The sequence below is a fragment of the Amycolatopsis solani genome (genome assembly GCF_033441515.1).
In the GTDB taxonomy this organism is placed as follows: domain Bacteria; phylum Actinomycetota; class Actinomycetes; order Mycobacteriales; family Pseudonocardiaceae; genus Amycolatopsis; species Amycolatopsis solani.
Genome location: NZ_JAWQJT010000001.1, coordinates 449,478 through 505,579, shown reverse-complemented (window position 1 = coordinate 505,579; position 56,102 = coordinate 449,478). Strand labels below are relative to the sequence as shown.

Below are 56,102 nucleotides of genomic sequence, written 5' to 3'. Positions count from 1 at the left end.
TCGACCACGTCATGCAGCGCTTCGACGAGGACGCCCGCGGCATGAACCAGGCCCTGCAGAAGATCGCGGAGCTGCTCAAGGAAGCCGGCTCGAAGTACGAGCGCTCCGAGCAGCAGCAGCAGGAGATCATGCAGGCCGTCAACCGCGGCTTCGACCGGCTCGGCTGACCCACCCCTCCACCCCAGACCACCTGACTTCCGCATTCTCAGAAGGAGCACATCATGCCTGATGGCGCCGGCATTGTCGTCAATTACGCCACCATCCACGCGGCCGCCGAAGACTGCAGCACCACCGGCAACGAGCTGCAGCAGGCGTTCGACCGCCTGAAGGACGACCTCAAGCCGCTGGTCACCACCTGGACCGGTGCCGCGAAGGACCAGTACGACCAGGCCCAGCGCAACTGGGACCAGAAGTTCGAGGACCTGAAGCAGGTTCTGGCGCAGATCGCCGCCGCCCTGCCGCAGATCGCCGACGGCTACCAGAGCACGGACAAGGCCGTCGAGGGCCTGTTCTGAGCCGCTAGCCCCGGAAACCACGGCGGGCCCGCACTCCGGTGCGGGGCCCGCCGTTTTCCGTTTTACAGCAAGGAAAATTCAGTGTGGCGGGGAAAACTCAGTGCGGGGCGCCGACTTCGTACTCCGGCCGGTCGTTGAGCACCCGCACGGTCACCTTCTTGGCCTGCCCGCCGATCGTGACGGTGCAGTCGAAAGTCGTGCCGTTCTCGGCGGCTTCGTTCGCCGGGCACTGCGCGTTCTTCACGTCCGGCTCGCCGTAGTTCTCGTTGAGGACCTTGACCACACCGTCCTGAAGGGACTGTTGCTCGAGGACGTCGCCGCGGAACGCGCCCAGCAGCCACGCCGCGCCGCCACCGAGCACGAGCACCAGGACGGCCGCGCCCGCGATCAGCACCGGCTTCTTGGACTTCGGTTTCTTCCCCGGTTCCGCCGCGAACGCGCCGAGCCCGCCGTACTGCGTCGGCTGGAACCCACCGCCGTACTGCTGACCGGGCTGGCCCGGGCCCGGCGCGGGTTGGGCCGGCCAGCCACCGCCGGGCGTACCCGGCTGCTGCGGCGTCGGCTGGGACGGCGGCTGCCACGGCGCGGGCGCGCCCGGCTGCCACGGTCCCGAGAACGACCCGGTGGTGCCGGGCTGCTGCCCCTGGTTCCACTGGCCGGTGTAGGAACCCGTGCCCGGGTCGCCCTGCTGCTGCCACTGCCCGGCGTGCGGGCCGGTCGCCTGCTGCTCCGGCTGCCACGCGGGCTGGTTCGGCTGCTGGTTCTGCGGCGGCTGCCACCACTGCGGCTGCTGCTGGTCCGGCGGCTGGGTCATCGGAGATCACCTCGGGTCGTGGTCACGCCTCAGTTGCCCTGCGCTTCGCCGAGCCGGCGGTAGAAGTCGTTCATGGCGGCGCGGTCCGGCAGCACGGTGATCTGGGCCGCGTCCGGCAGCTTCGGCATGTCCTGCAGGCTCGCCTTGCCGGTGAACCGGAAGTCGTACTTGAGCTCGATGCTGTGCCCGTCGCCGGAGAACTTGGCCTCCATCCCGAACGAGGCCAGGCTGCCGTCCGGGTTCAGCGTGATCGTCGCCGGGACCGGCGCCTTCTTCAGCTCCGGCCCGATCTGGTCGGTGATGCTCTTCGGCAGGATCTCGACCCGGTTCTTGACGAAGACCTCGAACGGCACGGTGACGGTCAGCGCGGTCTTGCCGTCACCGAGGCTCTTCGCGCCGCGCACGGCCCGCTTGTCGGCCTTGTAGGCGTCGACGGTCGAGTCGGCCATCCGGCACGGCGTCAGCACGCCGCCCCAGACGCACGGCTGGACGAGCCCGGCCTCCGGCTTCGGCATCGACACCCACGCCGTCGGCGAGACGCCCTTCTGGACGTACATCGGGCCGAGGTAGGTGTACTCGACCGTGCCGTCGGCGGGCGTGTAGGTGTCGATGATCTCGTCGGGGTTCTTCTGCGAGCGGTGCCGCACGACGCGGTTCTCCGGACTGCCGGTCCGGGCCGAGGTCACCGTGCTGTGGATCCACTTCTCGTCGAACTTGAAGTAGGCGTCCAGCGAGTTGGTGACGTCGCGCGTGTCGGTGATCGCGTCGCTCAGCTTGCCGATCACCTGCTCGAACTTGCCGCCGACGTAGTCCGCCGCGTCGTCGCCCTTCGCCAGCGCGGTGCCCGCCTTCGCCTGGCCGCAGGCGCTCACCAGGGCCAGGAGGGCACCCAGGACGAAGATCGCCGTCGGTCGTTTCCTCATGCCGTCCCCTGCTCGCGTGTGCCGCCCGGATGGTCCCATCCTCGCGTGTCGTGGCTGCGCGTGCAGGCGGTTCGACCGGAAAACCGGGTAGAGTCCGGCTGCGCCCGGGCCGGTGGAAGCCTAGTATGGGCGCGGCCACCCACCCCCGATGCACGGGTGCGGTGGACGTGGGGGTATCTTCATATGTCGTTGTGCGTTGCGGCGCGACAGCGCTAGGCCCGCACAGAACCCACACGCAATGTTGACGACGAGGTAGACCCTTGCCCACGTACAGCCCCAAGCCCGGCGACGTCACTCGTGCCTGGCACGTGATCGACGCCGAGGATGTCGTGCTCGGCCGGCTCGCGACCGAGGTCGCCACGCTGCTGCGCGGCAAGCACAAGCCGACCTACGCCCCGCACGTGGACACCGGTGACTTCGTCATCATCGTCAACGCCGAGAAGGTCGCGCTCACCGGAAACAAGCGCGAGCAGAAGTTCGCGTACCGGCACAGCGGTTACCCGGGCGGTCTGCGGAAGCGCTCGTTCGGCGAGCTGCTGGACACCAAGCCCGAACACCTTGTCGAAAAGGTCGTCAAGGGCATGCTGCCGAAGAACAAGCTCGGCCGCGCCCAGGCGAAGAAGCTCAAGGTGTACGCCGGCCCGCAGCACCCGCACACCGCGCAGCAGCCGCAGGTGCGCGAGATCACCAAGATCGCGCAGGTCGCGCAGTGAGTGAGGAACAGACTGTGACCAGCACCGAGAACGAGACCCCCGAGGTCGTCGAGGCCACCGAGGCGACCGAGACCGGCGCCGTGGCCACCAGCGAGACCCCGGTCGCCACGAGCGAGACCCCGGTCGCGACCAGCGAGTCGGAAGCCGCGCCGCGCCCGTCGCGTGCCGCCGGCGGCAACGCGCAGACCGTCGGCCGCCGCAAGGAAGCCGTCGTCCGCGTCCGGGTCGTCCCGGGCACCGGCGAGTTCAAGCTCAACGGCCGCACCCTCGAGGAGTACTTCCCGAACAAGGTGCACCAGCAGCTCATCAAGGACCCGCTGGTCCTGGTCGAGAAGCCGGACTCGTTCGACATCTTCGCCAACCTCCACGGTGGCGGCGTCTCGGGTCAGGCCGGCGCGCTGCGCCTGGCGATCGCCCGTGCGCTCATCGAGGTCGACGCCGACGACCGCCCGGCCCTCAAGAAGGCCGGCTTTCTGACCCGTGACGCGCGCGCCACGGAGCGGAAGAAGTACGGCCTCAAGAAGGCCCGCAAGGCCCCGCAGTACAGCAAGCGCTGATCGCGCCCTCAGGCGCAACCCACCGGAGCGCCCATCCGTCCATCGGATGGGCGCTCCGGTGTTTTTATGCTCGTCGTTGTGTCGTTTCCCGAGCTGGGAGCGACACTCGGGGGTGGGGGAACGCGGTCCGTCAGGATCGCTAGGTTGTCGTGGTGGTTCCACAAGGAGGTCGATCGATGGCACGCCTGTTCGGTACCGACGGGGTTCGTGGCCTGGCCAACGCCGAGCTGACGCCGGAGCTGGCGCTCGCGGTGGCGGCCAGCGCCGCCCGGGTGCTCGCCGCGCACGACCGCTCGCACCGGCCGGTCGCGGTCGTCGGCCGTGACCCGCGCGCCAGCGGCGAGATGCTCGAAGCCGCGGTGGTGGCGGGCCTCACGTCCGCCGGGGCCGATGTCCGCCTGGTCGGCGTCCTGCCCACGCCCGCGGTCGCGTACCTGGTCGGCGCGCTCGAGGCCGACCTCGGCGTGATGATCTCCGCGTCGCACAACCCGATGCCGGACAACGGCATCAAGCTCTTCGCCGCGGGCGGGCACAAGCTCCCCGACGGCATCGAGGACGAGATCGAGGCCGGCCTTGCCGACGGCAAGGTCCGCCCGACCGGTACCGGCGTCGGGCGCGTCACGACCATCGACGACGCGCTCGACCGCTACGCCGCCCACCTGCTCGGCGCGACCCCGCACTCGCTCACCGGGCTGAAGGTCGTCGTCGACTGCGCGAACGGCGCTTCGTCCGCCGCGGCGCCCGAGGTCTACCGCCGCGCCGGCGCCGAAGTGGTCGCGCTGCACGCCGACCCGGACGGCGTCAACATCAACGAGCACTGCGGCTCCAACCACCCCGAGAAGCTGCGCGAGGCGGTCGTCAAGCACGGCGCCGACCTCGGCATCGCGCACGACGGCGACGCCGACCGCTGCGTGGCCGTCGACTCCGCCGGCGAGCTGATCGACGGTGACCAGATCATGGCGGTGCTGGCGCTCGCGCTGGCCGAGTCCGGCGAGCTGACCAAGGACACGCTGGTCGCGACCGTGATGAGCAACCTCGGCCTGCACCTGGCGATGAAGGCCAACGGCGTCAACGTCGTGACGACGGCGGTCGGTGACCGGTACGTCCTCGAAGAGCTCCGCGCCAGCGGCTTCGCCCTCGGCGGCGAGCAGTCCGGCCACGTCGTGCTCCCGGCCCACGCCACCACCGGCGACGGCCTGCTGACGGCGTTGCGCCTGATGAGCCGCATGGCCGAGACGGGCAAGTCCCTCGCCGACCTCGCCGCCGTGATGAACCGGCTGCCGCAGGTCCTGGTGAACGTCCGCGTCGCGGACAAGGCCGCGGTCGCCGGCTCGTCCGAGGTCCGCGACGCCGTCGGCGCGGTCGAAGCCGAGCTGGGCGAGGAGGGCCGGGTGCTGCTGCGCCCGTCCGGCACCGAGCAGCTGGTCCGCGTGATGGTCGAGGCCCCGGCCCAGGCCACCGCCCAGGCGGCGGCCGACCGCCTGGCCGGCGTGGTCTCCGCCGTCTCGTAACCGCTCGTGAGTGTTTAGTCGGGTTCTAACCCGACTAAACACTCACGACCACTTGCGCCGAGGCCAGGCCGTGGAACACCGGGTGGGTCTTCCAGCGGACGTCGGTGACGTGGCAGCCGGGCGTGAGGTGCCTGGCCAGCGCTCCCAGCGCGACCTCGCCTTCGGCCAGCGCCACTCCGGAACCCGGGCACGCGTGGCGGCCCAGGCCGAACGGCAGGCCGTCGGCCAGGGAGACGGCCACCGGGCCGTCCGGCCCGAAGCGCAGGACGTACCGGGCCGGGCAGATCTCCGCCACCAGCTCGCGCACGGTCCGCGGCCCCGAAGTGGCCAGCGCCAGCCCGGCGCACGCCAGGAAGTTCAGCGAGTTCTCGTACGCGGCGTGCGCGAGCACGACCGGGTTGAACATCAGCTCGTCTTCGTCGAGCCGCCCGGCCGCGTGCGCGTCCCGCAGCGCCGTCAGGCCACCCGGCCCGGCCGGAGTGCGGCTGAGCTGCACCGCGAGCCGGAACGCGGCCGCCTGCCCGGCCCGGTCCGTGCCGCCGAAGACGTCGAGGTTCGCCGTCGTGGCCTCCAGGCGGTCCAGGAAGGCGTCGTCGAGGGGAAGGCCCAGCACCGCCGACGTCACCGAGGCCGCGATCGGCCGCGCGAAGTCGCGCACCAGGTCGAACGCCGGTCCCAGCCCCGCCACCACGGCCTCGATCCCGGCGAGCACCGGCGCCGGCAGCGGCTCCAGGCGAGCGATGATCTCCCGCAGCACCCCGCGCAGCCGCGTGTGGCCCTCACCGTCGCGCAGCAGCACGCTGGGCGAGCCGCCACCGGGATCCGACGTCAGGTCCGGCGCGCGCAGGGCCCGCGCGCTCGCGTCGCGTCCGGTGACGACGCGGATCCCGTGCTCTTCGAACTGGTCCATCGCCCGCCAACGGTAGGGCAGGATAGGGCCGTGCCGCCCGCAGCCGTCCCGGACGAGGTCCTGGCCACGCCGTTCACGGACCACCTGCTCCGCAACGCCGCCGAGGACCGCCCGGCCTTCACCTGCCTGACCTTCCCCGGCCCGGTCGAGCACACGCTCACCTGGCCGCAGGTGCTCGGCCGCGTCCGCGGTGTCGCCCGCGAGCTCAAGCGGCACACCCGGCCGGGTGACCGCGTGGCGATCGTCGCCCGCCAGGACCTCCAGTACGTCGTCGCCTTCCTCGGCACGCTCTACGCCGGTCTCGTCGCGGTGCCGTTGTCGGTCCCGACCGGCCGCACCCACGCCGCCCGGATCGAGTCGGCCTTCGCCGACGCCCGGCCTGCGGTGTGCCTGACCTCGAAGAAGCTGCTGGAGAAGACCGCGTCGCTGGCCGGACGGCCCGACGTCGTGCTCGCGATCGAGGACATCGGGCCCGACGACGCCGAGCCGCCCACGGGCGTGGCGATGGCCGACCCGGCCTACCTGCAGTACACGTCGGGCTCGACGCGCCGCCCGGCCGCCGCGGTGATCTCCCACCGCGCGCTGGTGGCCAGCTGCTGGCAGACCACCCGCTGCTACCGCGCCGACGCGTCGACGCCGCTGGCCGGCTGGGTCCCGTTCTTCCACGACATGGGTCTGGTCCTGCTCATCGCCACGCCGGTCTTCCTCGGCTCCCGGTCGGTGTTCTTCACGCCGATGGAGTTCGTCCGCGACCCGCTGCGCTGGATCCGCCTGCTGGCCGCCCACCCCGGCGCGGTCACGGCCGCGCCGAACTTCGCCTTCGACCTGGCCGCCGAGGCGGCGGGGGAGCTGGAGCCCGTCGACCTCTCGCTCGTCAATTCGGTGCTCAACGGCAGCGAGCCCGTCCGCGCCGCGACCGTCGAAGCGTTCGAGCGCGCTTTCGCGCCGTTCGGGCTGCCGCGCGCGGCGCACAAGCCGTGCTACGGGCTGGCCGAGGCGACGGTCTTCGTCACGAGCACCGGCGACGAGGGCCCGACCGTGACGACGTCCGGCCTCGTGTCCGCGGGGCGGCCGTACGGGCAGCGGATCCGCATCGTCGACGCGGAGACCGGCGAACTCCGGCCGGACGGCGAGACCGGCGAGATCCAGGTGTCCGGGCCGAACGTCGCCGACCGCTACTGGGGTCAGGAGACGCCCTTGGCGGACGGCGGCTGGCTGGCCACCGGCGACCTCGGCTTCGTCCACGATGGACTGCTGTACGTCACCGGCCGGCTCAAGGACCTGATCATCGTCGACGGCCGCAACCACTACCCGCAGGACATCGAGGCCACCGTCGAGGCCGCGCACCCGGCGGTCCGGGCGGGCCGGGTCGCCGCGTTCGCGGTCGAGGAGGCGGACGGCGAAGGGGTCGCGGTCGTCGCCGGCAGCACCTCGGCGGACGAGTCCGTGGCGCAGGCCGTGCGCCGGGCCGTTTCGGCGGGGCACGACCTGCCGCTGCGCGCCCTGTGGCTGGTCCCGCCGGGCGCGGTGCCGCGGACCTCCAGCGGCAAGGTGGCCCGCGCCGCGGCCCGCGACCGCTGGTGGGGCGAGAATGGGCGGCATGGCTGACCCGGGCACCTACGTCGACGAGATCAGGCGGACCATCTGCTTCGCGCTGGAGATCCCGCCGGAGCGGCTGACGGAGTCGACGCCGTTCGACGAGCTCGGCATGACCTCCCGGCAGCGGATCCAGCTGCTCTCACGCGTCGAGGTGACCTACGGCGTCTCGGTCGACCTCGACGAGCTCGACCGGCTCGTGGACATCCGCGGCGTCGCCGAGGTGATCTCCGAGGCGGTCGCCGCGCAACGCCCGACCGGGTGAGGGCAGTTCGGCTGAAGCCCAGGTAGACCGCGGGACCGACCGCTAGACTCTGTGTGCATCTGCGACGGCACCGAACGGCGGCCGGGCGCGTCACAGTCCTGAAACCCGAGCCAGGGACTGTGGGATCGAAGGGGGCAGCGACCATGCCAGACGGCTATGCGGCGAGTTCGGAGGCGATGACGCGGGCGCAGATCCGCCTCGCGGACGCCGCTGACGACCCGGGGACGGAAGCGAAGAAGGTCGCGCCGACCGAGATCGCCGCCGGTGACTTCGGCCGGGTGCACCAGGAGGGTTTCGGCAAGTACAAGGCCGGGATCGACGAGATCGGCGCGGGCATGACGGGGCTGTCGAACGCCCTCATGAACCTGGGCAGCGGGATCGGGTCGGCCGGCTCCAAGTACACCGCTCAGGAAGCGAACGCCGGCGCGCAGGCGAACCAGGCCGGGGGTAACCGCTGATGGCTGAATGGGCCGAAATCAAGAAGGTCCTCGACGACCCGAACGTGTCGATGGAAGCCAAGTCCAAGCTGATGGAGGAATACGGCGAGGACACCTTCAACTTCAACGACGAAGAAGAAGAGTACGCGAAGAAGTACATCGAAAACTACTCGGACACCTGGGCCTTCAACGACGACTGGCTTCCGGGTTCGTCCGACGACGTCGACGAAGCGCTGAAAGAGGCCCAGCAGGAAGCCGCGTCCAAGAACCAGGAACACCAGCGCCAGACCGACGCTCGCGACCAGGCGAAGAAGAACCTGGACGGGATCACCACGCCGACGCTCGGGGCCGGCGCGAAGAGCTCCGACGAGCAGCTCGACCAGGGCAACGTCGCGGTGGACCTGCTCGCGAAGTGGACCGACGAGGTCTGGAACCACATCAAGGACGGCGAGAAGAAGAATTCCCAGACGGAACTCAAGGACAAGTTCCACGAGAACCGCGGGATCCAGTACCAGAAGTTCCTTTCCGACGCCGACGACCTCGGCAAGGCGCACAAGGTCGTCGAAGAGGCGCTCGGCAAGAGCGACACCGAGCTCCAGACCCTCTTCGGGGAGTGGAAGGGCAAGGGCGCCAACGCGGCGGAGATCAAGTACGACGAGACGATCAAGCCGCACGCCAAAGAGCTTTCGCAGCAGATCGAAGGGGCGGCGAAGCTGATCCCGGAGACCGTGACGCACGTTTACGACGCCGTCAAGAAGAAGGTCGACGAGGTCCTGCAGCTGCACCGCCCGGTGATCGCCGAAGCCGACATCCCGATGGCGAAGGACGTCCTCAAGATCGCCAACGAGGAGACCGAAGAGTTCGACGACTTCATGAAGGTCGCCGGCTGGATCGACTCGGTCAACGCGAAGAACAACAACCCGTCGAACCTCGCCGAGCGCCTGCAGAACGACGACGGCTGCTTCAACGACGAGAACATCACCTACGGCCGCCAGGTCACCCGCTACTGGCGCGACGGTGCGTTCTCGAAGGAGTACAAGGGCCTGATCAGCGCCTTCGAAGGCTCTTGCAAGACCGCCAAGGACACCATCGACCAGCAGTTCGGCGCGCTCGCGCGGTTCATGGACGGCTACCGCAACCAGCTGACCGAGGCGAAGAGCGAGGGCAAGCCCGACACCGGCGGCGGCGACAAGACCGGCAACACCGGTGGCGGCGACAAGGGCGGCAACACCGGCGGCGGCACGGGCAGCGGGACCGGGGGCGGCACCGGCGGTGGCGGCACGACGCCGTCGGCGACCGAGCCGCCGAAGACCGACGACGCCGCGAAGCCGGAGGACGGCAAGAACCCCATCACCGGCAAGCCCCTCGAAGTCGACCCGGCGACCGGCGAGCCGTACCCGATCGACCCGAAGACCGGCGAAGCCATCAAGGACATGGACGACACCGACACGGTGTCGGTCAAGAAGGGCGACAACACGATCGAGATGTCCGAGCCCGACAAGGAGGGCAAGCAGGACATCTCCGTGGACGACGGCCACGGCAACAAGAAGGACTACCACCTCGACTGGGGTGACGACGACAAGGCCGAAGCGGGCAAGGACGGCAAGGACGGCGCGAAGGCCGACGGCAGCTTCGGCCCGCAGGGCAGCGAGAAGGCGGTCAAGGAGGGGCAGCCCTCGGCCGACGGCAGCTACAAGCCCGGTCCGGACGGCAAGATCCACATCCAGGACGGCAACCTCAAGATCACGGCCGAGCGGCCGGAGGGCCCCGGCGGCCCGACGATCGTGACCGTCGACGACGGCAAGGGCGAGCCGACCACCTACACGCTGGACGAGAAGGACGATCCCAAGGCGGACGACCTCAAGGCGGACGGCAAGACCGACCCGGCGGCCTCCGACGTCAAGCACGACGCGAAGGCCGAGTCCCCGCTGACGAAGGACCCGGCACCGGCCAACCCGGACCCGGGCTTCACGCGCAGCGAAGCGGCCGGTGGCGGGGCGAGCGGGTTCAGCGCGCCGGGCGGCGTCGACGTCGGTGGCGACCTCGGTGGCGGCGGCAGCGTCGGCGCGGAGCCCGCGGTGGCGACGGCCGACGCGGGTGCCGGAGCCGGCGGCGACTCGACGACGACGGCCGGCGCGAGCGACTTCGGCTCCGCCGTCACCGGCGGCGGGACGGCGGACTTCGCCGGCGCGGTGTCGCTCGACCCGAGCGCCCAGACGGGCAGCGACGCGTCGATGCCGATGTCCGACGGCGGCGGGCTGGGCGCGACCCCGGTCGACGCCGGCGCGCACCAGGCCGCGGCGGCGAGCGGCTCGTCCGGCATGAGCGGGATGAGCGGCATGGGCGGGATGATGGGCGGCATGGGCGGTGCCCCGGGCGGCGGTGGCGGCGGCGACCAGCAGCGCGGGCCCAGCCAGTACCGCATCGAGGGCAGCGTGTTCGAAACGAGCGGCGCGAAGGGCCGGATCAGCGGCTCGCTCGACGACGAGGGTGACCGTTCGATCCGGTACGACCGGTGACGAGGGCTGAGGAGGGGCGATGACCAGCGCCGAAGACCGGTACCGCGCGGCGATCTCGACGATGGACGCCGCGGCGCGGGAGCAGGACGAGCAGCGGGGGCTGCGCGAACGCCGCGTCGCGGAGGCCACCGCGGAGGCGCGCGAGGGGCTGAAGCGCGAGATGGGTGCCGCGCAGAAGTACGCCGAGCACATGGACGAGCTCAACAAGCGCAAGCAGAGCGCGGGCGGCTGGGCGACGGAGAAGACGCTGGCCGACAAGTCCCGCGAGTCGCTGATGGAGTTCGGCGTCCACGACGAAGAGGCGGACACCGGCTACACGGCGTACCCGACGCCGAGCTACGGGACGCCGTCACCGGCGCCGGCCGCGGTCGCACCGCGTCCCGAGCCGGTTCCGGAGCCCCCGGCCCCGGAGCCGCCGCGGCGTGGCAGGCACGCCCGGCAACCGGATGACGACGACGACTTCTCCAGCACCAGCTGGCTGGTCTGAGCAGGGCCCGGCTTCGGCCGGGCCCTGTTTCGTCACTGCGCGGCGGGTTCTTCCTCGCGCTCGATGGGGGCGCGCTTGACGTCCGCTTCGAGCAAGGGCCGGTACTTGTCGGTGCCGGTCAGGTGCGTCAGGAAGAAGGCGGTGAACAGCGCCCGGGTCAGCTGCTGCGTCCCGCGGTGCGGCTTGCCGTGCATGATCAGCTGCGACCAGTGCTTGCCCTCGGTGACTCCCAGGTGCGACGCCTTGCCGAGCAGCCGCAGCTGGACGTCGTCCCCGCCCCAGCTGGTGGCGATGGCTTCGGCGTGCCCGACCGCGGGCGCGACGAGGTCCCCGTCCGCGGCGAGGTGCATCCCGGGCACGGTGATGGCCTTGGCGGCCTCGTGCGCCGGCGGCAGCGTCTGCGCGGCGGTGATGGTGGCGACGGCCCGGATCCGCGGCTTCTCGGCCACGGCGTCCTGCGCGGCGGCGAGCACGGCGGAGCCACCCCCGGTCGAGTGCCCGGCGAGCCCGAGCTTGCCGGGATCCACGCTGATGCCGTCCGGCCCGAGCCGCACGGTGGTGACGACGTCGAGGGCGGTCAGCAGATCGGCGGCCAGCAACCGATGCGACGGCAGCGGACCGCGCTGGGTAGCCGGCGCGGCGGCGACGATGCCCCAGCTGGCGAGGTGCCGCAGCAACTCCCGGTACCGCTCAGGCGGCTGCAGCCACCCGTGCCCGAAGGCAACGGCGGGAAGACCGAGACCGGCCCGGGGGGTGAAGACGACACCGGGCAGCCCGACCAGGGCGAGGTTGCCCCGCAGGACCTCGTGCGGACCGGGGTGCGTCAACTCCGCGAGCAGCTGCTTGGGCTTGCTGGCCATGGCGGAACCCTACTGTGCCGGCTCGCGCACGGCGCGGTGCCGCCCCGGCAAGCCCCGGACGCCTGCAAGGCGGCCTTCACATGCTCGCCCACCGCACCACGCGAAGGGGGCCGGCTCGACGAGAGCTGAGGGACCGCCACCCAGACCTCCCCGCAACCCCGATCCGAAGCCAGAACACGGACGGCAGCACCGGGTCAAGGCATCTTTCCCGCCTTGACGCGGTGTTGCCGTCCGTAGTCACAATCCACGCTTCGGGGTGGCGGGTACACCCGAGCACACGTGTGGGTGAACCCGTATTGGTCCGAACCACCGAACCCCAAGAAAGACCAGGTCAACCCCCCATCCCACACCCCATCAACCCGCCGAACATCCCTCGTTAGGCTGGTGCGCGTGTGTGGAATCGTGGGATATGTCGGGCACCGCCCGGCTCTGGACGTCGTCCTCGGTGGGCTCCGGCGCATGGAGTACCGCGGTTACGACTCGGCCGGCGTCGCGGTGCTCGACGGGGCCGGTGCGCTGACCGTCGAGCGCAAGGCCGGCCGGCTCGCCAACCTGGAGGCCGAGCTCGAAAAGGTCGGGCGGGACGCCTTCGCCGGGACAGCCGGCATGGGGCACACCCGCTGGGCCACCCACGGCGCGCCCGTCGACCGCAACTCGCACCCGCACCGGGACGGCTCGCAGCGCGTCGCCATCGTGCACAACGGCATCATCGAGAACTTCGCCGCTCTCCGGGCCGAGCTCGAGGCCGTCGGTGTCGAGATGGCCAGTGACACCGACAGCGAGACCGCCGCGCACCTCGTCGCCCGCGCCTACGCCGAAGGCGACACCAAGGGTGATCTCGCCGCCAGCGTCGCCGCCGTCTGCCGCCGGCTCGAAGGGGCCTTCACGCTGGTCGTGACGCACGCCGACGAGCCGGACACGATCGTGGCCGCGCGGCGGTCGTCGCCGCTGGTCGTCGGGGTCGGGGACGGGGAGCACTTCGTCGCCTCCGACGTCGCCGCGTTCATCGAGCACACCCGGGAAGCCGTCGAGCTCGGGCAGGATCAGCTCGTCGTCATCACGCGCGAGGGCTACGACGTCCGCGACTTCCACGGCGACGCCGCCCAGGCCAAGCCGTTCACCGTCGACTGGGACCTCAGCGCCGCCGAAAAGGGCGGCCACGAGTACTTCATGCTCAAGGAGATCGAGGAGCAGCCCGAGGCGCTGGCCAACACGCTGCGCGGGCACTTCGAGTCCGGCCGCATCATCCTGGACGAGCAGCGCATCTCCGACCAGGACCTCCGCGACGTCGACAAGGTCTTCGTCATCGCCTGCGGGTCCGCCTACCACTCCGGGCTGGTCGCCAAGTACGCCATCGAGCACTGGACGCGCCTGCCGGTCGAGGTCGAGCTGGCGTCCGAGTTCCGCTACCGCGACCCGGTCCTCGACCGCGACACGCTGGTCGTCGCCGTGTCCCAGTCCGGCGAGACGGCGGACACGCTCGAAGCCGTCCGGCACGCGCGTGAGCAGAAGGCGCGCGTCCTCGCCGTCTGCAACACCAACGGCGCGCAGATCCCGCGCGAGTCCGACGCCGTCCTCTACACGCACGCCGGACCCGAGATCGGCGTCGCCTCGACGAAGGCGTTCCTCGCCCAGATCGCGGCGAACTACCTGGTCGGCCTGGCGCTGGCGCAGGCCCGCGGCACCAAGTACCCGGACGAGGTCGCGCGCGAGTTCGCCGAGCTCGAGGCCATGCCCGCGGCCGTCCAAAAGGTACTGTCCACTGTGGACCAGGTGCGTGACCTCGGCCGCCGGATCGCGGACTCGAAGGCCGTGCTGTTCCTCGGGCGCCACGTCGGGTTCCCGGTCGCGCTCGAAGGCGCGCTCAAGCTCAAGGAACTCGCCTACATGCACGCCGAGGGCTTCGCGGCCGGCGAGCTCAAGCACGGCCCGATCGCGCTGATCGAGGACGGCCTGCCGGTCGTCGTCGTGATGCCGTCGCCCAAGGGACGCGCGGTGCTGCACTCGAAGCTCGTGTCGAACATCAGTGAGATCCAGGCGCGCGGCGCCCGCACGATCGTAATCGCCGAAGAGGGCGACGAGACCGTCCGGCCGTTCGCCGACGAGCTCATCGAGGTCCCCGCGGTGCCGACGCTGCTGCAGCCGCTGGTGTCCACGGTGCCGCTGCAGGTGCTGGCCGCGGAGATCGCCCGCGCCCGCGGGTACGACGTCGACAAGCCGCGTAACCTGGCGAAGTCCGTCACCGTCGAGTAAGCGGGAGGCCCCGCCGTGCAGGGAATCTGGACCACGGAACGGATTCGCGAGGCGGAGGGGCGGGCGTTCGCCGTCACGCCCGATGGCGAGCTGATGCGGCGGGCGTCTTTCGGGCTCGCCGTGCACGTCGCGGACTTCCTCGAAGACCACACCGGCGGAGTGTCCGGCCGCCGGGTCGTGCTCCTGGTCGGCTCGGGCGACAACGGCGGCGACGCGCTCTGGGCCGGGGCGTTCCTGCGCAAACGTGGTGTCGCCGTGACGGCGATCCTGCTCAAGCCCGAGAAGACCCACGCCGCCGGTCTGAAAGCGCTCAAGCGAGCCGGTGGCCGCGCGGTGCCCGCCGAAGACGGTCCACAGTGGATCGCGAAGGCCGACGTCGTCGTGGACGGGATCATCGGCATCTCCGGCAAGGGCGCGCTGCGCCCCGACGCGGCCCGGCTCGTCGAGCTGGTCGAAGCGCCGATCGTGGCGGTCGACCTGCCCAGCGGCGTCGACCCGGACACCGGCGCGGTCGACGGGCCGGCGGTGAAGGCGGCCCGCACGGTGACCTTCGGCGCGCTCAAGCCGGTCCACGCGCTCGCGCCCGCCCACTGCGGCGAGGTCGTGCTGGTCGACATCGGCCTCGAACTGGCGGACCCCGACCTGCATCGGCTCGACATCGTGGACGTCGCCGCGGCCTGGCCGGTGCCCGGCCCGGAGGACGACAAGTACAGCCAGGGCGTGGTCGGCGTCGCGGCGGGCTCGGCGACGTACCCGGGCGCGGCGGTGCTGACCGCGGGCGCGGCGGTGCGCGCGACGGCGGGCATGGTCCGGTACGCGGGCCACGCGGCCGACGTCGTCCGGGCGCAGTGGCCGGAGGTCATCGCCACGGGCACGGTCGCGGACGCCGGCCGGGTCCAGGCGTGGGCGGTCGGCCCCGGCATCGGCACCGGCTCGGAGGGCCGCGACGTCGTCCGGTACGTCCTCGGTCAGGGCCTGCCGGTCTGCGCGGACGCCGATGCGACGACGATCATCGCGAAGTCCCCCGAGGTCCTCGACGCCCGTGACCCGGACACACCGCTGGTGCTGACGCCGCACGCGGGCGAGTACGAGCGTCTGATGGGCCGCAAGCCGGGCGCCGACCGCGTGACGGCGGCGCGCGAAGCGGCGAAGAAGTACGACGCCGTGGTGCTGCTGAAGGGGCACGTGACGGTGGTGGCCGCGCCCGACGGCCGTGCGGCGGTCAATACCCCGCGCGGTGCCTGGCTGGCGACGCCGGGCTCGGGCGACGTGCTGTCGGGCCTGCTCGGCGCCCTGCTGGCCGCGGGCCTCGACCCCTGGCTGGCCGCGGCGGCCGCGGCCCACGTCCACTCGCTGGCGGGCGCGATCGCGGCCCAGAACGCCCCGACGTCGTCGTCCGTGCTGGTCCACGCGATCCCGGAGGCGATCCGCGCGATCCGCTCCTTGACGTCTTGAGAAGAGATATCGAGTTCTCTGTTAACTCCCGCCGTCAAATCTGGTAAGAATGCCGTGTGAGCGGCGGCACAGCACCCGGAGACCGGAAGACCCGGCCGTCCGACGCTGCCGTCGAGCAGCGGCGGCAGGAGATCCTCGACCACGTCATCGAGGAGGGCGAAGCGCGGATCGACGACCTGACCGCGCGCTTCAAGGTCAGCCTCATGACCATGCACCGCGACCTCGACGACCTGGCCGAACGCCGGCTCCTGCGCAAGCTGCGCGGCAAGGTCGAGGCCTACCCGGCGCTCACCATCGAGTCCGCCGCCCGCTTCCGCGACACCCTCCACCACGGCGAGAAGGACGCTCTCGGCGACGCCGCCGCGAAGCACGTCCACCCCGGGCAGACCGTCTTCGTCGACGACTCCACCACGCTCCTCCCGCTGGTCAAGCGGCTCGCGGAGATCGGCGGCCTCACCGTCGTGACGAACTCGCTGCAGGCCGCGCGCGTACTGGGGACGAAGGTCGACGTCGTGCTCGCCGGCGGCCGCTACTCCCACGAGTACGACTCCTGCGCCGGTCCCGAGGTCCTGAACCTGCTCGACTCGATCCGCGCCGACGTCTCCTTCGTCTCGGTCACCGCGGTCGCGGTCGGGCGGCTCTTCCACCCGGATCGCGACTACGCCGAGCTGAAGAAGGCGGCGCTCAAGGTCGCCAACCACAACGTCCTCGTCGTCGACCACTCGAAGTTCGGCCGCACCGCGACCTACGCGCACGGTGACGTCGGCGACTACGACCTGCTGATCACCGGCGAAGCCACGCCCACCGAGGAGATCGAGGCCGCGCTCAACGCGGGGACCTCGATCGAGATCGTCGAACACGTCGCAGAGGGGCAGCCCTATGACAGCTGAGCTGGTCGCCGGCATCGACTCGTCCACGCAGTCGACCAAGGTCGTCGTGTGCGACGCCGAAACCGGCGAAATCGTCCGCACCGGCCGCGCGCCGCACCCCGAGGGCACCGAGGTCGACCCCGCCGCCTGGTGGGACGCCTTCCGAGATGCCACGAAGGGCCTGCTCGACGACGTCAAGGCCATCGGCGTCGGCGGGCAGCAGCACGGCATGGTCACCCTCGACGAGGACGGCGAGGTCGTCCGGCCCGCGCTGCTGTGGAACGACACCCGCTCCGCGCAGTCGGCACTCGACCTCATCGACGAGCTCGGCGGGCCGTCCGTCTGGGCCAAGTCCGTCGGCTCGGTGCCCGTCGCCAGCTTCACCGTGACGAAGCTGCGCTGGCTGGCCGACCACGAGCCGAAGCTGGCCGATCGCGTCGCGCGCGTGCTGCTGCCGCACGACTGGCTGACCTGGAAGCTCACCGGCGGCGACCCGGTCACCGACCGCGGCGACGCGTCCGGCACCGGCTACTTCTCGCCGTCCGACAACGCCTACCGCCTCGACGTCCTGAGCCACGCCTTCGGTGGCCGGACGCCGGAGCTGCCCGCCGTGCTCGGCCCGGCCCAGGCCGCCGGCCACACCTCCGACGGCGTGCTCGTCTCGGCGGGCACCGGCGACAACATGGCCGCCGCGCTCGGGCTCGAACTGCGGGCCGGCGACGTCGTCGTGTCGCTCGGCACCAGCGGCACCGTGTTCGGCGTCGCCGAGACCGGCGCGGCCGACGCCACCGGCGAGGTCGCCGGGTTCGCCGACGCCACCGGCCGGTTCCTGCCGCTCGCCTGCACCCTCAACGCCGCCCGCGTGCTCACCGCCACGGCGTCGATGCTCGGCGCCACGCTGAGCGAGTTCGACCGGCTCGCGCTGGACGGCGAGCCCGGCGCCGAGGGCCTCACGTTCCTGCCCTACCTGGACGGCGAGCGCACCCCGAACCTGCCGGACGCCACCGGCTCGCTGAGCGGCCTGACCAGGGCCAACATGACCCCGCAGAACCTCGCGCGCAGCGCCGTCGAGGGCATGCTCTGCGGCCTCGCCGCCGGGCTCGACGCGGTCCGCGCGCACGGCCTCGACGTCCGCCGCGTGCTGCTGATCGGCGGCGGCGCGCAGTCGGCCGCCGTCCGCGCCGTCGCGCCGCTGGTGTTCGGCGTGCCCGTGCAGCTGCCCGAAGTCGCCGAGTACGTCGCCATCGGCGCGGCGCGGCAGGCGGCGTGGGCCCTGACTTCCAGCGCGGAACCCCCGTCCTGGCAAGAGAACAAAAAAGCGCTCGAGCTGGACGAGCCGACCGAGGCGCAGCGCGCCGCGGGCCACCGGATCCAGCAGCGCCACCTCGAAGCCCGCGAAGCGGCGTACGGGGTCCGGCGGAATCTCGGAGAGGACTGACCGATGGCTTCCATCACCTACGACAAGGCGACCCGGCGCTACGCCGGTTCGGAGCGCCCCGCGGTCGACGCGCTGGACCTGGAAATCGCCGACGGCGAGTTCCTGGTGCTGGTCGGCCCGTCCGGCTGCGGCAAGTCGACCAGCCTGCGCATGCTCGCCGGCCTCGAGGACATCGACGACGGCGCCGTCTGGATCGGCGACCGCGACGTCACGCAGCTGCCGCCGCGCTCGCGGGACATCGCGATGGTGTTCCAGAACTACGCGCTGTACCCGCACATGACGGTCGCGCAGAACATGGGCTTCGCGCTGAAGATCGCCGGGCGCCCCGCGTCCGAGATCAAGCAGAAGGTCCTCGAGGCCGCGAAGCTGCTCGACATCGTCGACTACCTCGACCGCAAGCCGAAGGCGCTCTCCGGTGGTCAGCGCCAGCGCGTCGCGATGGGCCGCGCGATCGTGCGCGAGCCGCAGGTCTTCCTGATGGACGAGCCGCTGTCGAACCTCGACGCGAAGCTGCGCGTGTCGACGCGCACGCAGATCGCCGCGCTGCAGCGCCGCCTCGGCGTCACCACCGTGTACGTCACGCACGACCAGGTCGAGGCCATGACGATGGGTGACCGCGTCGCCGTGCTGTCGGACGGCCTGCTCCAGCAGTGCGACACCCCGCGCGCCCTGTACGACCGGCCCGCAAACGCTTTCGTCGCCGGCTTCATCGGCTCGCCCGCGATGAACCTCGTCACCGCGAAGCTGACGGCCGACGGTGCCGAGGTGGGTGGCGCGCGCGTGCCGCTGACCCGCGAGACCATCGCCGCGGCCGACGGCGACACGGTGACCCTCGGCTTCCGGCCGGAGGCCCTCGAGGTCGCCACCGGCGAGGACGGCACCCTGCCGGTCAAGGTGGACCTGGTCGAGGAGCTCGGCTCGGACGCCTACGTCTACGGCAAGCTCGCCGAGACCGACGCCGACGACAACAAGTCCAACGTCGTCGCCCGGGTCGACCCGCGCACGCCGCCCGCCATGGGCGACACGCTCCACCTGCGGATCCGCCCCGACGCGCTGCACGTGTTCTCCACCACGTCCGGGCTGCGCCTGCCCTGACCTCGGGTCATGGGAAACTGGAGGGCGTTATGACCTCCAGTTTTCCCCATGAGCGCAGTCCTCGCGCCCAGGTCGACATCGACCTCGGCGCGATCCGCCACAACCTCGCGCTGCTGGGCGCCCGCGCGCCCGGCGCCGAGGTGATGGCCGTGGTGAAGGCCGACGCCTACGGCCACGGCGCGCTGCCGGTGGCGCGCGCCGCGGTCGAGGCCGGCGCGAGCTGGCTCGGCACCTGCTCGCTCGGCGAAGCCCTCGCTCTGCGCGAGGCCGGGATCACGACCCGCCTGTTCAGCTGGCTGGACGCCCCGGACGTCGACTTCGCGCCGGGCGTCGAGGCCGGCATCGACCTCGCCGTCAGCTCGCTGGGTGAGCTACGCCGCATCGCGGCCGCCGTTCCAGCGGGTACTCAGGCGCGTGTGCATCTCAAAATCGACACCGGGCTCTCGCGCAACGGCTGCCCGCCCGCCGCGTGGGCCGAGCTGGTCGAAGCGGCGGCCGCCGAACCGCGCGTCGACGTCGTCGCGATCTGGTCCCACCTCGCGTGCGCGGACGAGCCGGGACACCCGGCGACCGACCACCAGGCGAAGCGGTTCGAAGAGGCCTACGACGCCGCCCGCGCCGCCGGGCTCGACCCGAAGCGGCACCTGGCGAACTCCGCGGCCCTGCTCACCCGCCCGGACCTGCACTTCGACATCGTCCGGCCCGGCATCGCGATGTACGGGCTCAACCCGGTGCCGCAGGCCGAAGACCTGCGCCCGGCCATGACGTTCCGGTCCTCGGTCGTGCTGGTCAAGCGGGTCGAGGCCGGCGAATCGGTGTCCTACGGGCACACCTGGACCACCCCGCGCGACACGAACCTGGCGCTGGTGCCGACCGGGTACGCCGACGGCGTCCCGCGGTCGCTGTCCGGCCGGATGGACGTCTGGCTCGGCGGGCAGCGGCGGCCGGTGGCCGGGCGGGTCTGCATGGACCAGCTGGTCGTCGACTGCGGCGACTTCGAACCGGCGGTCGGCGACGAGGTCGTGCTCTTCGGGCCGGGGTCGCTGGGCGAGCCGACGGCCCGCGAATGGGCCGACAAGCTGGGCACCATCGACTACGAGATCGTGACTTCGATGTACCGGCCGCGGGTGCGGCGCCGGTATCTGGGGGACCGCTCGTGACACCTTCACGACGACTGCTGGCCATCGCCGGGGGCGTCGGGGCGATCGCCACCGGGACTGCCGCCGCCGCAATCGTCGCCGCGCAGCAGCGGCGGCACAGTGAGGATCCGTACGTGGACGAGCCGCTGGGGGAGCTGAAGCCGGACCGCACGTCGACGGTCGCGGCCGAGGACGGCACACCGCTTTCGGTCGAAGAGATCGACCCGGAAGACGGGGGCAAGCCGGAACTGACCGTCGTGGGGGTGCACGGCTTCGCGCTTTCGCGGCGCTGCTGGCACTTCCAGCGCCGCGACCTCGCTTCGTTGCGGCTGCCTCGCGTGCGTCAGGTGTACTACGACCACCGCGGCCACGGCCTTTCCGGCGCGGCTTCGACGGAGACGTCGACCATCGAGCAGCTGGCGCGCGACCTCGACGTCGTGCTGCGGTCCGTGGTGCCGGAGGGGCCCATCGTGCTGATGGGGCACTCGATGGGCGGCATGGTGATCATGGAGCTGGCCGCCGAGTTCCCTTCGCTCTTCGAAGATCGCGTCTGCGGGGTCGCCTTCATCGCGACGGCGGCGGGCGAAGTGGGCGCACGCGGGTTGCCGCGCTCGCTGCTCTCGAAGTACAACCCGCTGACTCGCGCCGCCGGCGGTCTCGCGGGCTGGCAGCCCGGGCTGGTGGAGTTCGTCCGCGCGGCGGGCGGGCAGTTGACGCGCCAGGCCGTGCGGCGGCTGGCGTTCGGCAGCCGCGACGTCGCGCCCCGGCTCGTCGACTTCATGCTCGAGATGCTCGAAGTGACGCCGGTGCGCGGGCTCGTCAACTTCGTCGACACGCTCGGCAGCCACAACCGGTACGCCGCGCTCGCCGGGCTGAAGCACGCGCAAGTGCTGGTCATCGGCGGCGACTCGGACCGGTTCACGCCGTTCGCGCACGCCGAGCGGATCGCGGCCGAGCTGCCCGACGCGGAGCTCGTGCGCGTCCGCGGCGCCGGCCACATGGTCCAGCTCGAGCAACCCGAGGTGGTGAACAGCCACCTGATCGATCTTCTGCAACGCTGTTCCGGTGTGGACGGCGAAGACTCGTCCCGGCGAAACTGGTGGTGGCAGCGTTGAGCATGGTGTTTCCCACGCCCGAAGAGACCATGGACTTCGGGCGGGCCCTCGGTCGCGCGCTGCGCGCGGGTGACCTGGTCCTCCTGGCCGGCCCGCTCGGCGCGGGCAAGACGACGCTGACCCGCGGCATCGCCGACGGCCTCGGCGTCGGCGGCCGGGTCAGCTCCCCGACGTTCGTGCTGGCCCGCGTCCACCCGGCCGGCACCGCGGGCGTGCCCCTGGTGCACGTGGACGCGTACCGCCTCGGCGGCGACCTGTCCCAGCTCGACGACCTGGACCTGGACACGGACCTGGAGCGCTCGGCGATCGTGGTCGAGTGGGGCGAGGGGTCCGCGGAGCGGCTCTCGGACGACTACCTGGTGGTCCGGCTGGACCGCCGCGAGGACGACGTCCGCGAGCTCACCCTCGAACCCCACGGCACCTGGGCCGACCGCACTCCGGAGCTCGCCAAGACCTCGTGAGTGTTTAGTCGGGTTAGAACCCGACTAAACACTCACGAGCTAACTGCGCTCAGCCGCCGTTGGACGGCTGGTAGGCCGGTGCCCGGAACGCCCGGGTGCCGGCGCCCGCGATCTTGTCGACCGCGCGCAGGAACTTCGGCCCCATCTTCGCGGTGGCCTGCCGGACCGGGTGCGTGGCGCCGAAGTCCTCCGGGTTCGCTTGGCCGTGCGCGAACATCGAGTAGATCACCACCGGCTTGCCCGCGGCGTCGAACATGATCCCCGCCTCGTTGCGGCCGTCGTTCAGCCAGCCCGCCTTCGTGGCGATCCTGGCCCGATCGACGGAAGACATCTCACGGCGGATGCCGTCGGTGAACGCCACCTGCGACCGCAGGAGGGACAGCAGGTACTCCGTCGACGCCGGGCTCAGCAGGGTGCCCGCGACCAGCGCCTTCAACAGGTCGTGGGTCTCGCGCGGCGTCGTCTGGCCGAGGAAGTAGCGGTTCGGGTTGGCCACCGGCGTGACCTGGGTCTTGGGGAAGCCCTTGGCCACCAGGATCTGGTTGATTTCGGCCGCCGGAACCACGAGCCCCACCAGCCGGACGCACGTGTCGTCCGAGACGGTGAGGAACAGCGAAAGGACGTGGCCCAGCGTGAACGCGCTCGGGTACGCCTTGTCCAGGATGATGATGCCGTCGCCACCCGGCACGACGATGCTCTCCGGCACCTGGACCTGCTGGTCCAGCGTGAGCAGGCCACGGTCGACCTTGTCCAGCAAGGTGACCGCGACGGCCACCTTGTTGACGCTGTACGCCTCGACGATCTCGTCGGAACCCACGTCGACGGCGACCTGGTCGGCCACGCTGATGCAGGAGTTCCAGACACCGCCTGCCTCAGCGGCGCCGGTGTCGTAGACGCGCTTCACCCTCTGCCTGGCCCGGTCCGGTGTGGCCGGGCTGGCCTCGATGTCTGCTTCCTGCGCGAACGCGGGAGAGCCGGTCAGAACGCTTCCGGCGACGACGGCGGTTCCCAAACCGAACGCCGCTCGCCTGGTGAGTCGATACCCCATCGCGAGATCCAACCACGCCTGAGCTCCCCAAGACCTCGTGAGTGTTTAGTCGGGTTAGAACCCGACTAAACACTCACGAGGACTTGACCACCGCGCGAGCCACGCCCAGGTCCACCAGGTCCTGAGGCCGCAGGTGCAGCCGGTTGGCGATGTCCGGCACCTCGGCCGCCGGGCGCTTGAGGATCGCCGCCGCGGCTTCCGGGGACGTCACCGAGAAGTAGGCGTCCGGGGTCACCCACGTCGACCCCGCCGCGGCGAACGCCAGCGCGCCGCCCGAGCCGCCTTCGCCGATCACCAGCGTCGTCACCGGGATCGACGCCGTCGCGACCGCCTCGAACATCGCCGCGATCGCCGCGCCCGCGCCCGCCTGCTCGGCCGCCGCGTCGTTCGCCGCGCCCGGGGTGTCGACCAGCGTCAGCACCGGGAAGCCCAGCCGGGACGCCAAGCGCACCAGCCGCGCGGCCGTGCGGAAGCCCGCCGGGGACGTCGGAGTGCCGCACTGGGCGGCGTACGCGATCGTCCGGCCGTCGCGCCAGCCGAAGCCGCACGCGACACCCGGGTCGACGCCGCCGGCGCGGTCCCCGCTGATGTCTTCCCGCCAGTCGAAGTACGCGTCGAGGTACTCCGCGGCCCGGGCTCGCGAAGGTGACCTCGCCGCCTGGACCGCTTCCCAGCCCGTCGAAGGCGGCGCAGCGGCCCGCAGCGCGAGAGGCGGGGGAGCGGCCGCCGACGAGCGCGCGATCAGCAGCCGCAGCCACCGTTCCAGCGTGGTGCCCAGCTCGTCCGGCGTGACGACGGCGTCGACCTGGCCCCACGCGAGCTTCGCCTCCGCGGTGTACGCCTCCGGCGCTTCCGGCGGCCGCACCCGCGAGCCCGCGAACCCGACCTGCGCCTCCGGCAGCGCGAGCACGACGTCGGCGCCCGCGCCGAGGGTGGCCCAGCCGCCACCGGTCGTCGGGTCGCGCAGCACCGAGATCTGCGGGATGCCCGCCGCGCGGGTCAGCGCCGCTGCCCGCGCCACGCGCTGCAGCTGCATCAGCGCCCGCATGCCCTGCTGCATGCGGCTGCCGCCGGTCGCGATCAGCGAAACCACCGGCAGCCGCGCGTCGCGGGCGTGCGCGAACGCCGCCTCGATCCGGTCGCCGGTGCGCTGCCCGAGCGACCCGCCGAGGAACCCGAACTCGAACGCGATCAGCACCGCCTCGACGTCGCCGATCTTCGCCGTCCCGCAGACGACCGACTCCTTCTCGCCGGTGCGCTCTTCCGCCGCTGCCCGCGCTTCGCGGTAACCCGGCCAGCCGATCGGCCCGTCGGCCGGCTCGTCGCGCAACGGCGTGGGGAACTCCGTGAAGCCGTTGGCGATCGCTCCGACGACTTCGCGCGCCGGCAGCCTAGACACCGAGCGCCCGCTTCATGACCTTGCCCATGTCGTTGCGCGGCAACGCCTCCAGGTACCGCACGACCCGCGGGCGCTTGTGCGGCGCGAGCAGCTTCGCGACGTGGTCGGCGAGCTCCTCGGCCGACGGCGGCGGCCCGTCCGGCACGATCCACGCGACGATCCGCTCGCCGAGGTCGTCGTCCGGCTCGCCGGTGACCGCGGCTTCGGCGACGCCGGGGTGTTCGAGCAGCGCGTTCTCGATCTCGCCCGCGCCGATCTTGTAGCCGCCGCTCTTGATCAGGTCGGTCGCCTTGCGCCCGACGATCTTGACGTACCCGTCGGCGTCGCGCGTCGCCATGTCGCCGGTGCGGAACCAGCCGTCGTCGAACGCGGCCGCGGTCGCGTCCGGGCGGTTGAGGTACTCGGTGAACAGGTTCGGCCCGCGCACCTGGATCTCGCCGACCGTCTCCAGGTCGTCGATCACCTCGCCGGCGTCGCCGACCAGCCGCAGGTCGACCCCGCCGAGCGGGACGCCGACCGTGCCGGGCTTGCGCTCGCCGTCGGCGCGCACGCTGGTGTTCATCAGGGTTTCGGTCATCCCGTAGCGCTCGACGACCTGCTGGCCGGTCGCCGCGGTGATCCGCTGGTGGTCGTGCACCGGCAGGGCCGCGGACCCGGACACGAGCAGCCGCGCGCCCTTGAGCGCGGCCGCCAGCGCGGGGTCGGCGCCGACCTCGCCCGCGATGCGGTGGTACATCGTCGGGACGCCGAACAGCATGGTGGCGCCGTTCGCCAGCTCGCGCGCGACGCCTTCGGTCGAGAACCGGCCGAGGTGGCGCACCGAGCCGCCGCGGCGCAGCGGCCCGAGGATGCCGAGGATCAGGCCGTGCACGTGGAACAGCGGGAGCCCGTGCACGAGGACGTCATCGGACGTCCAGCCCCAGGCGTCTTCGAGGGCGTCGAGCGTGGCCGCGATCGCGCGGCGGGGGAGGACGACGCCCTTCGGCGGCCCGGTCGTGCCCGACGTGTAGACGATCAGCGCGGGCGTCTCCGGATCCGGCTCTTCCGCGGCGAACGCTTTCCCGCCGGTCAGCGGGATGTCCCGCCGGGGCAGCTCCGCGAGAGCCGGGGGCAGCTCGGCGCCCGGCTCGGCCAGCACCAGCCGCGGCTCGCTGTCGGTGAGGATGTGCGCGAGCTCGCGCTCGCCGATCTTCGGGTTGAGCGGCACGGCCGGCACGCCGGCGAGCAGCGCGGCGACGACCGCGACGCTCGTGTGCACGGTCGGGGTCGCCCAGACGGCGACGCGGCCGGGTGGCAGCTCGGCGGCGAGACCCCCGGCCACGGCGGCGAGGTCGTCGTAGGTGAGGACGTGGTCGCCGAAACGCAGGGCCTCCTGGCCCGAACCGCCGGCGAGGGTGGGGAACAAGGGGGCGGGCACCGCGGGGACCTCCCAGAGTCGGACTCCTTCCGCACGTTACCGTGCGGATCAGTCCCCTGCAGAGACCTGTCGAAGACGCTGGTCGTAGGCTGGGACACCGTGTTGGTACTGGCGATCGATACCTCGACCCCGGCGGTCACCGCGGGCGTCGTCGAGGTGGACGGCGACGGCGTCGAGACGCGCGGTGAGCGCGTCACGGTCGACCCGCGCGCCCACGGCGAGCTGATCACGCCGCACGCGCTGGCCGCCGCCGAAGCCGCGGGGGTCGCGCTCAAGGACCTCGGCGCGATCGTCGCCGGGGTCGGCCCCGGTCCGTTCACCGGCCTGCGCGCCGGGATGGCGACCGCCGCCGCGTTCGGGCACGCCCTCGGCCTCCCGGTGTACCCGGTCTGCAGCCTCGACGCGCTGGCCGCGGACGTCACCCCGGCCGGGCCCTTCCTGGTCTGCACCGACGCGCGCCGCCGCGAGGTCTACTGGGCCGCGTACGACGGCGCCGGGAACCGCACCGACGGCCCGCACGTCCAGCGCCCCGCCGACGTCGGGACCGACGTGAAGGTGGCGGCCGGCGACGGTGCCGTGCTGTACGCGGAGGTGCTCGGCGTCCAGCCGATCGAGCCGCGCTTCCCCTCGCCCGCCGGGCTGGTGAAGGCCGCGCGCGGCGCGCTGCTGGCGAACGAAACGCCGGCCCCGCTGACACCGCTCTACCTGCGCCGCCCGGACGCCGCCGAGCCCAGCTCGCCGAAACGGGTGACCGCGAGGTGAGACTCGAGCCGCTGCGCCGCCGGGACATCCCCCGGTGCGTCGAGATCGAGCAGATCCTCTTCCCCGGCGACGACCCGTGGACGTCGCGCGCGTTCCACTCCGAGCTGGACGCGGGCCACTTCTACCTCGCCGCGCGCCCGGACGAGGGCGACGAGCTGCTCGGCTACGCCGGGCTGGCCGTCGTCGGGCGCCGCCGCGGCGAGTACGAGTCGACCGTGCACACGATCGGCGTCGCGCCCGAGTACCAGGGCCAGGGCATCGGCAAGACGCTGCTCCGAGCGCTGCTGGAGCGGGCCGACGAGTTCGAAGCGCCGGTCTTCCTCGAGGTCCGCACGGACAACACGACGGCACTCGCCCTGTACGAGAGCCACGGTTTCGAACGGCTCGGCATCCGGAAGCGCTACTACCAGCCTTCCGGTGCCGACGCGTACACGATGGTCCGCCCGGCGCGGACGCGAGACGGGGTGGCGGGCTGATGTCACGCATCATCATGGGCATCGAGAGCTCGTGCGACGAGACCGGCGTCGGCCTGGTCCGCCTGCACGACGACGGCACGGTCGAGCTGCTCGCCGACGAGGTGGCGTCCAGCGTCGAGCAGCACGCGCGCTTCGGCGGCGTGGTGCCCGAGGTCGCCAGCCGCGCGCACCTGGAGGCGATGGTCCCGACGACCACGCGTGCCTTCGAGAAGGCCGGCCTGACACTGTCCGATGTGGACGCGATCGCGGTGACGGCCGGCCCGGGCCTGGCGGGCGCGCTGCTCGTCGGCGTCTCGGCGGCGAAGGCGTACGCGACGGCGCTGGACGTGCCGCTCTACGGCGTCAACCACCTGGCCGGCCACATCGCGGTGGACACGCTGCAGCACGGGCCGCTGCCCACGCCGTGCCTGGCGCTGCTGGTTTCGGGCGGCCACACGCAGCTGCTGCGCGTCGACGACATCGCGTCGTCGATCACCGAGCTGGGGTCCACTGTGGACGACGCGGCGGGCGAGGCCTACGACAAGGTCGCCCGCGTGCTGGGCCTGCCGTACCCGGGCGGCCCGCCGATCGACAAGGCGGCGAAGAACGGCGACCCGGCGGCGATCGCGTTCCCACGCGGCATGACCGGCCCGCGCGACGCCAAGAACGACTTTTCCTTCTCCGGCTTGAAGACCGCGGTCGCGCGCTGGGTCGAAGGCGCGGCCCGGCGCGGCGAGGAGATCCCGGTGGACGACGTCGCGGCGTCGTTCCAGGAGGCCGTCGCGGACGTTCTGACGATGAAGGCGGTCCGCACGGCGAAGGAGCAGGGGATCGGCACCCTCGTGATCTCCGGCGGCGTGGCGGCGAACTCGCGCCTGTCCGCACTGGCCGCCGAACGCTGCGCGGCGGCCGGGATCGAGCTGCGCGTCCCGCGCCCCCGCCTGTGCACGGACAACGGCGCGATGATCGCGGCGCTGGGCGCGCACGTGGTGGCGGCGAAGCGCCCGACGGCGGCACTGGACTTCAGCGCGAACCCGGCGCTGCCGGTGAACGTGGTCTCGCTCTAGCGCGAGCTCACGAGGCCGCGGCGTGGCGGGGAGCCGCCGTCCGCACGCCCAGGAGTTCCTCGATCGCCGCCACCGCCAGCACGGCCGCATTGCCTTCGCCGTAGGGATTTCCGACTTGGGCCGGGCGCAGCTCGCCGCTCAGCAGGCGGGCCGCCGTGTCGGCGATGCGTTCGGTGTCCGTGCCGACCAGCCACGCGCAGCCCGCCGCCACGACCTCGGCGCGTTCGGTCACGTCGCGCAGCACCAGCACCGGGGTGCCGAACGTCGGCGCCTCCTCCTGGATGCCACCCGAGTCCGTCAGCACCAGCGACGCCAGCCGCAGGGCGCGCACCAGGTCCGGGTACTCCAGCGGGTCGGTGACCGTCACCCGCGGCAGGCCGTCGAGCGCCGCCTCCACCTGGGCACGGACCTCCGGGTTCGGGTGCGCCGGGAACAGCACCTGCACGTCCGGGTGCTCGGCGACGATCAGCTGCACCGCGGCCAGCGTCCGCTCGAGCGGCTCGCCCCAGGACTCCCGGCGGTGCGACGTGACGAGCACCAGCCGTTCACCGGCCTCGGCGATCTCCATCTCCAGCAACGCCAGCGCCGTGTCACGGGCCGGCAGGTCGCGGGCCGCGATCTCCAGGACGGCGTCGACGACCGTGTTGCCGGTGACCGCGATGCGTTGCCGCGCCACGCCTTCCGCGCGCAGCTCGGCCGCCGCGCCGAGGGTCGGGGCCAGGTGCAGCGCGGCGAGCCGCGACACCATCTGGCGGGCGCCTTCCTCCGGGAACGGCGCCGCGAGGTCGTGCGTGCGCAGCCCGGCTTCCAGGTGCACCACCGGGATGCCCAGCCAGAACGCGGCCAGCGCGCCGGCGAGCGTCGTCGTGGTGTCGCCCTGGACGACCAGCGCCGCCGGGGCGTGGCGGCGCAGCACGTCGTCGAGCGCGGGCAGCAGGCCGGCGACGAGCTCCGCCTGCCCGCCGGTGACCCGCGGCGGCACGTCCAGCCACGCGTCGACGGCCAGCCCGAACGGTTCCAGCGCCTGCTCGACCATGCCCGGGTGCTGGCCACTGTGGACCAGGACCGGCCGCAGGGCCGGGTGCTCGTCCAGCGCCAGTGCCAGCGGCGCGAGCTTGAGCGCTTCGGGCCGCGTACCGGCCAGCAACATCACATCCACCCCGCGGTGCCCCTTATCCACATAGTCCATCTTTCCCGAAAATTTCCACCGAGGGGGCCGCCGGCGTGCGAGGGGCACACGCCGACGGCCCTTATCTCAATCCCGCGCCTGGGAGAGACGGCGGTTGCGGCGGTGGACGGCGATCAGCGCGATGGTCCCGAGCAGGACCAGGAGCACGCCGACGGCCAGCCACCACCCGATGTCGGCGCCGGTGGCGGCGAGGGTGCCCACCCCGCCACCGGCCACCCCGACACCCGCGCCCGGCATCTTGTACATCCGGACCTCGCTCAGGCCTGAGCGGAGCGGCGGCGGAAGATGCGCGTCCCGACCGGCACCGCGATCGCGCCGAGCAGGCCGAGCCCGATCCACAGGCCGGCGCCGGACGCCAGCGGCATCGGCGGCGCGGCCGGGCCGCAGGTCGCCGAGGACACGATGACGTCGCCGGAGCCGAGCGCGCCGACGGCCCCGCCGAGCAGCTTCACGTGGATGGCGTTGACCGTGAGGCTGCCGTCCTTGTTGGAGATCTGCTCGTTGAGGATGATCGTCGCGACGTTGATCCCGGCGATCGCCACCTTGACCTGGGTGTTCGGCGCCGGGGTCGCGTCGACCGCGCCCGCGCTGCCGAGGTTCGCGCCGACCAGCGTGGTGCTGCCCGTGACGCCGGCCTGGGTCGCCGTGCAGACCGCTTCGACGGCCTTGGCGCCGACGTTGTTCCCGAGGGCCTTGAGCAGCGGCAGGCCGACGTCCGCGGTGCTGGCCTTCGCCGTCACCGCGCCGGAGTTGTCGTCCCGCTTGGCCTCGGTGTTGATCACACCGGTGGTCAGGATCCCGGTCAGGTTCACCGTCGCCGTGCTGTTGCTCGTCGGGCCGGCGGTGTTCGCGGCCGCGAGCGGCCCGGCCTTCACCGCCGGCTGCCCGAGCAGCGTCACGTCGACGTTCACGCCGTACGCCGACCCGTCGCCGGGAGCGGCCGAAGCGGGCGTGGCACCGGCGAGCACGACGCTCGCCACGACCGCGGCGAGCAGGCCGCCGCGTCGCACGAGGGAGCTCTTCATCAACTGGTCCTCCGAATTCGCTGGAGTTTATCGGGGGGTGCGTGACGGCGGCGCGGATCAACCGGCTTGCCTCGATTCGGCACGCGAATCGACTATCGCGAACGGCGGCTCGAATAGCACAGAAAATTTCCCGAATCACCGGATCGGGTATGACCGGGCGAAGTTTCCGCAGGTCGTTCCCGTATCACTCGGATGGCCTAGCAAGTTCGCGGTCACAACTGCCGAATGGGCCGCTAAACCACCCCTCCGGGTAGAAGCGGGGGCCACTCGTGTTTTACGCTCGCTCCGGGGTCCGCAGCTTGATCCGAGAACCGACACCGAGAGGACCGTCGTGGCCGTAGCGAGCGCTCCGAACGCAGGAATGGCACGGTTTCCGCTGGTCATGGCGCTGAGCGCGCTGGCGGCCGCGGGTGCCGTCGTGGTGCTGGCCGAGCGGTTCTACCGCGAACTGGAAGTGCGGTTCGCCGGCGCGATCCTCGACGTGATCACTACATCGGGTGTTTATGTGGCCCCCGATCGCGAGTCCGTTTACTTTGGGTTGACGAGCGCTACTCCGTTCGGGTTGAGAATGACGCCGGAATGTTCGTCGGCGTTCCTTTTGCTGCCACTGCTCGTTGTGACCATGATCATGCTGTACTTCCGGCCCGCGAATGCGAAGCGGCTCTTCTTTTCGCTCGGCATTTCCGCGCTCGTCGTCGTGCTGGTGAACCAGCTGCGCATTCTCACGATCGTCGGTCTCGTCCACGAGTTCGGCACCGACGACGGCTACTACTGGGGCCACACGCTGCTCGGCTCGATGGTCAGCGTGTTCGGCGGCGCCGTCTCGCTGGTCCTGTTCGTCTGGCTGGCCACGCGGAAGAAGAAGGCATGAGCGTCAAGGTCCTGCTGGCCATCACGCAGGCGTTCGCGCTCACGATGAGCGTGGCGTTCCTCGTCTACGTCGTCGTGATCGTGGTGCCGTACCTGCGCCGCAAGCCCGCCGCGGTCGGCGACCCGGCCGACTTCACGTGGCACTTCTTCGTGCCGTGCCGCGACGAGCAGACGGTCATCCGCGAGACGATCCGCTACCTGCGCACGACGTTCCGCAAGGCGCACGTCTGGGTCGTCGACGACGACTCGGAGGACCGCACCGCCCGCGTCGTCCGGATGCTGTGGCGCCGCCACGGCGGGTACGACCCGTACCTGCACCTGGTGCCGCGCACGCGGCCCGAGGCCAGGACGGGCAAGGGCGACGCCCTCAACGCGGCCTACCGCGCGCTCAACGACTGGATGGGCCCGGAGGCCGCGCGGGACGACGTCGTCGTGGTGGTCGTCGACGCCGACGGCCGCCCGGCGCCGAACTGCCTGGAGGTCTGCGCGGCGGACCATCTCTTCGGCGACCCGGGCATCGGCGCGGTGCAGCTGGACGTCCGGATGAGCAACGCCGGGACGCCACCGCCGTCGCGGAACCCGGTCGGGCGCTGGTTCGGCCTCAAGCTGGCGCAGCTGCAGGACCTGGAGTTCCGGACGGCGATCGCGGCGATCCAGACCTCCCGCGGCTTCACCGGCACGATCTCCATGGGCGGCAACGGCCAGTTCACCCGGCTCACCGCGCTGGACTCCATCGCGGGCGCCGAGGGTCAGCCGTGGCGCGGCTCGCTGCTGGAGGACTTCGAACTCGGCGTCCACCTGCTCACGGCCGGCTGGCGCACCGGCTTCACGCCGGATTCCCACGTGGCGCAGGAAGGGCTCTACAGCCTGCGGCGCTTCCTCGTGCAGCGCACCCGGTGGGGCCAGGGCACCATGCAGTGCGCGCGGTACCTGCGCCGGATCTGGGATTCGCCGCACCTGAGCACGCTCGGGGCGGCGGAGATGATGTACTATCTCGCCCAGCCGTGGCTGCAGCTGCTCGGCTCGCTGCTGTACCCGATCCCGTTCATCCTGCTGGTGGTGAGCACCGCGGGCGACCCGGCGCAGATGTGGACGTGGTTCACCGGCGGCGCCTGGATCCTCTTCGCCATCTACGGCTCGTTCGGGCTCCTGCCGTTCCTCGTCTGGGGCCCGATCTACCAGCTGAAGTGCTTGCGCAGCCGGAACATCCTGCGCGGCGTCGGCCTCGGCTTCGCGTACGCGGCCTACATCTACACGTTCTACGTGACGTCGTGGCGCGCGCTGTTCCGGCTGGTCCGCGGCCGCAACGGCTGGGCGAAGACGCGCCGCAACACCGAGCGGACGGCGGGGGCGAAGGTCGCGCTCGACGCGTGAGCGCGACCTCCGCCGATCCGGACTAGAACGCCGGGACGAGCCGGACGTCGTCCGCCTTCACGAAGGCGATCCGGTGCCCGAACTGGATCTGGACGTACTTCAGCTTGCCCTTCACCACCACGTGGTCGGCCGCGTCGAACGTCACCGCGTAGTAGTACTCGGAGCCGACCGTGCCGGCCGACGAGTACTTCTGGCCCGCGGACAGCGTGTACGGCAACGGCGTGATGGCCTGCACCGGCACGTTCGCCGGGTAGGCCGCCGGCTCCGGGTAGGCGCGGCCGTACACCGGCACCGTCGCCAGTCCCGGCTTCGGCGTCACGACCCAGCCGATCGCGGGCTTGGCCACGCGGGCGGTGCGCGGGTTGTGGAACCAGCCCTTCTGGCCGAGGTACCAGATGGCCGTCCAGTCGCCGCTGACGTCCGCGACGGCGTACTGCTGCCCGGTCGCCGCGCGGCTGCCGACGTCCGAGACGTCCATCGTGGACGGTGAGCCGTCGGTGTGGAGGCCGACGTCCTTCAGCAGCGGCGAAGCGTCGTTCGGCTCCGAGTGCAGCACGACCGCCTCCGAGCCCCGCGGCGCGCACGGCGTGCCGGGGCTGTCGCAGCCGGTGAACGCGGGCTGGTTCTTCGCGAAGGCCGGGTCGATGGTGACCAGCGACGAGCCGGGCCGCCCGAAGCCGCCGAGGGGCGCGCCCAGGAGGTCGAAGTAGTGCGACCAGTCCCAGTAGGGGCCCGGGTCCCAGTGCATGCCCTTGATCGTCGACGGGATCGTGCCCGGCACGTTGTCGTGGCCGATGATGTGCGCCCGGTCGAGCGGGATGCCGTACTTGCGCGCGAGGTAGCCGACGAGCTTCGAGCTCGACCGGTACATCGCCTCGGTGTACCAGGTGCCCTTCGCGGCGAAGCCCTCGTGCTCGATGCCGATGGACTTCGCGTTGACGTACCAGTTGCCCGCGTGCCAGGCGACGTCCTTGGCCGGCACGTGCTGCGCGATCAGGCCGTCGTTCGAGCGGATGGTGTAGTGCCAGCTCACGTACGTCGGGTCCTGCGCGAGCTTGAGGACGCTGTCCCAGTAGCCCTCGGTGTCGTGGATGACGATGTGGTCGATCTTCTGGCTCTTCGGCCGGTCGGCGAGGTCGTGGTTGCCGTAGTCGTCGTTCGGCAGCTCCTGGTAGGGAGCGGGGACGGATTCGCAGGCGACGGTCCGGGGGCACTCGACGTCCGGCGGGTTCCCGGCGCGCGCCGGCACCGCGGTGTCCGGGGCGGCCGCGAGGGTGACCTGCTGGCCGTCGTCGGTGGTCCGGGCCACGCCGGTCTTGACGGTCTCGAAGACCTCGTCGGCGAAGGCATGCGCGGCGTCCCCGGTGGACCCGCTGTACTTCGCGACGGCGTCGTACCAGCCGGTCTGGCCGGCGTGGTACTTCGCGAGCAGCGCGGCGCCGCCCCGGATGTTCTGGGTGGCATCGGTGCGGAGGGTCTCGGCCTTTTGGCCGGTGAGCTGGGCCGCTTCGTCGACCGTCTGCAGCCCGGCGGGCGGCGTGGCGGGCCCGGCCTGCGGGTGCCGGGCGGGGCGGGCGTCGTCGCCGCGGGGGTCCTCGGTGCCTTCGTCGTGGTGGCTGGTCGCCACCCCGGCTTCGCGGACGTCGGTGAGGTGCATCGGGCCGTAGCCGGCCGACGTGCTGGGCGTGCCGCCGTTGGTGTCCCAGCGGGACTCCAGGTAGGAGACGCCGAGGAGGACGTTCTCGGGGACACCGAACTCGGCGGCGGCGGCCGCGAAGTCGCGTTGCCGCTGACTGGTGGTGTCCGCGTGCGCCGGAGTGGCGAGGGCGGTCGTGAGTGCGACGGCGGCGAGGAGCGCGGCCGATCTTGGACGGGACATGGGCATAAACCCCCAGGGTTCAGGTGCCAGACGTCAGAACCTAACCAGAAACTCACGCCGGGGGTAAGAGCCGGCGAAACCCGCCCCGCGCGGCGCGTCCGGCCCTAGAGTGCCGTCATGCCGCTCTGGGTGACGATCGTCGCGTCGGTGCTCGGGTCGACCGTGCTGTCGGCCGTGGTCAGCTCCTGGGTGACCTACCGCGTCAAGCGCCGCGAAGAAGCGAGGCTCAGCGCCGCGGCCGACCTCGAGCGCGACCTCCGGACCGCGGAGCTGTTCGTCAAGCTGATGGACCTGGCCAACGCCCGGGGTGCCGCCGTGCTGGTGGAGCCGGTCGCGAAGGCCGTCTCGGAGCACCAGGTGTTCACGGACGCCTTGAGCGGCGAGCCCGACCTGAACCTGCTGAAGCGGCTGACGCAGGTGGCGGTGGTGAACGGCCCGGTCGGCGGTGCGGCCCAGATCGCGGCGGCCGAACTGGTCGCTTCGCTGGCGGACCGGCACCCGCACCTCCGGCCGGCGGCCCGGCTCGGCCTGACCGAGCTGGGGGAGCTGGTGCCGGAGCTGGACCTGCGGGCTTGGCTGGACCGGTGGGAGGAGCCGGCCGCGGGCTCGCCCCCGGCCCGGCGCGGCGGGGCCTGAAACCGCCGGTCAAGCGATCGCGGGAGGCTTTTCGGCACGTCGGGTGGACCCTCCTTGCGAAGCTGGCACTCACGTGGCTAGAGTGCTAATCGCACGGCCCGACAGCCCCGGCACCCGCGACGGCGGGGGTGGTAGAGCCGTAACCACATCCTGCCAACGCTTTCGACGACCGTGGAGGTCAACCCGGTGAGCGTGAACATCAAGCCGCTCGAGGACAAGATCGTTGTCCAGACGAGCGAGGCCGAGGAGACGACCGCCTCCGGCCTCGTCATCCCCGACACCGCCAAGGAGAAGCCCCAGGAGGGCAAGGTTCTGGCCGTGGGCCCGGGCCGGATCGACGACAAGGGCAACCGCGTCCCGCTGGACGTGAACGTCGGCGACGTCGTCATCTACTCCAAGTACGGCGGCACCGAGGTCAAGTACAACGGTGAGGACTACCTCATCCTGTCCGCCCGCGACGTGCTGGCCGTCATCAACTGACGTCCGCTCGCAGCGCATGACGCCCCGGGCCCCGCACAACGCCGGGGGACGGGGCGTTCTTGCGTCCGGAAACTTCGAAAGGTAAGCGGAAAACGCTATGCCCAAGCAGATCAGTTTCGACGAGGACGCTCGTCGCGCGCTGGAGCGCGGGGTGAACAAGCTCGCCGACGCGGTCAAGGTCACCCTCGGCCCGCGCGGTCGCCACGTCGTGCTCGACAAGAAGTTCGGCGGCCCGACCATCACCCTCGACGGCGTGACCGTCGCCCGGGAGATCGAGCTCGACGACCCGTTCGAGAACCTCGGCGCGCAGCTCGCCAAGAGCGTCGCCACCAAGACCAACGACGTCGCCGGTGACGGCACCACGACCGCGACCGTGCTCGCGCAGTCGCTGGTCAAGGTCGGCCTGCGCAACGTCGCGGCCGGCGCCAACCCGACCTCGATCGGCCGCGGCATCGAAGCCGCCGCGGAGAAGGTCGTCGAGATCCTCAAGAGCAAGGCCACCCCGGTCAAGGGCCGCGAGAGCATCGCCCAGGTCGGCACCGTGACCTCCCGTGACGCCACCATCGGCGCCCTGCTCGGCGAAGCCGTCGAGAAGGTCGGCGAGGACGGCGTCATCACCATCGAGGAGTCGTCGACCCTGGCGACCGAGCTGGTGATCACCGAGGGCGTCCAGTTCGACAAGGGCTTCCTCTCGGCGCACTTCGCGACCAACCCGGAGGAGCAGAAGGCGATCCTCGAGGACGCCTACATCCTGCTCGTCCGCGAGAAGGTCTCGTCGCTGGCCGAGCTGCTGCCGGTGCTCGAGAAGGTCGTCGAGGCCAAGAAGCCGCTGCTCATCATCGCCGAGGACGTCGACGGCGAAGCGCTGTCCACCCTCGTGGTGAACTCGCTGCGCAAGACGATCACCGCCGTCGCGGTCAAGGCGCCGTTCTTCGGCGACCGCCGCAAGGCGTTCCTGGACGACCTCGCGGTCGTCACCGGCGGCGAGGTCATCTCCGCGGAGATCGGCCGCAAGCTGGCCGACGTCGACCTCGGCGCGCTGGGCAAGGCCCGCCGGATCGTCGTCACCAAGGACGACACCACGATCGTCGACGGTGCCGGCACCAAGGACGCCATCGCCGGGCGGGTCGCGCAGATCCGCAAGGAGATCGAGACGACCGACTCCGACTGGGACCGCGAGAAGCTGCAGGAGCGGCTCGCGAAGCTCGGCGGCGGCGTCGCGGTCATCAAGGTCGGCGCGGCCACCGAGACCGAGCTGAACGAGCGCAAGCACCGCATCGAGGACGCCGTGGCTTCGACCAAGGCGGCCGTCGAAGAGGGCATCCTGCCCGGCGGCGGTTCGGCGCTGGTCCACGCGGTCAAGGAGCTCGACGGCGGCCTCGGCCTCGAGGGCGACGAAGCGACCGGTGTCCGCATCGTGCGCGACGCGCTGTCCGCCCCGCTGTTCTGGATCGCGACCAACGCGGGCCACGAGGGCGCGGTCATCGTCAACAAGGTCCGGGAGCAGAGCTGGGGCCACGGCTTCAACGCCGCCACCGGCGAGCTGACCGACCTGCTGGCCGCCGGCATCGTCGATCCGGTCAAGGTGACCCGGTCCGCGGTGGCGAACGCCGCCTCGATCGCGCGTCTCGTGCTGACGACGGAGTCGTCGATCGTCGAGAAGCCGGCCGAGGAAGAGCCCGCCGCGGCGGGCCACGGCCACTCGCACTGACGCTCCACCGAAAGCGGGGCAGCACTCGTGCTGCCCCGCTTTCGCGTCCTTGGACAGCACGAAGGGCGGCACCCCACCCGGTGCCGCCCTTCGATGTTTTCGGGGGCGCTCAGCCGCCGGACATGCTGAGCGCGCGTTTGTCGGACTTGATGAGGTGTTCGCGTTCGGACTCCGAGAGTCCACCCCAGATGCCGTAGGGCTCGTGCACCGCCAGCGCGTGGCTGCGGCACATCTCCAAGACCGGACAGCTCAGGCAGACCGCCTTAGCCCTGGCCTCCCGCCGTGCCCGCGCCGGGCCGCGCTCGCCGTCCGGGTGAAAGAAGGACGCGCTGTCCATCCCCCGGCACGACCCTTCGAGCTGCCAGTCCCACATGTCGGCGTTGGGTCCTGGGAGCCTGCGCGTGTCTGCCATCCTGACCGCCTCCGTCATTCGGTCGATGCCGCTAGCTGCTCTGCTGTGGTGCCGATACTCCATTCGGTGCAACGGCCGTAACGTTAGAAGCGCGCCAATAGTTGTTCAAGCGATTCGGTTCGATTCAGCCGTTAGGCATCCCCCGGATGTGTGAGCAGGGGTTTCGCCTCCGGTTGCCGACCGCGGTGAGTGCCTGGATATTGAGGCTCGTGGGAGCTGGGTCGGGTACCGAAGAACCCACCCTGCCGGTGGCCTCGGTTGCCCGCCGGCTCGGGGTCGCCCCGTCCACCCTCAGAACTTGGGACCGTCGCTACGGACTGGGCCCCAGCCGCCACACGGACGGCCGCCACCGCCGTTACGGCAGCTCCGACATCGGACGGCTCGAACTGATGCAGCGTGCGCTGCTGAGCGGCGCGTCGACGGCCGAGGCCGCGCGCTACGCCCTCGAGCAGATGCCGCGCTCCGGACCACCGCAGCCGGAGGAACCGGAGCAGCCCGCCGACCCGTCGGTGGCCGACGACGGTTCGGAAGTCCGTTCCCGCCTCGCCCGCCGCCTGAGCACGGCGGCGCTGGCGATGGACGTCGGCGCGGTCCAGCGCATGCTCGCGGACACGATCACCGAGCTCGGCGTGCTCCCCGCGTGGACGGGCGTGCTCGAACCGGTGCTGTCGGCACTGGGGGCCCGCTGGCGCGGCGCGAGCGCGGGCGCGGAGGTCGAGTACCTGCTGGCTGAGTGCGTGTTCGCGGCGCTGGTGCGCGCCACCCCGGTGCTCGACGAGCCCCGCAACACCCGCCCGGTGCTGCTCGGCTGCGTCCCGGAGGAGCGCGACTCGATGCCGATGTACGCGCTCGCGGCGTCGCTGGCGGGCCGCCGGATCGGCGCCCAGCTGTTCGGCGTCCCGCTCCCGGCGGAGGTACTGGCGGTGGCGGTCCGGCGAAGCGCGCCGGCCGCGGTGGTGCTGTGGGCGCACCGGCGCGGGGTGGCGGACACGCGGCTGTTCGCGCGCGTTTCGCGGGGGAGGCAGCGGAGCCGGCTGTTCGCCTGCGGACCGGGCTGGGACCCGGCGGCCCTGCCGGACAAGGTGGAGCTGCTGGCCGACCTCCCGGGCGCGGCGGACCGCATCGAGCACGTCCTGGTGGGCGGCCGTCGCTAGCGATCATGTTTTTGTCGGGGGTAACCGCTAGAAAGGACGGGTGCACGAACCCGCCCTGAGGGCCGCCGCGTTCGGGAGCGACCCGCTGCCCGACCCCGCAGCCCTGCGCGCCGCCAGCGGCCGTGAGGCGAGTTCGCGGGAACGGCTGCTCGCCGCCATCGTGCTCGGCGCCCAGGGCCGCTATGCGGCGGCCGCTGCCTTGCTTGAGCGGCTCCGCCGGGACAGCGATCCGGTGATGGCCTCGCTGGCGGCCAGCACGCTCGGGGCGCACCGGAGGCAGCTCGGTGGGCACCGCCAAGCCCGAGCCCTCGACGGCGAGGCCTTCGCGAAGGCCGCCACGCTCGGCCCCGGCCCCGGGCTCGGCCCCGGAGACGCCGCCCTCGAAGCCGGTCCGGGCCGTGACGGCCGGGTTGGCGCGAGAGCAGGCACGCCCGGTCCTGGCCCCGGCCCCGGTGGCGAGCCCCCCGCGAGCGCCCCCACCCCCGAACCCGGCCCCGGTGACAGCGCCCGCGCGAAAGCCGCCGCCGCTCCTCCCGACCCCGACGGCCTCGACGCCGCCGGCGCGCGAGCCGACGCCCTCCTCGGTCTCGCCGCCGACAACCTCGCCCTCGGCCGCCTCTCCGCCGCCCGGAGGCTCGCCGCCAGGGCCGCCGATCAGCACGCCGGGTGGCGGGCGCGGGTCCGTGGGGGCTGGGTCGGTGCCGAGATCGAGCTCGCCGCAGGTCACGGCGCCGCCGCCGTGCCGCACGCCGAGCGCGCATTCGAAACGGCAGTCGCGCGGGGTGCGCGGCGCCATGCGGTGAAATCCGGGATCGTGCTGGCAGTCGCCGTGCGGGCGGCCGGGCTTCCCGATCACCGGGAGATTTCGGACGGCCTTGTCGGAAATGCGTTGGCGACCGCCGAGGAATGCGAACTGCTTTCACTTTTGTGGCCTGCTGCCCTCGTCGCGGCCGATCTGCGCCCAGGACACGCCGAGGAGTATCGATTCAGAGTCGCCCAGGTGTTGCACGCAGTGTTACGAAGCGCAGATCCTTGCGGGAGGAGGATCGCGGGGGAATCGCCGTGGGTGCCCGACCCGGGTGGTTGAGCCGTCGGAATGGGGTGTTCCGGCATCCGGGCTAAGAAACTTCAAAAAAAGCCACCGGATCGTGTCAAGGTTCGGGCTAAAGCGTCCGATAGGGGAAGAGGAATGTCACCCGGCTGCAGGAAGGAAACCCCGTGACGACGGTCTTGATCTGCGATGACCGACGCAGTGTCCGTGAAGGGCTCACCCGAGTGATGTCCGCGGTCCCTGGGGTCAGTCGCATCGACTGCGTAGCGCACGGTGACGAGCTGCTGGCCCGGTACTCCCGTCAGCCCGTCGACGTCGTGCTTGTCGGGACGCAGCGCGCGGTCCCGACGGGTGTCGAAGCCACCCGGCGGCTCGTCTCGGCCAACCCCCAGGCGAACGTCATCGTCTTCGGCGCCCCGGACGACGCGGGCAGCATCGCTGCCGCGATCGCCGGCGGTGCGCGCGGCTACCTCCGCTGGGACGCGTCCCGGCCGGAGCTCGTCGCCGCCCTCGCCCACACCCTCGCGAGCACTTCGGTGCCCGCGCCCCGTCAGCCGTCCGACCCGGGCGTCCAGCTGACGGAGCGCGAGCTCCAGGTGCTCCGCGGGATGAGCCAGGGCAAGAGCAACGGCCAGATCGGCCGCGAGCTGTACCTGTCCGAGGACACGGTCAAGACCCACGCCCGGCGGCTGTTCCGGAAGCTCGGCGTGCGCGACCGCGCGCAGGCCGTGGCGCACGGCTTCCGCCGCGGTCTGGTCAGCTGACCGTCCCCGCGGCAGTTCTCCCCGATCCTGACGGCCGGAATACAGGTGACGACGGGCCAGGGCGCATCGCCCTGGCCCGTACCTGTGTGGTCCCCATCACACTCCGGCGCCCGATGAGGCAGCCCCCGCGACGGTTCGCCGTCGCGGCACCCGTCCCTCCGACGGATCTCGTACCCGTGGCCCCGTTCGTTCGTTGAATCGTCGGATCCGGCCCCGGGTCTGCAGGACAATCCGTACTTACGCGGTTACGGCGAGCACGGCGCGCCGGGGAACACCGCGCGCGTCGGCCCGCAGCGGGCCGAAGGTACGGTAGCGGTCACCGGTTCGAGGTGGAGGCGACCACGGGCCGGGTTCTTTGCACACCTACACGTAACACTGGGACTGTTGTCTGCGATGGCCAATGTGGGGGATGGACTGGATGAACCGGTCGCCGCTGCTGTCGAGGGAGATCCCCAGGCAGTGGAGCGGCTGCTGGCTGCTATCCGTCCACTGGTAGTGCGGTATTGCCGCGCCCGGGTTGGCAGGCAGGAGCGATCGTTCGCTTCGGCGGACGACGTTGCGCAGGAGGTGTGTCTCGCGGTGCTCACGGCATTGCCCTCGTACCGCGATCAAGGCCGCCCGTTCCTGGCCTTCGTCTACGGGATCGCTCAGCACAAGGTGGCCGACGCGCACCGCGCGGCGGCGCGCAACCGGGCCGAACCGGTGGCCGAGATCCCCGACGAAGTCGAAGGCGGGGTCGGCCCCGAGCAGCGTGCGCTGCAAGGTGAGCTGAACGAGCGGATGTCCCAGTTGTTGCAGGTGCTGCCGGACAAGCAGCGGGAGATAGTGGTGCTGCGCGTGGTCGTCGGCCTGTCGGCGGAGGAGACCGCGGACGCGGTCGGCTCCACGCCGGGTGCCGTCCGAGTCGCTCAGCACCGCGCCCTCGCGCGGCTGAGAAAGGTCCTGGCCGCGGAGGAGGTGATCTGAGTGACCGGTCACGAGAGAGGTTTCGAGCCGGATGACGTCTTCGCCAGTGGCTTGACGGCGTCGGAGGCGGAATTCGCCGCCGACCTGTCGGCTGTACAGGCCGATGACGCGCTGCTCGACGCGCTCGGGGGTTCAGACCCGGCGCTGGCCGACGGACTCGGCGACCACGAGCTGAACGCGTTGCTGGTCGCGTGGCGAAGAGACATCGACAGCGAGCCGCTGGCCGAACTCGTCGACGTCGACACCGCCGTGCGCACCGTCAGCACCGCCGCTCTGGCGAAGCGGCACGCCTCGAGCGGACGCCGCCGCAGGCTGCTCGTCCCCGTCGCCGTCGCCGCCGCCGTGCTGGCGATCGCGTTCACCGGGACCGGGCTGGCCGCGCGCTCCGCCGAACCCGGCGACACCCTCTGGGGCCTCGCGAAGGTCCTGTACTCCGATCACACCCGCTCGGTCGAGGCCGCCGCGAACGCGAAGCTCGACCTCGAGAAGGCGAACCTGGCCATCGCGGGCGGCAACCTCGACGCCGCGCGCGAGGCGCTCGACGCCGCCCAGGCCGCGCTGTCGCAGGTCAGCGACGAGGACAACCGCACCCAGCTGATGGAGCAGCACCGGCAGCTCGCCGCGCAGCTGCAGAACCCCGAAGCGCCGGTACAGGGCCCGATCCAGACTTCGGTGCCGCCGGCACCGCCCGGTGCCTCCTCGACGCAGGTGCCGCCGGCCGGCTCGGCGACGTCCATCCCCGGCAGCGGCAGCGGCACCACCAGCCTGCCCGGCAGCGGGACCCCGACGCCGACACCCCCGCCGCCGACCACCGAGACCCCGACCCCGACGCCCACCCCGCCGCCGACCACCACGGGCGCGACCGGGAACGAGCCCGGCACCCCGCGCAGCGAGACCGTGGGCGGCCAGCAGAGCGTCAGCGGCGAATAGCCCGTACGGAAAAGCCCTGGTGAGCAATCTCACCAGGGCTTTTTCGTATGTCTTGGTGCGCTCAGTAGGCGCTTTCGTTGGCCGTCACGCCGTCGGCGAAGCCGCGGCAGTAGTCCCAGCTGACGTAGTCGCCGGGGTTCGGGTCGTAGGCCGGCTCGTGCGGGCGCATCCGCCCGTCGGCCAGCAGCTGCTCGAGGCTGGCCCGCAGCAGGTGCCAGTCGTGGTAGTGCGGTTCGTCGCATTCGCCGCAGTCGACCACGATCCCGCGGACCCCGCGGGGCTCGAGGAGGGCCTGGTAGACGGCGAGATCCGAGAGGTCGGCCAGCAGTTCGGTGCGTTCGGAGTCGCTGATCGGCTCGTCCAGCCGGTCCTCGTCGTCACCGAAGGCGCGGGCCGGGTCGTCCGGGTCGTCCGCGAACGGGTCTGGGGGCAGGACATCGTGCGCCACGGCCAGCACGGTACCCGGCGGTCGCGACGGCTCGCCCACCGCCCGGGGCGGGCGCGCCGCCCGGATATCATGAGGAGAAGGCTCCGAGTCGCCACAGCGACCCCGCTCATCCCGCGCCAGGAAGGCCCTTCACCCGCTATGACCAGCGACGGCACCACCGCCCCCGTTCCGGCCAAGTTCGCCATGCTCGGCCTGACATTCGACGACGTGCTGCTGCTGCCGGCCGAATCGGACGTCGTCCCCAGCGCCGTCGACACGAGCTCCCGGCTGACCCGGAACATCACCCTCGGCGTCCCGCTGGTGTCCGCGGCGATGGACACCGTCACCGAAGCCCGGATGGCGATCGCCATGGCCCGCCAGGGCGGCATCGGCGTCCTGCAGCGCAACCTGCCGATCGACGAGCAGGCCGCGGCGATCGAGGTCGTCAAGCGCTCGGAAGCCGGCATGGTCACCGACCCGGTCACGTGTTCGCCGGACGCGACGCTGGCCGAGGTCGACGCCCTCTGCGCGAAGTTCCGCATCTCCGGCGTGCCGGTGACCGACGCGTCCGGGGCGCTGGTGGGCATCATCACCAACCGCGACATGCGGTTCGAGGTCGACCACAGCCGCCCGGTGTCGGAGGTCATGACGAAGGCGCCGCTGGTCACCGCCCAGGTCGGCGTCTCGGCGGACGCGGCGCTCGGGCTGCTGCGCCGCCACAAGATCGAGAAGCTGCCGATCGTGGACGGCGCGGGCAAGCTGCGCGGGCTGATCACGGTCAAGGACTTCGTCAAGACCGAGCAGTACCCGAAGGCGACGAAGGACCCGGACGGCCGGCTCATCGTCGGCGCCGCGGTCGGCGTCGGCCCGGACGGGCACCAGCGCGCGATGGCGCTGGCCGACGCCGGGGTCGACGTGCTGATGGTCGACACCGCGCACGGGCACTCCCGCGCGGTCGTCGAGACCGTCTCGCTGCTCAAGAAGGAGCTCGGCGACTCGGTCGACATCGTCGGCGGCAACGTCGCGACGCGCGCGGGCGCGCAGGCGCTGGTCGACGCGGGCGCGGACGGCATCAAGGTCGGCGTCGGCCCGGGTTCGATCTGCACCACCCGGATCGTGGCGGGCGTCGGCGTGCCGCAGATCTCGGCGATCTACGAAGCCGACCAGGCCGCGCGCCCGGCGGGCATCCCGGTGATCGGCGACGGCGGCATCCAGTACTCGGGCGACATCGCGAAGGCCATCGCGGCCGGCGCGTCCACGGTGATGCTGGGCAGCCTGCTCGCCGGTACCGCCGAGTCGCCCGGTGACCTGATCCTGGTCGGCGGCAAGCAGTACAAGGTCTACCGCGGCATGGGCTCGCTGGGCGCGATGCAGTCCCGCGGTCAGGCCAAGTCGTACTCCAAGGACCGCTACGCCCAGGACGACGTGCTCAACGAGGACAAGCTGGTCCCGGAGGGCATCGAAGGCCGGATCCCGTTCCGCGGGCCGCTGTCGAACGTCGTGCACCAGCTGATCGGCGGCCTGCGGGCGGGCATGGGCTACGCCGGTGCCGAGACGATCGCGCAGCTGCAGGAGGCGCAGCTGGTGCGGATCACCGCGGCCGGGCTCAAGGAGAGCCACCCGCACGACATCACGATGACCGTCGAGGCGCCCAACTACACGACTCGTTAGTCCGCCCTTTCGATCGTTCCCCCCGATCGCCGCGGCCGCGAAACTCGGCTGCGGCGATCGGGGAGGAGACGCATGGCGATGCCACGACGGACCTTGGTGACGGCGGTGGCGGCGGCGTTCGTCGGGTTCGGCGGCGGACTGACCGCGTCCGCCGCCGACACCCCGGCCGCGCCGGCGCAGGCGCAGCAGTCGCCAGGGGAGATCTGGAAGCGCACCGAGCTGTTCTTCGGCACCGGCAAGCCGGACGGCTCCGAGGTGACCGACAAGGAGTTCGCCGCGTTCTCCGATCGCGAGATCACCCCGGCGTTCCCGGACGGCTTCACGCGCCTCGACGGCAGCGGCCAGTGGCGTGGCGGGTCCGGGGCGATCGTCCGGGAGCACACCCACGTGATCGTGCTGCTGTACCCGTTCGCCGACGGTACCGCCGAACGGGAAATCGAAGGGATCCGCGCCGGCTACCGCAAGCAGTTCCAGCAGGAGTCGGTACTGCGTTCGGATTCCGTGGAGAAGGTTTCCTTCTGAGTTACCGTGACCTAGCGTGCTTACGGTAATCGGCCTATCGCCTTGCGTGGCGGTCGTGGTGTGCACTGGGGTGCATGACGGTCGGCCGCTTCACGCGGGTGCTGCGCACGGTGTTCTTCACGGCCGTCGCGCTGGTGTCGTTGTCACTGGGCGGCATCGTCTGCCTGATGTGCCAGGTGCTGGCGGGCCGGGACGCCCCGACGTACCGCGTCGAGGGGTTCGTGGTGTCCCACGAGCGCGGCGCCCTCCCGGTCGGCGGGGAGGGCGGGGTCAGCCACACGCTCTCGATCGTCGCGGGCGGCCGGCAGTACCGCGTCACCGCCGTCGACCCCGGCCTCGACCTGCCGGCCGGGCAGCCGATCGTCCTCGACGTGTCCACGGCGGACGGCGGCATCGCCTACCTGCGCGCGGGCGGCGGCGTGGTCGACCTGCGCCCGGGCGTCGTCCGGCCGGTCCTGCTGATCGCCGCGGCCCTGCTCGCGCTGGGCGCGGTCTACTTCGGCGCGGTCCGGCTGAACGTCTACCCGCCGGTGGCGACCTGGCTGGCGCTGGCGCTGGGGGCGATGCTGGCGCCGATCGCCGTGTTCGTCCGGGTGTAGCGCCGGCGTCCGGACCCCCGTGCGCAGGTCACCCACGCGGACTAGCGACAATGGGGCACGGCAGATCGTCGTCGTTCGAGGAGGCTTCACGTGCGGGACCTGGTCGAGATCGGGATGGGCCGCACCGCGCGGCGGGCGTATGACCTCGACGACGTCGAGATCGTGCCGTCACGGCGGACCCGGTCGTCTTCGGTGGTGTCCACCTCCTGGCAGATCGACGCGTACCGCTTCGACCTGCCGCTGATCACGCACCCGACCGACGCGATCGTGTCGCCCGGCACCGCGGTCGCCGTCGGCGAGCTGGGCGGCCTCGGCGTGCTCAACGCCGAGGGCCTCTGGGCACGGCACGCCAACGTCGAGGACGCGATCTTCCAGCTGGTCCGCGCGGCCGAGGACCTCGAGGACCCGACCGCGGTCGGCCGCGTGCTGCAGGAGCTGCACGCCGCGCCGATCCGGCTCGACCTGCTGAGCGAGGCCATCAAGACGGTCCGCGAATCCGGCGTCACGGTGGCCGCGCGCGTCAGCCCGCAGCACGCCGCCGAGCTGACCCCCGACCTCATCGCGGCCGGCGTCGAGATCCTGGTCGTGCAGGGCACGATCATCTCCGCCGAGCACGTCCAGCGCGACGCCGAGCCGCTGAACCTCAAGGAGTTCATCGGCCGCCTCGACGTCCCGGTGATCGCCGGCGGCGTCAGCGACTACCGCACGGCGATGCACCTGATGCGCACCGGCGCGGCGGGCGTCATCGTCGGCCACGGCTACACCCCGGGCGTCACCAGCACCGACCGCGTCCTCGGCATCGGCGTCCCGATGGCCACGGCGATCATCGACGCGGCGGCCGCCCGCCGCGACTACCTCGACGAAACCGGCGGCCGCTACGTCCACGTCCTGGCGGACGGCGGCATGACCACCTCGGGCGACATCGCCAAGGCCATCGCGTGCGGCGCGGACGCGGTGATGCTCGGCTCCCCCCTGGCCGCGGCCCAGGACGCCCCAGGCCAGGGCCTGTACTGGACCGCGGCGGCGGCCCACCCGTCCTTGCCCCGTTCCCGAGTGGCGGCCGGCCCGGACTACGCGGTCGACCTGAAGACCCTGCTGTTCGGCCCGTCGTCCGACGCGGAGGGCGTGGTGAACCTGTTCGGTGCCCTTCGCCGGGCGATGGCGAAGACGGGGTACTCGGATTTGAAGGAGTTCCAGCGGGTGGGCCTCACCGTCCGTCGGTGAGGTGTGCGGGCCGGGAACCCTTGCCAGCCCGCGTACGACCCGAACCGGACGTGGTCGATGCCCGGGCCGGACGGCGTTCCGGCGGCAGGTACCTACGGGGTGCCGACCGGCGGGGGTTTCGGGTTCGCTTGCGACGCTGAGCGAGCTGGCCAACGACTGGGACGACCTGGCCGACGAGTTCCGGGAAGACCGCAAGCAGGCGAACAGGATCGCGCGTGCTCAGGGGCCGGGAGTCGAGTACGCCAGCCAGGGCAATGCGGAGCTCGTCCGGGCGTCCGGTGAGGCGTTGCTGGAGACGTTGATCGCGCGTGAGGAGTACTGCCGGGCGATGGCGAGCAGGTTCCGGGCTGCGGCGGGTGACTACGCCGCCGCCGAAGACACGCACCGGACCGGGATCGATCAGGCCGGAGGCAGCCTGTGACGCTCCGCGTGGTTGTTTCGCTGGCCGCCGCGGTGCTGGTGCTCGGCGCTTGCGGCACCACGAACGGGGGTACGCCGGTTCCGGTCACGTCGGTGCCGAGTGCTCCGCCTTCCGGGTCGGTGGACGAGGTTCCCGGTCCGGGGGTGCCGAAGGTCGCGAACCCGATCGACATGACCAGGTTCGACCGGGCGCCGTGCGAGGCGTTGACGCCGGCGCAGGTTGCCGGGTTGCTCGGCTCGGAAGCGGAGACGAAACCCGAGCTCGACGCTCCGGCCGGCCCGACCTGCAATTGGGAGGCTCCCGGAAGGTCCGGCATCGGAGTGATCTTCGGTCACCTCGACAGGCGTGGCCTGACGAGCGTCTACGCGGCGAAGGGGAGTGCCTATCCCTTCGTCGAGCCGCTGGAGCCCGTCGACGGGTACCCGCTGGTCGCTTACGACGGCGTCGGCGACCAGCGGGCGAGGGGTGAGTGCACGGTCGCCGTCGGAACCAGTGACACGCAAGCCATCGACATCAGCGTCAACCAGTCCGAGAAGAACATCGGCAAGAGCGACTCCTGTCAGGCCGCCCGTCAGGTCACCGCGATGGTCCTGGACAACGCGCGAAACGGGAACTAGGCCGCGACCGGCCCCACCTCGGGTTTGCTACGCCCTCACCGTCCGTCGGTGAGGTGGTCGAGGAACGCGGTGAACGCGGCCGCGGAGTAGACGAGCACCGGGCGGGTCGCCAGCGCCGCCTGTTTGGTGTCCCGTACCCCGACGACGCCTGGAGCGGTGCCGACCTCGACGCAGGCGTTCTCCTCGAAGTGGCTGTGGCTCGACTTGCGCCAACCGGTGAGCTTTCGTGGGCTCATCGTGGTGCCTCCTGGGATCGTGTCCCGCCCGGCGGTGTGTCGCCGACGTGAACATCGAGCGCCTTGATAAGTACCCACCAAAACCGCTCGTGTAAGCCTCCAGAAGGGTGACTGGCGAGTAACTTACCTCTGGTCAGAACGCGGACCCCGGGTTACGCTCCTGGGTGTGACTGCCAGTAACACCACCACCAGTGCGGGTGGCCCCGACTACGACGTCGTCGTGGTGGGGTCGGGGTTCGGCGGCAGCGTCGCGGCGCTGCGGCTCACCGAGAAGGGCTATCGGGTCGCCGTCGTCGAGGCCGGGCGGAGGTTTGCCGACGACGAGTTCGCGAAGACCTCCTGGGACCTCAAGCGCTACCTCTGGGCGCCGCAGGTCGGCTGCTACGGGATCCAGCGCATCCACATGCTCAACGACGTCATGGTGCTCGCGGGCGCCGGCGTCGGCGGCGGCTCGCTCGTCTACGCGAACACGCTGTACCGGCCGCTCAAGCCGTTCTACCGCGACCGGCAGTGGTCCCACATCACCGACTGGGAAGCCGAGCTCGCGCCGCACTACGACCAGGCGAGCCGGATGCTGGGCGTCGTCACGAACCCGACGATCACCCCGTCGGACGTCGTGATGCGCGACGTCGCCAAGGACATGGGCGTCGCCGACACGTTCCACCCGACGCCGGTCGGCGTGTACTTCGGCAAGCCGGGCGAGCGCGCGAAGGACCCGTACTTCGGCGGCGCCGGGCCCGAGCGCGTCGGCTGCACCGAGTGCGGCTCGTGCATGACCGGCTGCCGTGTCGGGGCGAAGAACACCCTGGTCAAGAATTACCTCTACCTCGCCGAGCAGGACGGTGCGAAGGTCATCCCGCTGACGACGGTGACCTCCGTGCGCCCGACCGAGACCGGCTACGCGATCGACCTGAAGAAGACCGGCACGACGTCGAAGAAGTTCCGGACGACGATCACGGCCGAGAAGGTCGTCTTCGCCGCGGGCACCTGGGGTACGCAGAACCTCCTGCACGCGATGAAGGACACCGGCACGCTGCCGAAGCTGTCGCGCCGGCTCGGCGAGCTGACCCGCACGAACTCCGAGGCCATCATCGGCGCCGCCCGGACCGACGTCGACGAGAGCCGGAACTTCAGCCGCGGGGTCGCGATCACGTCGTCGATCCACCCCGACGAGAACACCCACATCGAGCCGGTCCGCTACGGCAAGGGCAGCAACGCGATGAGCCTGCTGCAGACGATCGCGACCGACGGCGCTTCGCCGGTGCCGCGCTGGCGGCAGGCCGTCAGCTTCATGATCAAGCACCCGCTCCAGACGGCGAAGCTGCTCAACGGCTACCGCTGGTCCGAGCGCACGGTGATCCTGCTGGTGATGCAGAGCCTCGACAACTCGATCACGACGTACACGCGACGCGGGCTGTTCGGCCGCCGCAAGTACACGTCGAAGCAGGGCCACGGCGAGCCGAACCCGAGCTTCATCCCGGCCGGTCACGAGGCCAACGAGCGCACGGCGGGCCACATCGGCGGCATCGCGGGCGGCACCTGGGGCGAGATCTTCGACATCCCGCTGACGGCCCACTTCATCGGCGGCGTCCCGATCGGCGCAACGGCCGACGAGGGCGTCATCGACCCGTACCACCGCGTGTTCGGCTACCCGGGCCTCTCGGTGGTCGACGGCGCGGCGATCACGGCCAACCTCGGGGTGAACCCGTCCCTGACGATCACCGCGCAGGCCGAGCGGGCGTTCTCGCTCTGGCCGAACAAGGGCGAACCGGACGCCCGGCCCCAGCAGGACGCGCCGTACACCCGGCTGGAGCCGATCGCCCCGAAGAACCCGGCCGTCCCGGCGGAAGCACCCGCCGCGCTGCGCCGATCCTCCTAGACTCGGGGCCGTGACGACGGCATCCGAGAAAGCACACGCGCTCCTCGACGGGGTGCGGCAGCTCGACGACGAGTGGGCCAGGGCCATCGGTGGGCTCGGCGAGCCCGAACTGCGCGCGCCCAGTGCGCTGCCCGGCTGGTCGCGGGCGCACGTGCTCGCCCACCTGGCCCGCAACGCGGACGGCCTCAAGAACCTGCTGACCTGGGCCGACACCGGGGTCGAGACGCCGATGTACCCCAGTGTCGAGGCGCGCGAAGCCGACATCGAGGCCAGCGCGCGGCACTCGGCCGCCGACATCCTGGCCGACTTCGTCGCCTCCGCCGGGCGCTTCGAGCGGTACGCCGCGGGCATGCCGGACGACGCCTGGGCGCGCGAGGCCCGCAACCGGCAGGGCGCGCCGGTCAGCGGGGCCGTCGTCGTGCGGATGCGGCTGTCCGAGCTGACCATCCACCTCGCCGACCTCGACGTCGGCTACGACCTCGATCGCGTGCTCGGCCTGCTCGGCCCGCTCGCCGAGGACGTCGTGCAGCACGCCATCAGCTCCCGTGGTGCGCACCTGCCCGCGTTGCGCCTGGTCGCGGACGGCTTCGAGTGGACGATGGGTGCCGCGCCGGGCGGGACCGTCTCCGGTACCGGCGGGCGGCTGCTCGCCTGGCTCAGCGGGCGTTCCGACGGGGCGGACCTGGACGGTGCCGTGCCACCGATACCGGCCTGGTCTTGAACGCCGCGCCGCCGCGGCGCGTGTACCGGGTGGGCCGCCGAGGTGATGCCGTCCGCCCGCCGACCTAGACTGGGCGTCCCCGGCCCCGAGGAGTCCGCTGTGGACAGTGAGCTTGACCAGGCGCAACCCGCCGGACGGCCGCACGTCCACCACCTCGTGGACAGAAGGACGTTCCTCCGGGTGGCGGGTGTGTCGGCGGCCGGTGCCGTCGCCGCCGCGTGCGGGCCGGGCGGCTCGCCCGCGCCCGTCGCCTCGAGCACGCCGGCGCCCACGACGTCCGGGCCGCCCGCCACGAGGCTGCCCACCTCGCCGCCCAACTGGGACGACCTGCGCGGCCAGCTGAGCGGGAGCCTGCTGCGCCCCGGCGTCGACGGCTACGACACCGCCAAGCGCGCGTTCAACCCGCTCTTCGACAGCAAGAACCCCGTCGCCGTGGTGGCGGCGGCGAACACCAAGGACGTCCAGGCGAGCGTTCAGGCCGTGGCCGGCCGCGCCTCCATCGCCGCGCGCAGCGGCGGGCACAGCTACGCCGGCTACTCGGTGCCCGACAGCGGGCTGGTCGTCGACCTGGCCGGGCTGAACAAGGTCCAGGTCCAGGGCAGCCAGGCCGTCATCGGCGCGGGCGCGAAGCTGAAGGACGTCTACGCGACGCTGGCGCAGGCCGGCCGTGCGCTGCCCGCCGGGTCCTGCCCGACGGTCGGGATCGCCGGGCTGACCCTGGGCGGCGGCATCGGCGTGCTCTCCCGCAAGTACGGCCTGACCTGCGACCGCCTCAGCTCGGCGCAGGTCGTCATGGCCGACGGCCGGGTGCTCAAGGCGGCCGCGGACTCCGAGCCCGACCTCTTCTGGGGCCTGCGCGGCGGGGGCGGCGGCAACTTCGGCATCGTCACCGAGTTCACCTTCGACACCGACCCGGCGCCGGACGTGACGGTGTTCTCGCTGCACTTCCCGGCCGGCTCCGCGGCCGATGTGCTGTCCGCGTGGCAGCAGTGGATCGCCGCGATGCCGCCCGAGCTCTGGGCGAACTGCGTGCTTTCGGGCGGTTCGCCGGTCCAGGTCCGGGTCGGCGGCTGCTACGTCGGCGGGGCGGCCGGGCTGAACACGCTGCTCAACAACCTGACCACCAACGCCGGCGCGCGGCCGACCCAGCGCACCGTGAAGAGCCTCGACTACCTCGGCGCGATGAACTACTTCTCCGGCAGTTCGAACCGGCAGTCGTTCGTGGCGTCGTCGCGGATCATCACCAGCCCGGTGGACGCCGCGAAGGTCGTCGCGCTCGCCGACGGCCGCACCGGCACCGACCTGCTCATCGACGGCCTCGGCGGCAAGGTCGGCGAACCGGCGAAGGACGCGACGGCGTTCTGGCACCGCGACGCGCTGGCCAGCGTCCAGATCTACGCGCCCGCGACGGCGAAGACCCAGCAGAAGGTCGCGCAGTCCGTCGGGGAGGTCGTCGCGGGGCTCGCCGCCGCCGGGGCGGGCGGCGGGTACGTCAACTACATCGACCCGGCCCTCCCCGACTGGAAGAACGCCTACTACGGCGAAAACGCCAAGCGGCTGCAGGACGTCGCCCGGAAGTACGACCCCGACAACGTCTTCCGGTTCGGGCAGAGCGTCGTCGCTTAGAGGTCGATGCCGGTGAAGACCGTGACGCGCTCTTCGGTCAGGTCGTGCATCGCCGCCAGCACGCCTTCGCGGCCGACGCCGGAGCCCTTCACGCCGCCGTAGGGCATCTGGTCGGCGCGGTAGGACGGCACGTCGCCGATGATCACGCCGCCGACCTCGAGCTCGGCCGACGCGTGGAACGCCAGCTGGACGTCGGTGGTGAAGACGCCGGCCTGCAGGCCGTACGCGGAGTCGTTGACCGACCGGAAGGCCTCGTCGACACCGTCCACAACGGACACCGCGAGCACCGGGCCGAAGATCTCCTCGCGCCACGCCTTGGCGTCCGGCGGGACGTCGGTGAGCAGGGTCGGGGCGACGGTCGCGCCGTCGCGGGTGCCGCCGGTGAGCACCTTCGCGCCCGCCTGGACGGCCTCGTCGACCCACGCGACGATCCGCTCGGCGGCGGCCTCGTCGACGACCGGGCCGACGTCGGTGTTGCGGTCGTAGGGATCGCCGGTGCGCTGCGACTCGACGGCTTCCACCAGCGCCGGCACGAACTCCTCGGCCACGGCGGCGTCCACGATCACCCGCTGCACGGCGATGCAGGACTGGCCGGCCTGGTAGTTGCCGAAGGTGGCGATGCGGTGCGCCGCGCCTTCGGGGTCGGGCCAGTCGCGCAGCACGACGGCCGCCGCGTTGCCGCCGAGTTCGAGCACGACGTGCTTGCGCGGCGCCGCGTCCTTCAGCGACCAGCCGACCGGGCCGGAGCCGGTGAACGACACGACGGGCAGCCGCGGGTCGGCGACGAGCGCCTGCGTCTCCTCGTTCCCCAGCGGCAGCACCGAAAACGCACCGGCAGGCAGGTCGGTCTCGGCCAGGATCTCGCCGAGGATCAGCGCCGACAACGGCGTCCGCGGCGCGGGCTTGACGATGATCGGCGCGCCGATCGCCAGCGCGGGCGCGACCTTGTGCGCCACCAGGTTCAGCGGGAAGTTGAACGGCGCGATGCCGAGCACCGGCCCGCGCGGGACGCGGCGGGTCAGCGCCAGCCGCGCTTCGCCGGCGGGGTCGGTGTCGAGACGCTGGACGTCGCCGGTGAACCGGCGGGCTTCCTCGGCGGCGATGCGGAACACCGAAACCGCGCGCTTCACCTCGGCCTCGGCCCACTTGAGCGGCTTGCCGTTCTCGGCGGTGATGACCTCGGCGATCTCTTCGGCGCGGGCGGCGAGCACCCGGGACACGTGCTCGAGCGCGCCGGCGCGGACGTGCGCCGGCGCGCCGCGGAGTTCGCGGGCGACCGAAACCGCCGCGGCGACCGCGCGCTCGACCTGCTCCGGCCCGGGCACGGCGACCGTAGCGACCTCGCTGCCGTCGTACGGGTGGTGCACGACGAGGGTGGTGGCGCCCGCCTCGGGGCGGCCGGCGATCCAGGCGGGGCGCGGCTCGGGGGTGATCATGTCCATGCCCACCAACGTAATCCGGGTGGGAACCCTCGAAAGAACATCCCCGCCCGGACGGGTCACGGCTTGATGAGCACCTTCAGCGCTTCGCGGTTCGCCATCGCGCGGTAGCCGTCCGGCACGCCCTCGATGTCGATGGTCCGGTCGAAGACGCGCCCCGGCTGGTACTTGCCGCCGAGGACGTCCGGCAGCAGCTCGGGGATGTAGTGCCGCGCGGGCGCGACGCCGCCGGTGATGGTGACGTTGCGGCGGAACACGCCCACGCCCGCGGGCGCGTCTTCGTACTGCGGCAGGCCGACGCGGCTGACCGCCCCACCCGCGCGCACGACCCCGACGCCCATCTCGAACGCGGCCTTCGTGCCGACGCACTCGAGCACGGCGTGCGTGCCGTGGCCGTTCGTCAGCTCGCGCACCTTCTCGACGCCTTCCTCACCGCGCTCGGCGACGACGTCGGTCGCGCCGAACTCGCGGCCGAGATCGGTGCGGGCCCGGTGGCGTCCCATCAGGACGATCCGGGCGGCACCCAGGCGCTTCGCGGCGAGGACGGCGGAAAGGCCGACGGCGCCGTCGCCGATCACCGTGACGTTCTGGCCCTCGCTCACGCGTGCCTTCACGGCGGCGTGGTGGCCGGTGGAGAAGACGTCCGACAGCGTCAGCAGGGACGCGAGCAGGTCGTCGTCCTCGGTCGGGGGCAGCTTGACCAGGGTGCCGTCGGCCTGCGGCACGCGCACGGCCTCGCCCTGGCCGCCGTCGACGCCCTTCGCGCCCCAGCCACCGCCGTGCAGGCAGGACGTCTGGAGGCCTTCGCGGCAGAACTCGCAGGTGTTGTCGGACCAGACGAACGGCGCGACGGCGAGATCGCCCTTCTTGAGGGTGGTGACGTCGGCCCCGGTCTCTTCGACGACACCGAGGAACTCGTGCCCGATCCGGCGCCCGTCCTCGCGCGGCGGCATGTCGGCGTACGGCCAGAGATCGCTGCCGCAGATGCAGGACCGCACGACCCGCAACACGACGTCGGTCGCCTCGGCCAGCTTCGGATCCGGCACGGTCTCGACGCGGACGTCGCCGGCGCCGTAGATGACTGTCGCTCGCATACTGGGGCCTTCCCTGGGCTGACCGTGACAAACGTCGGTGGTGCGGGGACGCGTCCGGATTTTCGTCCATGAGCCCGCGTCCCGCATCCCGTCGTGAGTGTTCAGTCGGGTTCTAACCCGACTGAACACTCACGACGTCGGTCAGTCGGGGTAGCGGCCGCCGAGCCGGCACCAGTGCGCGACCAGGTGCGGCTGGGGCGGCACCGCCAGGAGCTCGGCGAGGTCCGCTTCGGCCTGGCGGGCCGCCCGCTCGGTGCGTTCCCACTCCAGGTCCTCGTCCGCGCTCTCGAGCTGCTCCGCCCGTGCTTGCGCGGCGGCGATCCGTTCGCAGCGCAGCTCGTCCGCCCGGCCCAGGTCCTCGGTGTGCCGGGCGTCGAGCACGATCCCGCTGCCCGAGCGCGCGCCGTAACGGACGGCGATCCGCAGGAGGTCGGCGCTGAACGCGCGCGTCTCGGCCGGCACCCACGACAGCCGTTCCCAGTCGGGCGGGGGCTGGTCGTCGGCGTGGCAGACCACGTAACCGGGCACGTCACACCAGGTCAGCGCGCCTTTCGGCCGGAGTCGGTAAAGCATGCGCAGGTCCCCCTCGGAAGCCGTCCTCGATACCCGGTGAATCGGGCCGACGATGACTCCCCGTTACAGCTCACCGGCTGCGGTGCAGATCGCGCAGCAGCAGGACCTCGGCGCAGTGGTGGATCGCCTCGCGGTTGATGTGCAGCACCAGCGTCGCCATCGGGTACTCCGCATACGGGCCCTCGGCCGGTCCGCACGGCCGCGCCAGCGCCTCACCGTCGAGCGATTTCACCCCTTCGATCCAGCGGGCGTAGTACTCGTCCAGCAGCGAGAGCGCTTCGCCGGCCGTGCCGGGGTACGGGTAGTCCTCGTAGGTCATCGCCGGACCGCCGAAGTGCGACGCCGTCCGCATGCCCAGGACGCCGACCAGCACGTGGTTGAGCCGCCACGCGATCGTCGTGACCGGCGGCGGAACCGGCGCTGGGAAGGCGAAGTCGATGGTGAACGGGCCCGTGCCTGGCTCGTCGTCCGACTTCCGCGGCCGCACGGTCCAGCAGCCCGCGACCGGCTCCCAGAAGTACTCGTCGTCGGT

Annotated in this window: 58 protein-coding genes (2 of these 58 cut by a window edge); 40 read left to right on the top strand and 18 right to left on the bottom strand. The window is 71.8% G+C overall.

Annotation, left to right across the window (positions count from 1 at the left end):
• Positions 1–167 carry the 3' portion of a WXG100 family type VII secretion target gene (locus tag SD460_RS02515; protein ID WP_290058923.1) on the top strand. It extends 154 nt beyond the left edge of the window, so the window shows 167 of its 321 coding nt (coding positions 155–321); its start codon lies beyond the left edge, outside the window; its stop codon occupies positions 165–167.
• A 54-nt stretch (positions 168–221) separates the two neighbouring features.
• The gene (locus SD460_RS02510; protein WP_086857634.1) at positions 222–515 is read left to right on the top strand and encodes a WXG100 family type VII secretion target; all 294 of its coding nucleotides are present in this window, start codon (positions 222–224) and stop codon (positions 513–515) included.
• Between the two features lie 97 nt (positions 516–612).
• Here the strand turns inward: SD460_RS02510 and SD460_RS02505 are convergent, their stop codons facing one another.
• The gene (locus tag SD460_RS02505; protein WP_290058922.1) at positions 613–1,329 is read right to left on the bottom strand and encodes a DUF4333 domain-containing protein; all 717 of its coding nucleotides are present in this window, start codon (positions 1,327–1,329) and stop codon (positions 613–615) included.
• A 29-nt stretch (positions 1,330–1,358) separates the two neighbouring features.
• Positions 1,359–2,252, bottom strand: coding sequence for a hypothetical protein (locus SD460_RS02500; RefSeq protein WP_290058921.1), 894 nt, complete (start codon positions 2,250–2,252; stop codon positions 1,359–1,361).
• A gap of 260 nt (positions 2,253–2,512) precedes the next feature.
• On the opposite strand from SD460_RS02500, the gene rplM reads away from it, so the two are divergent.
• From rplM to glmM, 3 genes are all read left to right on the top strand, one after another.
• Positions 2,513–2,965 (top strand): 50S ribosomal protein L13, encoded by a 453-nt coding sequence (rplM, locus tag SD460_RS02495; RefSeq protein WP_086857631.1) that lies wholly within the window; start codon positions 2,513–2,515, stop codon positions 2,963–2,965.
• Between the two features lie 14 nt (positions 2,966–2,979).
• Positions 2,980–3,522 (top strand): 30S ribosomal protein S9, encoded by a 543-nt coding sequence (gene rpsI, locus SD460_RS02490; protein WP_318305882.1) that lies wholly within the window; start codon positions 2,980–2,982, stop codon positions 3,520–3,522.
• 176 nt (positions 3,523–3,698) lie between these two features.
• Entirely contained in the window at positions 3,699–5,033 is a 1,335-nt protein-coding gene (glmM, locus tag SD460_RS02485) for a phosphoglucosamine mutase (RefSeq protein ID WP_290058919.1), read from the top strand.
• Between the two features lie 34 nt (positions 5,034–5,067).
• Here glmM and SD460_RS02480 read toward each other — a convergent pair whose 3' ends face one another.
• Positions 5,068–5,943: a cytochrome P450 family protein gene (locus SD460_RS02480; RefSeq protein WP_318305881.1), complete on the bottom strand. Its 876-nt coding sequence runs from the start codon at positions 5,941–5,943 to the stop codon at positions 5,068–5,070.
• 30 nt (positions 5,944–5,973) lie between these two features.
• Here SD460_RS02480 and SD460_RS02475 point away from each other — a divergent pair, with 30 nt between their 5' ends.
• The 5 genes from SD460_RS02475 to SD460_RS02455 all read left to right on the top strand — a co-directional run bounded on the left by SD460_RS02475 (position 5,974) and on the right by SD460_RS02455 (position 11,247).
• Positions 5,974–7,551: a fatty acyl-AMP ligase gene (locus SD460_RS02475; protein ID WP_290058917.1), complete on the top strand. Its 1,578-nt coding sequence runs from the start codon at positions 5,974–5,976 to the stop codon at positions 7,549–7,551.
• A complete protein-coding gene (locus tag SD460_RS02470) occupies positions 7,544–7,804 on the top strand; it encodes an acyl carrier protein (RefSeq protein ID WP_290058916.1) in 261 nt (86 codons plus the stop codon). Before SD460_RS02475 ends, SD460_RS02470 begins: the two co-directional genes overlap by 8 nt.
• A 143-nt stretch (positions 7,805–7,947) precedes the next feature.
• The gene (locus tag SD460_RS02465) at positions 7,948–8,262 is read left to right on the top strand and encodes a hypothetical protein (RefSeq protein ID WP_290058915.1); all 315 of its coding nucleotides are present in this window, start codon (positions 7,948–7,950) and stop codon (positions 8,260–8,262) included.
• On the top strand, positions 8,262–10,760 hold the full coding sequence (locus tag SD460_RS02460; protein WP_290058914.1) for a WXG100 family type VII secretion target: 2,499 nt from the start codon (positions 8,262–8,264) through the stop codon (positions 10,758–10,760). The genes SD460_RS02465 and SD460_RS02460 overlap by 1 nt, the downstream gene beginning before the upstream one ends.
• Before the next feature lie 19 nt (positions 10,761–10,779).
• Complete coding sequence (locus SD460_RS02455) at positions 10,780–11,247, top strand: hypothetical protein (protein ID WP_290058913.1); 468 nt, start codon at positions 10,780–10,782, stop codon at positions 11,245–11,247.
• Positions 11,248–11,279: 32 nt separating this feature from the next.
• Here the strand turns inward: SD460_RS02455 and SD460_RS02450 are convergent, their stop codons facing one another.
• Positions 11,280–12,107 carry a dienelactone hydrolase family protein gene (locus SD460_RS02450; RefSeq protein WP_290058912.1) on the bottom strand — a complete coding sequence of 276 codons (828 nt, stop codon included), beginning with the start codon at positions 12,105–12,107 and terminating at the stop codon, positions 11,280–11,282.
• Positions 12,108–12,497: 390 nt separating this feature from the next.
• On the opposite strand from SD460_RS02450, the gene glmS reads away from it, so the two are divergent.
• The 8 genes from glmS to tsaE are packed head-to-tail and all read left to right on the top strand — an operon-like array spanning position 12,498 to position 21,932.
• On the top strand, positions 12,498–14,360 hold the full coding sequence (gene glmS, locus SD460_RS02445; RefSeq protein WP_290058911.1) for a glutamine--fructose-6-phosphate transaminase (isomerizing): 1,863 nt from the start codon (positions 12,498–12,500) through the stop codon (positions 14,358–14,360).
• Between the two features lie 15 nt (positions 14,361–14,375).
• Entirely contained in the window at positions 14,376–15,815 is a 1,440-nt protein-coding gene (locus SD460_RS02440; protein WP_290058910.1) for an NAD(P)H-hydrate dehydratase, read from the top strand.
• 56 nt (positions 15,816–15,871) lie between these two features.
• A complete protein-coding gene (locus SD460_RS02435; RefSeq protein ID WP_318305880.1) occupies positions 15,872–16,705 on the top strand; it encodes a DeoR/GlpR family DNA-binding transcription regulator in 834 nt (277 codons plus the stop codon).
• The gene (gene xylB / locus SD460_RS02430; protein WP_290058908.1) at positions 16,695–18,122 is read left to right on the top strand and encodes a xylulokinase; all 1,428 of its coding nucleotides are present in this window, start codon (positions 16,695–16,697) and stop codon (positions 18,120–18,122) included. Before SD460_RS02435 ends, xylB begins: the two co-directional genes overlap by 11 nt.
• A gap of 3 nt (positions 18,123–18,125) precedes the next feature.
• Positions 18,126–19,217, top strand: coding sequence for an ABC transporter ATP-binding protein (locus tag SD460_RS02425; protein WP_290058907.1), 1,092 nt, complete (start codon positions 18,126–18,128; stop codon positions 19,215–19,217).
• 29 nt (positions 19,218–19,246) lie between these two features.
• Positions 19,247–20,377 (top strand): alanine racemase, encoded by a 1,131-nt coding sequence (gene alr, locus SD460_RS02420; protein ID WP_318305879.1) that lies wholly within the window; start codon positions 19,247–19,249, stop codon positions 20,375–20,377.
• Complete coding sequence (locus tag SD460_RS02415) at positions 20,374–21,471, top strand: alpha/beta fold hydrolase (protein ID WP_290056717.1); 1,098 nt, start codon at positions 20,374–20,376, stop codon at positions 21,469–21,471. The genes alr and SD460_RS02415 overlap by 4 nt, the downstream gene beginning before the upstream one ends.
• A 2-nt stretch (positions 21,472–21,473) precedes the next feature.
• Complete coding sequence (tsaE, locus tag SD460_RS02410) at positions 21,474–21,932, top strand: tRNA (adenosine(37)-N6)-threonylcarbamoyltransferase complex ATPase subunit type 1 TsaE (RefSeq protein ID WP_438860823.1); 459 nt, start codon at positions 21,474–21,476, stop codon at positions 21,930–21,932.
• A gap of 49 nt (positions 21,933–21,981) precedes the next feature.
• Here the strand turns inward: tsaE and SD460_RS02405 are convergent, their stop codons facing one another.
• From SD460_RS02405 to SD460_RS02395, 3 genes are all read right to left on the bottom strand, one after another.
• Complete coding sequence (locus SD460_RS02405) at positions 21,982–22,944, bottom strand: serine hydrolase (protein ID WP_438860624.1); 963 nt, start codon at positions 22,942–22,944, stop codon at positions 21,982–21,984.
• A 109-nt stretch (positions 22,945–23,053) separates the two neighbouring features.
• Positions 23,054–24,379, bottom strand: a complete 1,326-nt coding sequence (locus SD460_RS02400) for a carboxyl transferase domain-containing protein (RefSeq protein WP_290056714.1) — start codon at positions 24,377–24,379, stop codon at positions 23,054–23,056.
• Entirely contained in the window at positions 24,372–25,796 is a 1,425-nt protein-coding gene (locus SD460_RS02395) for an acyl-CoA synthetase (RefSeq protein WP_290056713.1), read from the bottom strand. Before SD460_RS02395 ends, SD460_RS02400 begins: the two co-directional genes overlap by 8 nt.
• 99 nt (positions 25,797–25,895) lie before the next feature.
• On the opposite strand from SD460_RS02395, the gene tsaB reads away from it, so the two are divergent.
• The 3 genes from tsaB to tsaD are packed head-to-tail and all read left to right on the top strand — an operon-like array spanning position 25,896 to position 28,080.
• Complete coding sequence (gene tsaB, locus SD460_RS02390; RefSeq protein WP_290056712.1) at positions 25,896–26,558, top strand: tRNA (adenosine(37)-N6)-threonylcarbamoyltransferase complex dimerization subunit type 1 TsaB; 663 nt, start codon at positions 25,896–25,898, stop codon at positions 26,556–26,558.
• Positions 26,555–27,034, top strand: coding sequence for a ribosomal protein S18-alanine N-acetyltransferase (gene rimI, locus SD460_RS02385; protein WP_290056711.1), 480 nt, complete (start codon positions 26,555–26,557; stop codon positions 27,032–27,034). Before tsaB ends, rimI begins: the two co-directional genes overlap by 4 nt.
• Positions 27,034–28,080 carry a tRNA (adenosine(37)-N6)-threonylcarbamoyltransferase complex transferase subunit TsaD gene (tsaD, locus tag SD460_RS02380; RefSeq protein WP_290056710.1) on the top strand — a complete coding sequence of 349 codons (1,047 nt, stop codon included), beginning with the start codon at positions 27,034–27,036 and terminating at the stop codon, positions 28,078–28,080. The genes rimI and tsaD overlap by 1 nt, the downstream gene beginning before the upstream one ends.
• Positions 28,081–28,087: 7 nt before the next feature.
• Here the strand turns inward: tsaD and wecB are convergent, their stop codons facing one another.
• The 3 genes from wecB to SD460_RS02365 form a co-directional block, all read right to left on the bottom strand.
• The gene (gene wecB, locus SD460_RS02375) at positions 28,088–29,239 is read right to left on the bottom strand and encodes a non-hydrolyzing UDP-N-acetylglucosamine 2-epimerase (protein ID WP_290056709.1); all 1,152 of its coding nucleotides are present in this window, start codon (positions 29,237–29,239) and stop codon (positions 28,088–28,090) included.
• Between the two features lie 96 nt (positions 29,240–29,335).
• Positions 29,336–29,515, bottom strand: a complete 180-nt coding sequence (locus SD460_RS02370) for an LAXTG motif-containing small protein (protein ID WP_318305877.1) — start codon at positions 29,513–29,515, stop codon at positions 29,336–29,338.
• An 11-nt stretch (positions 29,516–29,526) separates the two neighbouring features.
• Positions 29,527–30,294 carry a choice-of-anchor protein CoaP gene (locus tag SD460_RS02365; protein ID WP_290056707.1) on the bottom strand — a complete coding sequence of 256 codons (768 nt, stop codon included), beginning with the start codon at positions 30,292–30,294 and terminating at the stop codon, positions 29,527–29,529.
• A gap of 382 nt (positions 30,295–30,676) precedes the next feature.
• Here SD460_RS02365 and xrtP point away from each other — a divergent pair, with 382 nt between their 5' ends.
• Together xrtP and SD460_RS02355 are read left to right on the top strand one after the other, a co-directional pair.
• Positions 30,677–31,165, top strand: coding sequence for an exosortase P (gene xrtP / locus SD460_RS02360; RefSeq protein ID WP_290056720.1), 489 nt, complete (start codon positions 30,677–30,679; stop codon positions 31,163–31,165).
• Positions 31,162–32,538, top strand: coding sequence for an XrtP-associated glycosyltransferase (locus tag SD460_RS02355; protein WP_318305876.1), 1,377 nt, complete (start codon positions 31,162–31,164; stop codon positions 32,536–32,538). Before xrtP ends, SD460_RS02355 begins: the two co-directional genes overlap by 4 nt.
• A gap of 22 nt (positions 32,539–32,560) precedes the next feature.
• Here the strand turns inward: SD460_RS02355 and SD460_RS02350 are convergent, their stop codons facing one another.
• Complete coding sequence (locus SD460_RS02350) at positions 32,561–34,417, bottom strand: N-acetylmuramoyl-L-alanine amidase (protein WP_438860623.1); 1,857 nt, start codon at positions 34,415–34,417, stop codon at positions 32,561–32,563.
• A 117-nt stretch (positions 34,418–34,534) separates the two neighbouring features.
• Here SD460_RS02350 and SD460_RS02345 point away from each other — a divergent pair, with 117 nt between their 5' ends.
• The 3 genes from SD460_RS02345 (at position 34,535) to groL (ending at position 37,244) form a co-directional block, all read left to right on the top strand.
• Positions 34,535–35,053, top strand: coding sequence for a hypothetical protein (locus tag SD460_RS02345; RefSeq protein WP_290056703.1), 519 nt, complete (start codon positions 34,535–34,537; stop codon positions 35,051–35,053).
• A gap of 186 nt (positions 35,054–35,239) precedes the next feature.
• A complete protein-coding gene (gene groES, locus SD460_RS02340) occupies positions 35,240–35,533 on the top strand; it encodes a co-chaperone GroES (protein WP_004559922.1) in 294 nt (97 codons plus the stop codon).
• Between the two features lie 97 nt (positions 35,534–35,630).
• Positions 35,631–37,244: a chaperonin GroEL gene (gene groL, locus SD460_RS02335; RefSeq protein WP_290056702.1), complete on the top strand. Its 1,614-nt coding sequence runs from the start codon at positions 35,631–35,633 to the stop codon at positions 37,242–37,244.
• Positions 37,245–37,353: 109 nt separating this feature from the next.
• Here the strand turns inward: groL and SD460_RS02330 are convergent, their stop codons facing one another.
• Complete coding sequence (locus tag SD460_RS02330; protein ID WP_026468909.1) at positions 37,354–37,674, bottom strand: WhiB family transcriptional regulator; 321 nt, start codon at positions 37,672–37,674, stop codon at positions 37,354–37,356.
• Between the two features lie 191 nt (positions 37,675–37,865).
• Here SD460_RS02330 and SD460_RS02325 point away from each other — a divergent pair, with 191 nt between their 5' ends.
• From SD460_RS02325 to SD460_RS02305, 5 genes are all read left to right on the top strand, one after another.
• Positions 37,866–38,810, top strand: coding sequence for a MerR family transcriptional regulator (locus SD460_RS02325; RefSeq protein WP_318305875.1), 945 nt, complete (start codon positions 37,866–37,868; stop codon positions 38,808–38,810).
• Between the two features lie 40 nt (positions 38,811–38,850).
• Positions 38,851–39,897 (top strand): hypothetical protein, encoded by a 1,047-nt coding sequence (locus tag SD460_RS02320; RefSeq protein WP_290056701.1) that lies wholly within the window; start codon positions 38,851–38,853, stop codon positions 39,895–39,897.
• Positions 39,898–40,028: 131 nt separating this feature from the next.
• Positions 40,029–40,625 carry a response regulator transcription factor gene (locus SD460_RS02315; RefSeq protein WP_003073605.1) on the top strand — a complete coding sequence of 199 codons (597 nt, stop codon included), beginning with the start codon at positions 40,029–40,031 and terminating at the stop codon, positions 40,623–40,625.
• Positions 40,626–41,018: 393 nt separating this feature from the next.
• Positions 41,019–41,591, top strand: coding sequence for a sigma-70 family RNA polymerase sigma factor (locus SD460_RS02310; RefSeq protein WP_026468912.1), 573 nt, complete (start codon positions 41,019–41,021; stop codon positions 41,589–41,591).
• A complete protein-coding gene (locus tag SD460_RS02305; RefSeq protein WP_290056697.1) occupies positions 41,592–42,521 on the top strand; it encodes an anti-sigma-D factor RsdA in 930 nt (309 codons plus the stop codon). It abuts the gene before it with no gap.
• 61 nt (positions 42,522–42,582) lie between these two features.
• On the opposite strand, the gene SD460_RS02300 is transcribed toward SD460_RS02305, so the two are convergent.
• Positions 42,583–42,978, bottom strand: coding sequence for a DUF5319 domain-containing protein (locus tag SD460_RS02300; RefSeq protein ID WP_163046648.1), 396 nt, complete (start codon positions 42,976–42,978; stop codon positions 42,583–42,585).
• 129 nt (positions 42,979–43,107) lie between these two features.
• On the opposite strand from SD460_RS02300, the gene guaB reads away from it, so the two are divergent.
• The 6 genes from guaB to SD460_RS02270 all read left to right on the top strand — a co-directional run bounded on the left by guaB (position 43,108) and on the right by SD460_RS02270 (position 48,002).
• Positions 43,108–44,619, top strand: coding sequence for an IMP dehydrogenase (guaB, locus tag SD460_RS02295; RefSeq protein ID WP_290056696.1), 1,512 nt, complete (start codon positions 43,108–43,110; stop codon positions 44,617–44,619).
• 72 nt (positions 44,620–44,691) lie between these two features.
• A complete protein-coding gene (locus SD460_RS02290) occupies positions 44,692–45,141 on the top strand; it encodes a DUF3574 domain-containing protein (protein ID WP_290056695.1) in 450 nt (149 codons plus the stop codon).
• A gap of 74 nt (positions 45,142–45,215) precedes the next feature.
• On the top strand, positions 45,216–45,740 hold the full coding sequence (locus tag SD460_RS02285) for a hypothetical protein (protein WP_290056694.1): 525 nt from the start codon (positions 45,216–45,218) through the stop codon (positions 45,738–45,740).
• Between the two features lie 90 nt (positions 45,741–45,830).
• On the top strand, positions 45,831–46,964 hold the full coding sequence (locus SD460_RS02280) for a GuaB3 family IMP dehydrogenase-related protein (RefSeq protein WP_318305874.1): 1,134 nt from the start codon (positions 45,831–45,833) through the stop codon (positions 46,962–46,964).
• A 286-nt stretch (positions 46,965–47,250) separates the two neighbouring features.
• Positions 47,251–47,385 (top strand): hypothetical protein, encoded by a 135-nt coding sequence (locus SD460_RS02275; RefSeq protein WP_290056693.1) that lies wholly within the window; start codon positions 47,251–47,253, stop codon positions 47,383–47,385.
• Positions 47,382–48,002 (top strand): DUF3558 domain-containing protein, encoded by a 621-nt coding sequence (locus tag SD460_RS02270; RefSeq protein ID WP_290056692.1) that lies wholly within the window; start codon positions 47,382–47,384, stop codon positions 48,000–48,002. Before SD460_RS02275 ends, SD460_RS02270 begins: the two co-directional genes overlap by 4 nt.
• A gap of 35 nt (positions 48,003–48,037) precedes the next feature.
• Here the strand turns inward: SD460_RS02270 and SD460_RS02265 are convergent, their stop codons facing one another.
• Complete coding sequence (locus tag SD460_RS02265; protein ID WP_290056691.1) at positions 48,038–48,238, bottom strand: DUF397 domain-containing protein; 201 nt, start codon at positions 48,236–48,238, stop codon at positions 48,038–48,040.
• A gap of 166 nt (positions 48,239–48,404) precedes the next feature.
• Between SD460_RS02265 and SD460_RS02260 the strand changes: the two genes are divergently transcribed.
• The 3 genes from SD460_RS02260 to SD460_RS02250 all read left to right on the top strand — a co-directional run bounded on the left by SD460_RS02260 (position 48,405) and on the right by SD460_RS02250 (position 52,464).
• Positions 48,405–50,117 (top strand): GMC family oxidoreductase, encoded by a 1,713-nt coding sequence (locus SD460_RS02260; protein ID WP_290056690.1) that lies wholly within the window; start codon positions 48,405–48,407, stop codon positions 50,115–50,117.
• 10 nt (positions 50,118–50,127) lie between these two features.
• The gene (locus tag SD460_RS02255; RefSeq protein ID WP_290056689.1) at positions 50,128–50,838 is read left to right on the top strand and encodes a maleylpyruvate isomerase N-terminal domain-containing protein; all 711 of its coding nucleotides are present in this window, start codon (positions 50,128–50,130) and stop codon (positions 50,836–50,838) included.
• A 99-nt stretch (positions 50,839–50,937) separates the two neighbouring features.
• Complete coding sequence (locus tag SD460_RS02250; protein WP_290056688.1) at positions 50,938–52,464, top strand: FAD-binding oxidoreductase; 1,527 nt, start codon at positions 50,938–50,940, stop codon at positions 52,462–52,464.
• On the opposite strand, the gene SD460_RS02245 is transcribed toward SD460_RS02250, so the two are convergent.
• The 4 genes from SD460_RS02245 to SD460_RS02230 form a co-directional block, all read right to left on the bottom strand.
• A complete protein-coding gene (locus tag SD460_RS02245; protein ID WP_318305873.1) occupies positions 52,461–53,906 on the bottom strand; it encodes an aldehyde dehydrogenase family protein in 1,446 nt (481 codons plus the stop codon). The two genes, SD460_RS02250 and SD460_RS02245, sit on opposite strands and share 4 nt — an antisense overlap.
• A 56-nt stretch (positions 53,907–53,962) precedes the next feature.
• Positions 53,963–54,997 (bottom strand): zinc-dependent alcohol dehydrogenase family protein, encoded by a 1,035-nt coding sequence (locus SD460_RS02240; protein ID WP_290055461.1) that lies wholly within the window; start codon positions 54,995–54,997, stop codon positions 53,963–53,965.
• 141 nt (positions 54,998–55,138) lie between these two features.
• On the bottom strand, positions 55,139–55,570 hold the full coding sequence (locus SD460_RS02235; protein ID WP_318305872.1) for an ATP synthase subunit epsilon domain-containing protein: 432 nt from the start codon (positions 55,568–55,570) through the stop codon (positions 55,139–55,141).
• Between the two features lie 70 nt (positions 55,571–55,640).
• Positions 55,641–56,102: the 3' portion of a DinB family protein gene (locus SD460_RS02230; protein WP_290055462.1), read on the bottom strand. The gene runs 84 nt beyond the window's last position; 462 of the gene's 546 nt are visible here — the last part of the coding sequence; its start codon lies beyond the right edge, outside the window — the gene reads right to left on this strand; its stop codon occupies positions 55,641–55,643.

Excerpts from the sequence above, each read along its gene's own strand:
- SD460_RS02245 (WP_318305873.1), bottom strand. The coding sequence starts at position 53,906 with ATGGACATGATCACCCCCGAGCCGCGCCCCGCCTGGATCGCCGGCCGC.
- SD460_RS02470 (WP_290058916.1), top strand. The coding sequence starts at position 7,544 with ATGGCTGACCCGGGCACCTACGTCGACGAGATCAGGCGGACCATCTGC.
- SD460_RS02425 (WP_290058907.1), top strand. The coding sequence starts at position 18,126 with ATGGCTTCCATCACCTACGACAAGGCGACCCGGCGCTACGCCGGTTCG.
- SD460_RS02365 (WP_290056707.1), bottom strand. The coding sequence starts at position 30,294 with ATGAAGAGCTCCCTCGTGCGACGCGGCGGCCTGCTCGCCGCGGTCGTG.
- groL (WP_290056702.1), top strand. The coding sequence starts at position 35,631 with ATGCCCAAGCAGATCAGTTTCGACGAGGACGCTCGTCGCGCGCTGGAG.
- SD460_RS02235 (WP_318305872.1), bottom strand. The coding sequence starts at position 55,570 with ATGCTTTACCGACTCCGGCCGAAAGGCGCGCTGACCTGGTGTGACGTG.
- SD460_RS02510 (WP_086857634.1), top strand. The coding sequence starts at position 222 with ATGCCTGATGGCGCCGGCATTGTCGTCAATTACGCCACCATCCACGCG.
- tsaE (WP_438860823.1), top strand. The coding sequence starts at position 21,474 with ATGGTGTTTCCCACGCCCGAAGAGACCATGGACTTCGGGCGGGCCCTC.
- SD460_RS02290 (WP_290056695.1), top strand. The coding sequence starts at position 44,692 with ATGGCGATGCCACGACGGACCTTGGTGACGGCGGTGGCGGCGGCGTTC.
- SD460_RS02460 (WP_290058914.1), top strand. The coding sequence starts at position 8,262 with ATGGCTGAATGGGCCGAAATCAAGAAGGTCCTCGACGACCCGAACGTG.
- glmM (WP_290058919.1), top strand. The coding sequence starts at position 3,699 with ATGGCACGCCTGTTCGGTACCGACGGGGTTCGTGGCCTGGCCAACGCC.
- SD460_RS02480 (WP_318305881.1), bottom strand. The coding sequence starts at position 5,943 with ATGGACCAGTTCGAAGAGCACGGGATCCGCGTCGTCACCGGACGCGAC.
- SD460_RS02240 (WP_290055461.1), bottom strand. The coding sequence starts at position 54,997 with ATGCGAGCGACAGTCATCTACGGCGCCGGCGACGTCCGCGTCGAGACC.
- SD460_RS02500 (WP_290058921.1), bottom strand. The coding sequence starts at position 2,252 with ATGAGGAAACGACCGACGGCGATCTTCGTCCTGGGTGCCCTCCTGGCC.
- guaB (WP_290056696.1), top strand. The coding sequence starts at position 43,108 with ATGACCAGCGACGGCACCACCGCCCCCGTTCCGGCCAAGTTCGCCATG.
- SD460_RS02355 (WP_318305876.1), top strand. The coding sequence starts at position 31,162 with ATGAGCGTCAAGGTCCTGCTGGCCATCACGCAGGCGTTCGCGCTCACG.
- SD460_RS02285 (WP_290056694.1), top strand. The coding sequence starts at position 45,216 with ATGACGGTCGGCCGCTTCACGCGGGTGCTGCGCACGGTGTTCTTCACG.
- xrtP (WP_290056720.1), top strand. The coding sequence starts at position 30,677 with ATGGCGCTGAGCGCGCTGGCGGCCGCGGGTGCCGTCGTGGTGCTGGCC.
- SD460_RS02505 (WP_290058922.1), bottom strand. The coding sequence starts at position 1,329 with ATGACCCAGCCGCCGGACCAGCAGCAGCCGCAGTGGTGGCAGCCGCCG.
- SD460_RS02370 (WP_318305877.1), bottom strand. The coding sequence starts at position 29,515 with ATGTACAAGATGCCGGGCGCGGGTGTCGGGGTGGCCGGTGGCGGGGTG.
- SD460_RS02330 (WP_026468909.1), bottom strand. The coding sequence starts at position 37,674 with ATGACGGAGGCGGTCAGGATGGCAGACACGCGCAGGCTCCCAGGACCC.
- SD460_RS02455 (WP_290058913.1), top strand. The coding sequence starts at position 10,780 with ATGACCAGCGCCGAAGACCGGTACCGCGCGGCGATCTCGACGATGGAC.
- alr (WP_318305879.1), top strand. The coding sequence starts at position 19,247 with ATGACCTCCAGTTTTCCCCATGAGCGCAGTCCTCGCGCCCAGGTCGAC.
- SD460_RS02265 (WP_290056691.1), bottom strand. The coding sequence starts at position 48,238 with ATGAGCCCACGAAAGCTCACCGGTTGGCGCAAGTCGAGCCACAGCCAC.
- xylB (WP_290058908.1), top strand. The coding sequence starts at position 16,695 with ATGACAGCTGAGCTGGTCGCCGGCATCGACTCGTCCACGCAGTCGACC.
- SD460_RS02465 (WP_290058915.1), top strand. The coding sequence starts at position 7,948 with ATGCCAGACGGCTATGCGGCGAGTTCGGAGGCGATGACGCGGGCGCAG.
- tsaD (WP_290056710.1), top strand. The coding sequence starts at position 27,034 with ATGTCACGCATCATCATGGGCATCGAGAGCTCGTGCGACGAGACCGGC.
- SD460_RS02350 (WP_438860623.1), bottom strand. The coding sequence starts at position 34,417 with ATGTCCCGTCCAAGATCGGCCGCGCTCCTCGCCGCCGTCGCACTCACG.
- SD460_RS02450 (WP_290058912.1), bottom strand. The coding sequence starts at position 12,107 with ATGGCCAGCAAGCCCAAGCAGCTGCTCGCGGAGTTGACGCACCCCGGT.
- SD460_RS02310 (WP_026468912.1), top strand. The coding sequence starts at position 41,019 with ATGGCCAATGTGGGGGATGGACTGGATGAACCGGTCGCCGCTGCTGTC.
- SD460_RS02345 (WP_290056703.1), top strand. The coding sequence starts at position 34,535 with ATGCCGCTCTGGGTGACGATCGTCGCGTCGGTGCTCGGGTCGACCGTG.